At 34.0% G+C, this 57,671-nt stretch carries 47 protein-coding genes (1 of these 47 only partly in view); 32 read left to right on the top strand and 15 right to left on the bottom strand.

Going from position 1 to position 57,671, the window contains the following annotated elements; translation table 11 throughout:
- The 10 genes from ACFS5J_RS02840 to ACFS5J_RS02795 form a co-directional block, all read left to right on the top strand.
- Nucleotides 1–843 carry the 3' portion of a hypothetical protein gene (locus ACFS5J_RS02840; RefSeq protein WP_379810470.1) on the top strand. It extends 615 nt beyond the left edge of the window, so the window shows 843 of its 1,458 coding nt (coding positions 616–1,458); its start codon lies off the left edge, out of view; it ends in the stop codon at nucleotides 841–843.
- Entirely contained in the window at nucleotides 833–2,260 is a 1,428-nt protein-coding gene (locus ACFS5J_RS02835) for a GDSL-type esterase/lipase family protein (protein ID WP_379810469.1), read from the top strand. Before ACFS5J_RS02840 ends, ACFS5J_RS02835 begins: the two co-directional genes overlap by 11 nt.
- Nucleotides 2,261–3,745 carry an MBOAT family O-acyltransferase gene (locus ACFS5J_RS02830; RefSeq protein WP_379810468.1) on the top strand — a complete coding sequence of 495 codons (1,485 nt, stop codon included), beginning with the start codon at nucleotides 2,261–2,263 and terminating at the stop codon, nucleotides 3,743–3,745. It begins immediately after the preceding gene.
- 59 nt (nucleotides 3,746–3,804) lie between these two features.
- Nucleotides 3,805–4,797, top strand: coding sequence for a Tll0287-like domain-containing protein (locus ACFS5J_RS02825; protein ID WP_379810467.1), 993 nt, complete (start codon nucleotides 3,805–3,807; stop codon nucleotides 4,795–4,797).
- On the top strand, nucleotides 4,790–4,987 hold the full coding sequence (locus ACFS5J_RS02820) for a DUF6132 family protein (RefSeq protein WP_379810466.1): 198 nt from the start codon (nucleotides 4,790–4,792) through the stop codon (nucleotides 4,985–4,987). The genes ACFS5J_RS02825 and ACFS5J_RS02820 overlap by 8 nt, the downstream gene beginning before the upstream one ends.
- Nucleotides 4,988–5,071: 84 nt before the next feature.
- Nucleotides 5,072–5,302 (top strand): hypothetical protein, encoded by a 231-nt coding sequence (locus ACFS5J_RS02815; RefSeq protein ID WP_379810464.1) that lies wholly within the window; start codon nucleotides 5,072–5,074, stop codon nucleotides 5,300–5,302.
- Nucleotides 5,303–5,584: 282 nt separating this feature from the next.
- Nucleotides 5,585–6,895: a TolC family protein gene (locus ACFS5J_RS02810; protein ID WP_379810463.1), complete on the top strand. Its 1,311-nt coding sequence runs from the start codon at nucleotides 5,585–5,587 to the stop codon at nucleotides 6,893–6,895.
- Nucleotides 6,896–6,954: 59 nt separating this feature from the next.
- Nucleotides 6,955–8,034 carry an efflux RND transporter periplasmic adaptor subunit gene (locus ACFS5J_RS02805; protein WP_379810461.1) on the top strand — a complete coding sequence of 360 codons (1,080 nt, stop codon included), beginning with the start codon at nucleotides 6,955–6,957 and terminating at the stop codon, nucleotides 8,032–8,034.
- Between the two features lie 32 nt (nucleotides 8,035–8,066).
- Nucleotides 8,067–11,264, top strand: coding sequence for an efflux RND transporter permease subunit (locus ACFS5J_RS02800; protein ID WP_379810459.1), 3,198 nt, complete (start codon nucleotides 8,067–8,069; stop codon nucleotides 11,262–11,264).
- Between the two features lie 12 nt (nucleotides 11,265–11,276).
- A complete protein-coding gene (locus ACFS5J_RS02795) occupies nucleotides 11,277–11,465 on the top strand; it encodes a YgaP family membrane protein (RefSeq protein WP_379810458.1) in 189 nt (62 codons plus the stop codon).
- A gap of 30 nt (nucleotides 11,466–11,495) precedes the next feature.
- Here the strand turns inward: ACFS5J_RS02795 and ACFS5J_RS02790 are convergent, their stop codons facing one another.
- Genes ACFS5J_RS02790 through ACFS5J_RS02780 form a run of 3 tightly spaced genes read right to left on the bottom strand, consistent with a single transcriptional unit; the run spans nucleotide 11,496 to nucleotide 15,493 of the window.
- Nucleotides 11,496–14,042, bottom strand: a complete 2,547-nt coding sequence (locus tag ACFS5J_RS02790; protein WP_379810457.1) for a TonB-dependent receptor — start codon at nucleotides 14,040–14,042, stop codon at nucleotides 11,496–11,498.
- Nucleotides 14,043–14,942, bottom strand: a complete 900-nt coding sequence (locus ACFS5J_RS02785) for a FecR family protein (RefSeq protein ID WP_379810456.1) — start codon at nucleotides 14,940–14,942, stop codon at nucleotides 14,043–14,045.
- Between the two features lie 44 nt (nucleotides 14,943–14,986).
- Nucleotides 14,987–15,493 carry an RNA polymerase sigma factor gene (locus ACFS5J_RS02780; RefSeq protein WP_379810455.1) on the bottom strand — a complete coding sequence of 169 codons (507 nt, stop codon included), beginning with the start codon at nucleotides 15,491–15,493 and terminating at the stop codon, nucleotides 14,987–14,989.
- A 202-nt stretch (nucleotides 15,494–15,695) separates the two neighbouring features.
- Between ACFS5J_RS02780 and ACFS5J_RS02775 the strand changes: the two genes are divergently transcribed.
- From ACFS5J_RS02775 to ACFS5J_RS02760, 4 genes are all read left to right on the top strand, one after another.
- A complete protein-coding gene (locus ACFS5J_RS02775) occupies nucleotides 15,696–16,715 on the top strand; it encodes a hypothetical protein (RefSeq protein ID WP_379810454.1) in 1,020 nt (339 codons plus the stop codon).
- A gap of 25 nt (nucleotides 16,716–16,740) precedes the next feature.
- Nucleotides 16,741–17,220, top strand: coding sequence for a hypothetical protein (locus ACFS5J_RS02770; protein ID WP_379810453.1), 480 nt, complete (start codon nucleotides 16,741–16,743; stop codon nucleotides 17,218–17,220).
- Between the two features lie 115 nt (nucleotides 17,221–17,335).
- Nucleotides 17,336–18,676 carry a signal recognition particle protein gene (gene ffh / locus ACFS5J_RS02765; protein ID WP_379810452.1) on the top strand — a complete coding sequence of 447 codons (1,341 nt, stop codon included), beginning with the start codon at nucleotides 17,336–17,338 and terminating at the stop codon, nucleotides 18,674–18,676.
- Between the two features lie 68 nt (nucleotides 18,677–18,744).
- Complete coding sequence (locus ACFS5J_RS02760) at nucleotides 18,745–19,629, top strand: bifunctional 5,10-methylenetetrahydrofolate dehydrogenase/5,10-methenyltetrahydrofolate cyclohydrolase (RefSeq protein ID WP_379810451.1); 885 nt, start codon at nucleotides 18,745–18,747, stop codon at nucleotides 19,627–19,629.
- Nucleotides 19,630–19,697: 68 nt separating this feature from the next.
- On the opposite strand, the gene ACFS5J_RS02755 is transcribed toward ACFS5J_RS02760, so the two are convergent.
- A complete protein-coding gene (locus ACFS5J_RS02755; RefSeq protein WP_379810450.1) occupies nucleotides 19,698–21,296 on the bottom strand; it encodes a peptide chain release factor 3 in 1,599 nt (532 codons plus the stop codon).
- 168 nt (nucleotides 21,297–21,464) lie between these two features.
- Here ACFS5J_RS02755 and ACFS5J_RS02750 point away from each other — a divergent pair, with 168 nt between their 5' ends.
- The 8 genes from ACFS5J_RS02750 to ACFS5J_RS02715 all read left to right on the top strand — a co-directional run bounded on the left by ACFS5J_RS02750 (nucleotide 21,465) and on the right by ACFS5J_RS02715 (nucleotide 34,234).
- Nucleotides 21,465–23,426, top strand: coding sequence for a peptidylprolyl isomerase (locus ACFS5J_RS02750; protein ID WP_379810449.1), 1,962 nt, complete (start codon nucleotides 21,465–21,467; stop codon nucleotides 23,424–23,426).
- On the top strand, nucleotides 23,426–24,277 hold the full coding sequence (locus tag ACFS5J_RS02745) for a hypothetical protein (RefSeq protein ID WP_379810448.1): 852 nt from the start codon (nucleotides 23,426–23,428) through the stop codon (nucleotides 24,275–24,277). The genes ACFS5J_RS02750 and ACFS5J_RS02745 overlap by 1 nt, the downstream gene beginning before the upstream one ends.
- Complete coding sequence (locus ACFS5J_RS02740; RefSeq protein WP_379810447.1) at nucleotides 24,261–25,616, top strand: peptidylprolyl isomerase; 1,356 nt, start codon at nucleotides 24,261–24,263, stop codon at nucleotides 25,614–25,616. Before ACFS5J_RS02745 ends, ACFS5J_RS02740 begins: the two co-directional genes overlap by 17 nt.
- A 73-nt stretch (nucleotides 25,617–25,689) precedes the next feature.
- Entirely contained in the window at nucleotides 25,690–26,643 is a 954-nt protein-coding gene (locus tag ACFS5J_RS02735) for an AAA family ATPase (protein ID WP_379810446.1), read from the top strand.
- Between the two features lie 11 nt (nucleotides 26,644–26,654).
- Nucleotides 26,655–27,965, top strand: a complete 1,311-nt coding sequence (locus ACFS5J_RS02730) for a YCF48-related protein (RefSeq protein ID WP_379810445.1) — start codon at nucleotides 26,655–26,657, stop codon at nucleotides 27,963–27,965.
- A 349-nt stretch (nucleotides 27,966–28,314) separates the two neighbouring features.
- On the top strand, nucleotides 28,315–31,086 hold the full coding sequence (locus ACFS5J_RS02725) for a bifunctional aconitate hydratase 2/2-methylisocitrate dehydratase (protein WP_379810707.1): 2,772 nt from the start codon (nucleotides 28,315–28,317) through the stop codon (nucleotides 31,084–31,086).
- Between the two features lie 119 nt (nucleotides 31,087–31,205).
- Nucleotides 31,206–33,470, top strand: coding sequence for an aconitate hydratase (locus tag ACFS5J_RS02720; protein WP_379810444.1), 2,265 nt, complete (start codon nucleotides 31,206–31,208; stop codon nucleotides 33,468–33,470).
- An 86-nt stretch (nucleotides 33,471–33,556) separates the two neighbouring features.
- Complete coding sequence (locus ACFS5J_RS02715) at nucleotides 33,557–34,234, top strand: Crp/Fnr family transcriptional regulator (protein ID WP_379810443.1); 678 nt, start codon at nucleotides 33,557–33,559, stop codon at nucleotides 34,232–34,234.
- A 36-nt stretch (nucleotides 34,235–34,270) separates the two neighbouring features.
- Here the strand turns inward: ACFS5J_RS02715 and ACFS5J_RS02710 are convergent, their stop codons facing one another.
- Entirely contained in the window at nucleotides 34,271–35,719 is a 1,449-nt protein-coding gene (locus ACFS5J_RS02710; RefSeq protein ID WP_379810442.1) for a glyceraldehyde-3-phosphate dehydrogenase, read from the bottom strand.
- Between the two features lie 232 nt (nucleotides 35,720–35,951).
- Here ACFS5J_RS02710 and ACFS5J_RS02705 point away from each other — a divergent pair, with 232 nt between their 5' ends.
- The gene (locus ACFS5J_RS02705) at nucleotides 35,952–36,524 is read left to right on the top strand and encodes an acyloxyacyl hydrolase (protein ID WP_379810441.1); all 573 of its coding nucleotides are present in this window, start codon (nucleotides 35,952–35,954) and stop codon (nucleotides 36,522–36,524) included.
- Nucleotides 36,525–36,560: 36 nt separating this feature from the next.
- Here the strand turns inward: ACFS5J_RS02705 and ACFS5J_RS02700 are convergent, their stop codons facing one another.
- Nucleotides 36,561–37,940, bottom strand: coding sequence for a S1C family serine protease (locus ACFS5J_RS02700; protein WP_379810440.1), 1,380 nt, complete (start codon nucleotides 37,938–37,940; stop codon nucleotides 36,561–36,563).
- Nucleotides 37,941–38,069: 129 nt separating this feature from the next.
- Between ACFS5J_RS02700 and dapF the strand changes: the two genes are divergently transcribed.
- The 5 genes from dapF to ACFS5J_RS02675 all read left to right on the top strand — a co-directional run bounded on the left by dapF (nucleotide 38,070) and on the right by ACFS5J_RS02675 (nucleotide 42,128).
- Nucleotides 38,070–38,852 (top strand): diaminopimelate epimerase, encoded by a 783-nt coding sequence (dapF, locus tag ACFS5J_RS02695; RefSeq protein WP_379810439.1) that lies wholly within the window; start codon nucleotides 38,070–38,072, stop codon nucleotides 38,850–38,852.
- A complete protein-coding gene (locus tag ACFS5J_RS02690; RefSeq protein ID WP_379810438.1) occupies nucleotides 38,853–39,380 on the top strand; it encodes a GNAT family N-acetyltransferase in 528 nt (175 codons plus the stop codon).
- Nucleotides 39,381–39,391: 11 nt separating this feature from the next.
- Entirely contained in the window at nucleotides 39,392–40,432 is a 1,041-nt protein-coding gene (gene mltG / locus ACFS5J_RS02685) for an endolytic transglycosylase MltG (RefSeq protein WP_379810437.1), read from the top strand.
- Between the two features lie 24 nt (nucleotides 40,433–40,456).
- Nucleotides 40,457–41,380, top strand: a complete 924-nt coding sequence (locus ACFS5J_RS02680; protein ID WP_379810436.1) for a DUF2279 domain-containing protein — start codon at nucleotides 40,457–40,459, stop codon at nucleotides 41,378–41,380.
- A gap of 97 nt (nucleotides 41,381–41,477) precedes the next feature.
- On the top strand, nucleotides 41,478–42,128 hold the full coding sequence (locus ACFS5J_RS02675; protein ID WP_379810435.1) for a peptidoglycan-binding protein LysM: 651 nt from the start codon (nucleotides 41,478–41,480) through the stop codon (nucleotides 42,126–42,128).
- A 1-nt stretch (nucleotide 42,129) separates the two neighbouring features.
- On the opposite strand, the gene ACFS5J_RS02670 is transcribed toward ACFS5J_RS02675, so the two are convergent.
- Genes ACFS5J_RS02670 through dnaA form a run of 3 tightly spaced genes read right to left on the bottom strand, consistent with a single transcriptional unit; the run spans nucleotide 42,130 to nucleotide 44,770 of the window.
- Nucleotides 42,130–42,852 (bottom strand): SAM-dependent methyltransferase, encoded by a 723-nt coding sequence (locus tag ACFS5J_RS02670; protein ID WP_379810433.1) that lies wholly within the window; start codon nucleotides 42,850–42,852, stop codon nucleotides 42,130–42,132.
- A 32-nt stretch (nucleotides 42,853–42,884) separates the two neighbouring features.
- A complete protein-coding gene (locus ACFS5J_RS02665; protein WP_379810432.1) occupies nucleotides 42,885–43,340 on the bottom strand; it encodes a low molecular weight protein-tyrosine-phosphatase in 456 nt (151 codons plus the stop codon).
- A gap of 2 nt (nucleotides 43,341–43,342) precedes the next feature.
- The gene (dnaA, locus tag ACFS5J_RS02660) at nucleotides 43,343–44,770 is read right to left on the bottom strand and encodes a chromosomal replication initiator protein DnaA (protein ID WP_379810431.1); all 1,428 of its coding nucleotides are present in this window, start codon (nucleotides 44,768–44,770) and stop codon (nucleotides 43,343–43,345) included.
- A 205-nt stretch (nucleotides 44,771–44,975) separates the two neighbouring features.
- Here dnaA and ACFS5J_RS02655 point away from each other — a divergent pair, with 205 nt between their 5' ends.
- Nucleotides 44,976–45,377: an acyl-CoA thioesterase gene (locus tag ACFS5J_RS02655; RefSeq protein ID WP_379810430.1), complete on the top strand. Its 402-nt coding sequence runs from the start codon at nucleotides 44,976–44,978 to the stop codon at nucleotides 45,375–45,377.
- Here the strand turns inward: ACFS5J_RS02655 and ACFS5J_RS02650 are convergent.
- From ACFS5J_RS02650 to ribD, 4 genes are read right to left on the bottom strand one after another with little or no spacing between them, the layout of a single operon-like run.
- The gene (locus tag ACFS5J_RS02650; protein WP_379810429.1) at nucleotides 45,372–45,998 is read right to left on the bottom strand and encodes an IMPACT family protein; all 627 of its coding nucleotides are present in this window, start codon (nucleotides 45,996–45,998) and stop codon (nucleotides 45,372–45,374) included. The two genes, ACFS5J_RS02655 and ACFS5J_RS02650, sit on opposite strands and share 6 nt — an antisense overlap.
- A gap of 1 nt (nucleotide 45,999) precedes the next feature.
- Complete coding sequence (locus tag ACFS5J_RS02645; protein ID WP_379810428.1) at nucleotides 46,000–46,857, bottom strand: EamA family transporter; 858 nt, start codon at nucleotides 46,855–46,857, stop codon at nucleotides 46,000–46,002.
- Nucleotides 46,850–47,461: an HAD family hydrolase gene (locus ACFS5J_RS02640; RefSeq protein ID WP_379810427.1), complete on the bottom strand. Its 612-nt coding sequence runs from the start codon at nucleotides 47,459–47,461 to the stop codon at nucleotides 46,850–46,852. The genes ACFS5J_RS02645 and ACFS5J_RS02640 overlap by 8 nt, the downstream gene beginning before the upstream one ends.
- The gene (gene ribD, locus ACFS5J_RS02635; protein ID WP_379810426.1) at nucleotides 47,454–48,479 is read right to left on the bottom strand and encodes a bifunctional diaminohydroxyphosphoribosylaminopyrimidine deaminase/5-amino-6-(5-phosphoribosylamino)uracil reductase RibD; all 1,026 of its coding nucleotides are present in this window, start codon (nucleotides 48,477–48,479) and stop codon (nucleotides 47,454–47,456) included. The genes ACFS5J_RS02640 and ribD overlap by 8 nt, the downstream gene beginning before the upstream one ends.
- A gap of 80 nt (nucleotides 48,480–48,559) precedes the next feature.
- Here ribD and ACFS5J_RS02630 point away from each other — a divergent pair, with 80 nt between their 5' ends.
- Nucleotides 48,560–49,036: a GNAT family N-acetyltransferase gene (locus ACFS5J_RS02630; RefSeq protein WP_379810425.1), complete on the top strand. Its 477-nt coding sequence runs from the start codon at nucleotides 48,560–48,562 to the stop codon at nucleotides 49,034–49,036.
- Nucleotide 49,037: 1 nt separating this feature from the next.
- On the top strand, nucleotides 49,038–49,892 hold the full coding sequence (gene prmC / locus ACFS5J_RS02625) for a peptide chain release factor N(5)-glutamine methyltransferase (protein ID WP_379810424.1): 855 nt from the start codon (nucleotides 49,038–49,040) through the stop codon (nucleotides 49,890–49,892).
- Between the two features lie 2 nt (nucleotides 49,893–49,894).
- Here prmC and ACFS5J_RS02620 read toward each other — a convergent pair whose 3' ends face one another.
- Nucleotides 49,895–51,136, bottom strand: coding sequence for an ABC transporter permease (locus tag ACFS5J_RS02620; RefSeq protein ID WP_379810423.1), 1,242 nt, complete (start codon nucleotides 51,134–51,136; stop codon nucleotides 49,895–49,897).
- Nucleotides 51,137–51,341: 205 nt separating this feature from the next.
- On the opposite strand from ACFS5J_RS02620, the gene hisS reads away from it, so the two are divergent.
- Nucleotides 51,342–52,712, top strand: a complete 1,371-nt coding sequence (gene hisS, locus ACFS5J_RS02615) for a histidine--tRNA ligase (protein ID WP_379810421.1) — start codon at nucleotides 51,342–51,344, stop codon at nucleotides 52,710–52,712.
- Between the two features lie 56 nt (nucleotides 52,713–52,768).
- Here hisS and ACFS5J_RS02610 read toward each other — a convergent pair.
- A partial coding sequence (locus tag ACFS5J_RS02610) for a PKD-like domain-containing protein (protein WP_379810420.1) occupies nucleotides 52,769–57,671 on the bottom strand: 4,903 nt, incomplete at its 5' end.

Below are 57,671 nucleotides of genomic sequence, written 5' to 3'. Positions count from 1 at the left end.
TATAAGGCGAATAATACGCCTTTTGCAACTACCATAGACCAACCTACGTTATTTTACGGAGAGTCTGCAAATAAAGGCGGAAGCGTATTTTATGTTTCCAAGGGGGATACGATTTCACGTAAGTTAAATCCATCAAAAGTGTTGAATACTGTAAAAATAAGTGCAGGTAGATTACCTTCCTTACAATTGTATTTTAAAAATGCAGATAGTATTCCATTTTACGGATTGAATTTTGATGATGGAAAAGGAATACATGTAGATAATTTTTCAAGTAGAGGGAATTCAGGATTGCCATTGTCGTTGTTTTCTAAAAAAATGATGGCAGCTTTCCAAAAAGAATTGGGATACGATTTAATAGTGTTGCATTATGGAACCAATGTTTTAAATTATGGTTCGTTAAACTATTCTTGGTACGAAAGACGCATGGAAAAAGTGGTTGCACATTTACGCGAGTGTTTCCCGGGTGTAGCTATCTTAATTGTATCAACGGCAGATAAAGCAACGAAGTATGACTTGGAAATGAGAACCGATTCGGCGGTTGTGCCATTATCATTGGCGCAAAAACGTTATGCTATAGCGTCAAATTCTGGTTTTGTAAATTTATTCCAACTTATGGGGGGTGATGGCAGTATGATTCAATGGGTAGAAAAAGAACCTTCGAAAGCTAATAAAGATTATACACATTTTAATCATAGAGGGGCTAATGCCGTTGGTAAAATGATGTTTGATCAAATTCAAAATGGCTATAACCGTTACTACAGAATGCGTACAAAACGCCAAGTGGTAAAAAAACAAAGCGATAGTATACACCAGCAATCAAAAGACACTTTAGATGTACCGTAAAATTATAGCACTTTTTATTTTATTTTTTCAAGTTTCAAATGCGCAAATTATTGATAGCACTGATTTTGAAAGTACTGAAGTGGTAATCGATACCGTAATGGTTGATTCTACAACTATAGATTTACCAAAGAATGAATTGGTAAATGCTGAGGCTATTCGTTCATTTTATGTAAAACTTTTACAGCTCGAACAATTAAAAGATTGTAAATTACGAATTGTTCATATTGGTGATTCTCATATTCAGGCCGACTTGTTTTCGGGGAAAATGCGAGCGTTGTTACAGGAGGAATTTGGAAACGGCGGACTTGGTTTTTCATTCCCTTATAACTTAGCGAAAACCAATGGGAATTATGCTATAAAATATTCTTCAAATGCAAGTTTTGAAGGATATCGTAATATTTATAAAGATACTACAAAACCTGTTGGATTAAGCGGTATCGCATTGGAATCTTCAGTAAAAGACTTTGTGATTCAAATTACGGCTCGTGATAAACAATATGCTTTTCAAACCGTTAAATTGGTTACACCGAACAAAACACGCTTTTTTGATATGGCTACTGCTTCAAAAGATATAGTGATTACATCAAATGTTCCTAAAAAGAGTATTCATAAAATCAAGTCGGGAGAAACCTTATCTACAATTGCATCAAAATACCATGTTACCGTATTAGCCATTAAATCGGAAAATGGGTTACGTTCCAATAATATCCTAGCAGGAAAAACATTGCGTATTCCATTGAAGGAGATGGAGCAAAAGCATATTAGTAGAAAAGAGTTTATTCCGTTGATGCTTTTAGAAGATACTGCTTCTTGGAATTATTATAGTGATGAAATTATCGATACGCTTTATCTTGTAGCAAATGATGGTTTTTCAAGCTATTCGTTAAACGGATTGATATTAGAAAATAACCTTCCAGGTGTCGTATACAGTGCCATCGGTGTAAACGGTGCAAAAGCATCGGATTACAATAGGTTTCCAATGTTTTTTAACCAACTGACTGCTTTAGAGAGTGATTTAGTGGTTATCTCTTTGGGAACAAATGAAAGTTTTGACAAACGCAATACATCAGAATATTTCGAACAATTGTCAGCTATGATTCAAAACATTCGAAGTAAACAACCAGCAGTGTCAATTGTATTGACAACACCACCACCGTCGCTTTTTAAGCAAAAATATCCAAATACTTTAGTGGCTGATTATGCTAAGAAATTAAGAGCGACTGCCATTGCACAAAATGTTGCGGTTTGGGATATGTTTCAAGAATTAGGAGGGTTATTTAGTGTGCCTGACAATTATAAAAAAGGATTGATGTCGCGTGATAAAGTGCATTATTCGAAAGCAGGATATGAAAAACAAGGACAATTGTTTTTTGAAGCCTTTATGAAAAATTATGAACAATTTAAGGAAACAAAATAAGTGAAAACACTTTTTACAGATTTGAATTTGGAAACTATCCAAAGCTGGTTTGTTTTTAATCCAAGCGAACCATTGCTATTCAATAGTGGTTTGTTTTTGGGATTCTTTTTAGTGTTTTATTTGATTTATATATTAAGTCGAAAGACACACTATTTTAGAATAACTTATGTAGTATTGTTTTCCTTGTTTTTTTATTACAAATCAAGTGGTGCTTATTTTTGGTTGCTTATTTTTTCTTCTGTGGTTGATTATACGCTGTCGCGTTTAATTTTTACCGAAGAGAAAACATTTTATCGCAAGTTTTATTTGATATTGAGTTTATTGATTAATCTTGGCGTCTTGGCTTATTTTAAGTATACCAATTTCTTAATTGATAACTTTAATTTACTCTTTAGTAAAAATGTAGGTTTTGAAGATATTATTTTACCTGTCGGAATATCCTTTTATACTTTCCAAACCTTGAGTTATACCATTGATGTATATCGTAAACAATTGGAGCCAACAAAAAGTTTTATGGACTTTTTATTTTTCGTTTCCTTTTTTCCACAATTGGTCGCAGGTCCTATAGTAAGAGCGAGTGATTTCATCCCTCAGATTTATCAGAAACTGAATTTAACTCGAGAAGACTTTAATAAAGCACTATTTTTAATTATAGGAGGATTATTAAAAAAAGCAGTTATCTCCGATTATATCTCCGTCAATTTTGTTGATCGTGTTTTTGATGCACCTAATAATTATACTGCATTTGAAAATTTAATGGCATCCTATGGTTATGCTATTCAAATCTATTGTGATTTTTCAGGTTATTCCGATATGGCAATTGGATTGGCATTGTTGATGGGTTTTACTTTGCCACCCAATTTTAAAACACCGTATAAGTCGGCTTCGATTACCGAGTTTTGGAGACGTTGGCATATTTCATTATCGAGTTGGTTGCGCGATTATTTGTATATTTCCATGGGTGGAAACCGTAAAGGTAGAATACGCACCTACTTTAATTTATTCATGACAATGCTCCTTGGAGGTTTATGGCATGGAGCCAATTGGAAGTTTGTTCTTTGGGGTGTGCTTCACGGAACCGCTTTGGCTGTAGAACGTTTTTTTGAACCTCGTTTGAAATTGCCTAAAACCGCTTTTGCTCGTGCAATTAAAATTATTTTAACTTTCCACTTTGTAGTATTCTGTTGGTTATTTTTTAGAGCCAAGGATTTTGAGACAGTTTCGCACATTCTTCATAATATTGGCGCAATCAAATGGGATTGGGTACAAATTAAGACCATTCTTATAGCGTATAAAAATGTATTCATATTAATGTTAGTAGGGTATGTTTGGCACTTTATACCAACTAAGTTTATGACTGTAAATGAGTCTTTCTTTGGTAAGTTACCTTTGGTAGTAAAAGCAATACTATTAGGTTTTGTTTTTTGGATTGTTTACGCTACTGCTGCAGAAGGTACTCAGCCTTTTATTTACTTTCAGTTTTAGTAACTAAGGTTACATTTCACAATTTGTTTATTCGGTATATTTGAAAAAGCAAATTAGTTATGAATCGCATTCTTATTGTTTTAGTAAGTTTTGCCTTTTTTATATCTTGTAATAAAAAGCAAAATGAGGATTCGCACTACCAAGAAGTTTTTTCAATCAGCTATAAGCCTGATGAGGCAAAAGTGTTGATGGAAAAACATTGTTATTTGTGTCATAGTCCAAATGCAAATGAGATTGACGGTCGAATTGCGCCACCAATGGTAGCCATTAAAGCACATTATATCGATAGAGAGGGGTATACTAAAGAAGAGTTTATAAATGCCGTTTCAGTATTTGTAGAAAGTCCTACCGCAGAACAAGCGTTAATGCATGGTGCAGTAGCAAAATTTGGAGTTATGCCAAATCAGGTTTTCCCTGATAGCGTCGTTATAAAAATTGCCGCTTTTATGTATGATTATAAAATTGAAGAACCAACTTGGTTTAAAAATCATTGGGAAAGTAAAGGTAGTAATAACTGGCAACAATCGGGTGAAGATTTTATGCCTGAGATATCAAATAAATCATTTGCTGACATTGGTTTAGAATATGCATTAGAAACGAAGAAAGTGTTGGGTAAAAACCTAATGGGAGCTATTCAAAAGGAGGGTACAGAAAAGGCATTAGCATTTTGTAACCTACAAGCGATACTACTTACCGATAGCATGTCCTTACATTTTAATGCCAATATAAAGAGAGTATCGGATAAAAACAGAAACCCTAATAATAAAGCAAATCATGAGGAATTGGGTTATATCGAGCAATTTAAAAAGGAATTGGTAGCCAAAAGAGAACCTGTTCCTGTAGTAGTTGAAACAGATGATCAAGTTTATTTTTATTATCCAATTGCTACTAATACGATGTGTTTACAATGTCATGGAAATCCAGTAAATATAGAGCCTAAAGTATTGCAAAAAATAAAAGCATTATATCCGAATGATTTGGCAATAGGTTATAATGAAAATGAAGTTCGTGGAATTTGGAGTATTAGATTTAATAAAAATAAAAATGAATAAAAAAGTTTATATCGTTACTGGAATTGGAGTTGTTTTAGGTCTTATAATAGGCTACCTATACTATTATTATATAGGTTGTGCTTCAGGAACTTGCGCGATTACATCAAAGCCTTTTAATAGTTCGCTCTATGGAGGATTAATGGGAGGTTTGCTTTTTAATATTTTTGTAACATCACCAAAAAAGTCTTAAAAAAAGATAATATGGTTTGTTGAATTGTAAATAGCTATATATTTGCTACAAATGGTTTAAAAATTATACTAAATTAAGAATATCATGAAAAAAGTAATTACAATATTAGCAATCGCTGCTTTTATGTTTTCAGTAGATGCTAATGCCCAAGAGCCAAAACAAACAAAAAAAGTAGCTTCAACAGAAACAAAGAAAGCATGTTGTGCTACAGATAAAAAAGAAACAGCGTCTGCTGAAAAAAAATCTTGTGGTACTGAAGCTAAAGGTGGAAGTTGTTGTGCTGCTAAGAAAGCGGAAGCAAAAAAAGAAAATTAATTTATTCTTAAATACTACATAAAAAGCCCTGCAATTGCAGGGCTTTTTATGTAATATAAGTTACATTCCGTTTTGAAATCATAACGTAACTTTATGTAATATTTTAAAAATAGTGTTTTGAACTGCTTTTAAAAATGATGCAAGGTTTTATAGATTATTGGTTGGTACAGAGGCGTCTTTAAGGCGCCTTTGTTGTATTTGTAATATTTGTTACAAACGAGTGTAACTCTTGTTACTGACTAAGGATTTTTCTGAGACTAAATTTGCTTAAAATTAATTACGATGAACAAAGTAAAATTAAGTCTTGCAATTATTGTTTTAACAGGAGTAAGTGCTATAGCTCAGGATACTTTATCCATTTCCAAAAGCGAAGTGCTTGAAAAAGTAAACGATAAGAACTTGCAAATAAAAATTGCGGAGAAAGCATTCCAATCGGCTCAAGCTGATTACCGACAGTCGAATGCTTTGTTTATGCCAAATATATCAGCGTCGCACACTGCAATTACCACAACGAATCCTTTAATGGCTTTTGGTTCAAAATTGAATCAGGAAATTTTAACACAAGCCGATTTTAATCCAGCTTTATTAAACGATCCGGGACATATTGAAAATTTTGCAACGATGATTGAAGTACAACAGCCTTTAATCAATTTAGATGGTTTGTATGAGCGAAAAGCTGCAAAATCCAAAATGGACGCAATGAGTTTGCAAACAGAACGCACAAAAGAGTATTTGCAATTAGAAGTTTCAAAAGCATATATGCAATTGCAATTGGCTTATAAAGCAGTAGGTGTTTTAGAAAAAGCAAATCAAACTGCTCAAGGTAATCTGAAAATCGTAGAAAATTATTTTAAAAATGGAATGTTACAAAAAACCGATTTGTTAGATGTACAAGTTCGTGTAAATGAAGTCGCAAACCAATTGCAATATGCCAAAAGTAATGTGGAGAATGCTTCCGATTATTTAGCCTTTTTATTAAATGAAGATGTAAAAGGAAAAATTTTCAAACCATTGGATGCCTTAGAAAATCAAATTCAAGTTGAAGAAACTGTTGCTACTATTTCAGATAATAGAAAAGATATTCAAGCAATGGATAAAGCTACGGAGGCTTATGGGAAAATGTTTCAATCGACAAAATTGGGCTTCTTACCACGATTAAATGCTTTTGGAAATTACCAAATGTACGATAATCAGTTATTCGGAACTGCAGCAAAAGGTTATTTATTAGGAGCACAGTTATCATGGAATGTTTTTGACGGTTATAAAAGTATTGGTAAAAACCAAAAAGCTAAAGCCGATTTTCAAAAAGCCGAGGCCGAAGCCGAGCAATACAAAAATCAAAGTCAACTGGAGTTAAATAAAGCAAATCGTCAATTAGTCGATGCTGAAAACAAAGTAAATCTATCAAAATTAGCTTTTGAACAAGCGCAAGAATCATACAGAATTCGTAAAAATAGATTCGAACAAGGGTTAGAAAAAACTACCGATTTGTTGATGGCAGAAACGCAACAATCTAAGAAGGAATTAGAGTTTTTACAAGCAGTTTTCGAATATAATTACACTAAACAATACCAACAATTTTTAACTAACTAAACAGATTTGTCATTTCGAACAAAGTGAGAAATCTCATAACAATATTAAATTAAATACAGATGAAAAAGACAATCGCGATATTAACACTAACTGCTACATTATTGATTTCTTGTGGAGGTGATATAAAAGAACAAGTAACTACTTTACCTGCAATTCCAGTAAAATTAGCCGGAATTTCAGCAACAGATGCAAGTCCTTATGTTTCAGCTAGTGGAAAAATTGAAGCTGAAAACAGTGCGAATTTAAGTACTCGTATGATGGGTTATGTTACTAAAGTCAATGTGAAAGTGGGACAGAATGTTGCAAAAGGACAATTACTAGTTTCAGTAAACAACACCGATTTACAAGCTAAAAAAGCGCAAGTAGACGCTTCAATTCTTCAAGCGCAAGCGGCTTATAATAATGCAAAAAAAGATTATGATCGTTTTGTGAGTTTGTTTGCACAGCAAAGTGCTTCGCAAAAAGAGTTAGACGATATGACAGCTCGTTACGAAATGGCCAAAGCAGGTTTAGAGGCTGCTAAGCAAATGCGTAATGAAGTAAACGCACAATTTGCGTATTCAAACATTACAGCGCCTTTTAATGGAGTGGTGACCAATACTTTTGTTAAAGAAGGTGATATGGCAAATCCAGGTATGCCACTAGTAAGTGTTGAAGGTGCTAAAAAACTCCAAGTAACCGCTATGGTTTCAGAAAGTGATATTAATTCAATTACTAACGGAATGAAAGTAAAAGTTTTAGTAAAATCATCAGGAACGGAACTGAATGGAACAGTAGGCGAAGTAAGTTTATCAGCTAAAAATACAGGCGGGCAATATTTGGTAAAAATCGATTTGGATAAAACAGATGCTAAAATCTTATCAGGGATGTTTGTAAATGTTCAATTTCCTGTTGAAATGAAAGTCAACGTTCCTACATCAGATGTTGTTTTAGTTCCAGAAAGTGCATTAGTAAAACAAGGTCAGTTGACAGGAATTTATACGGTTGGCGCAAACAATACTGCTATTTTACGTTGGTTGCGTTTGGGTAAGACTTTTGGCAATCAAGTAGAAGTTTTATCAGGGTTGAACAATAAAGAGCAATACATTGTTTCAGCGGATGGTAAATTATTCAATGGAGCTAAAATCAGTGTTCAGTAATTAATTCTTTTTAGAAACTAAAAACTAAAAAAATGCAAGAAGGTATCTCAGGAAAAATAGCCAATTTTTTCATCAATTCAAAACTAACCATTTTATTAATGGTAGCGTTGATGATTATTGGATCGTATAGTTCGTTCTTGATTCCAAGGGAAGAAGAACCACAAATTAATGTTCCAATGGCCGATGTTATGGTCATGTATCCAGGAGCAAATCCAAGTGAAGTTGAAAGTAGAGTGGTGAAACCACTAGAGAAAATCATTGGAAACATTAAAGGAGTTGAGCATATCCATAGTATGGCTTTTAATGGTTATTCGATGATGGTGGTTCAGTTTTATGTAGGTGAGAATAGTGAAGATTCGTATGTGAAATTATACGATGAACTAATGAAACATCAAGATATGTTCCCAGAAGGTGTAAAGCAACCAATAGTTAAAACACGTTCTATTGACGATGTTCCAATGCTTGGTTTAACGCTATGGAGTGAAAACTACGATGATTTTCAATTGCGTCAGTTAGCGGAAGAGGTGACAAATGAAATTGAAAAAGTAAAAGATGTTGCTATTACAAAAGAAATTGGTGGTAGAACACGTGAGCTAAAAGTAGTTTTAGATAAAGACAAAATGGCCGAAAACGGAGTAGATGCATTGAGCATCATGCAAATGGTTAAAGCCAATAACGGAAGTTCACAATCGGGTTCTTTTGTGCAAAACGATCAGGAATATTTAGTAACAACTGGTAAGTTTTTAGAAAATACAGAAGATGTTGAGAATTTGGTTGTAGGGGTTAATAAAAACATGCCTGTTTACTTAAAACAAGTAGCGACTATTCAAGACGGACCACAAACACCCAAGAACTATGTTTCTTTTGGATACGGAAAAGCCAACGAAAATTTCAAAACACATCATTCTGAATATCCAGCGGTAACGATTTCTGTTGCCAAAGTAAAAGGAGCAGATGCGATGAAAATTTCAGAGAAAATCTTGACACATGTTTCAGCATTAAAGAAAAATTTAATCCCGTCTGATGTTCATGTAGAAATTACACGTAACTATGGAGAAACAGCATCGCACAAAGTAGGAGAGTTGTTATTGCACTTAGGTGTTGCCATTTTAGCCGTAACCATTTTAGTAATGCTGGCTATGGGCTGGAGAGGTGGATTAGTAGTGTTTTTCTCAGTTCCATTAACCTTTGCATTAACGTTGTTTAGTTACTATATGTTGGGGTATACCTTAAACCGAATCACCCTTTTTGCCCTAGTATTCGTTGTAGGTATTGTTGTCGACGATAGTATTATCATTGCCGAAAATATGCACAGGCACTTTAAAATGAAGCGTCTGCCATTTAAACAAGCAGCTATTTATGCTATTAATGAGGTGGGTAACCCAACAATTTTAGCAACTTTTACAGTTATTGCAGCAATTTTACCAATGGCTTTCGTAAGTGGTATGATGGGACCTTATATGAGTCCGATGCCAATTGGAGCTTCAATTGCGATGATGTTGTCTTTATTCGTAGCATTAACAGTAACACCGTATTTAGGTTATCACTTGTTACAAGAAAAAGACGAACAAGAACATAAAGGCGAACAAGGATTGGAGACTTCTTGGATTTTCAAAATCTATAAAAAGTTTGAAGAGCCATTATTGAATAGTTCAGCGAAAAGAAACTTAATGTTTGCTATTACCATTTTCTTGTTGTTAGGTTCTGTTGCGATGTTCTTTACCAAATCGGTAGCGGTAAAAATGTTGCCTTTTGATAATAAAAATGAATTCCAAGTGGTAATTGATATGCCGGAAGGAACAACATTGGAAAGAACTGCTGTCGTAACCAAAGAAATAGCACAATATCTTTCAACTGTTCCAGAAGTTGTAGATTATCAAAATTATATTGGAGCTTCTGCACCTATTACTTTTAACGGTTTGGTACGCCATTATGATATGCGTGGAGGAAGTAATATGGCTGATATTCAAGTAAACTTATTGCATAAAGAAGACAGAGATTTACAAAGTCATGATATTGCAAAATTAGTACGTCCAGAAGTACAAAAAATTGCCAAGAAATATGGTGCTAATGTAAAAATTGTTGAGGTTCCACCAGGACCACCAGTATTGTCAACTTTGGTTGCTGAGGTTTACGGACCAGATTATAAACAACAAATAGAAGTTGCCAATCAAGTTAAAGGTATTCTTGAAAATACTTCTGATGTTGTAGATATCGATTGGATGGTAGAAGCACCTCAGGTAGAATACAAATTAGAAGTAGATAAAGAAAAAGCAATGTTAAATGGTATTGCGCCACAACAAGTGGTTGGTAATTTAACGTATTTACTTCGTGAAATGCCAGTTTCTAACTTATATGATGAGCGTTCCGTTGAACCAGTTGGAATTGTATTAGCATTAGATGATGCTGAAAAAACTTCATTACAAGATATTCAAAACTTGAAAATTAAAGGAAGTCAAGGGAATGTGGTTCCAGTGAGTGATTTGGTAAAAGTAAAAGTTGATACGCTACAAAATGCTATTTATCGCAAAGACCAAAAAAGAGTGGTGTACGTTTTAGCCGATATGGCCGGAGTGTTGGAAAGTCCCGTATATGCTATTTTAGGAATGAACGAGAAATTACAACAAATGCAATTGCCAAAAGGTTACGCTGTAAATGAAATTTACATGGGACAACCGGAATCGGAAAGTGATTTTACTGTAAAATGGGATGGAGAATGGCAAATTACATTAGAGGTTTTCCGTGATTTAGGAGCTGCTTTCTTAGTAGTAATTATTGTAATTTATATGTTAATCGTGGGTTGGTTCCAAAACTTTAAAACGCCAATTGTAATGATGGTTGCTATTCCACTTTCACTGGTTGGGATTGTATTGGGTCACTGGTTATTAGGTGCTTTCTTTACGGCGACATCATTTATTGGAATGATTGCTTTGGCGGGTGTAATGGTTCGAAACTCCGTCTTATTGATTGACTTTATCGAGATACGATTAAAAGATGGAGTTCCTTTGAAGCAAGCTATTATTGAAGCAGGAGCTGTACGTACAACACCTATTTTGTTGACAACAGGAGCAGTTGTAATTGGAGCCTCAATTATTTTATTTGACCCAATTTTCCAAGGTTTGGCCATTTCATTGGTTGCTGGTGCAATTGTTTCAACACTATTAACCTTAATTGTAGTGCCTTTGATTTATTATATCACAGAACGCAAGAAATGGGAAAATAATAATTAAAAATTTTTTAAAATGATAAATAGATTAATAAGAGCAATTGCAGGAACCTTTATAATTATTAGTGTTCTTTTAGCGATGTATGTAAATGAAAATTGGTTATGGTTTACCTTATTTGTAGGGGCTAATTTGTTACAATCATCTTTCACCAAATGGTGTTTAATGGAAGATATACTAAGAAAAGTATTTAAAACAAAAGATTAATTATAGCATCCCAACTTCGGTTGGGATTTTTTATAAATTATATCTTAAAAATGCATTAAAAGTTCTTTCCAATGAATACGTGTTAACTTGTTCAACTTTGTTTGAGATATAATTAATGCGATAATGTTGGTTGATGGTTTTATTGTTGTTAAACAAGTTTAATAATGAAAACCCAAAGTTTAATTTTGATTTTTTTCCAGTTTTAATAGTATAAGCTGTTGAAAAATTAAGTTGAAAATAGTCTTCTAAATTACTATTGTTAGGATTGTTATATCCTACAGAAGGTGTTCCAGGAATATTGTAAACAGGTTCGTTGTTGTAAATAGTTGTGTTGGGTTTTCCTGTAAACCATATTGAACCCAAGGAAAGTTTTATTTTGTTTATTTCAGTAATTATTGCTGATTTGAAAGTATGACTAATTTCAAAATTATTTGGAAAGGTTGATGGGTTCCAATTCGGGAAATCATATTTGTTATTCATAAAAGTATAGCTGGTCCAAGCGGTCCAATTTTTCCATTGTTTTTGAACCAAGAGTTCACTTCCCAAAACATTGTACTTTCCATTGATTTTTACAAATTCCAACTGGTTTTGGAAACCTTGACTTTGACTTGAAATGCCTTCAACAATTTTATAATAATTATCCAATGTAAGAAGCCAATTTTTTTTAGAAAATGTAAAGCCTAAAGCAATTTGATTATTTTTTATAATTGGAATGTTTTCATTATCGGAAAGTACCCATCTTCTTTTTTCAATACCCAAAAAGTCTTGTTGTAAATCGATGATTTGCGAATATGTTTGGTGTTTTTTTTCGGCTTGAATTTCAATGTTTACAGAAGGGATAAGTTTATAATTGAAATGAAAACGCGGTTCAAAAATCCATTTTGAAAATTCTTCAATGTAGGTTTGACGTATTCCAATTCGGCTATTGATTTTTCCTTTTTTTGAAAGGTATTTAAAATCGGAAAATAAAGCGTGACTTCTTAAAACTTCTTTGGTTTTTCTTGAAATAACTGGTGAATTGACTTCATCTATGTTTTGTATTCCTTTTTCATTGAATTGATATCCGTATTCAAGAATACTGCTTTTTGTTATATGTGTTGCATTTGTTATGCTTGTTTCAGTATCCAATACGGTGTTTTTTTGATTGAAAATTTGATTGTTTTCCAAAGATTCATTTTCTGAATTGATGCTGTAATAGGAAACTGCTGCTGTAAAAGTAAGAGTGTTGTTTTTATTCCATTCCGATTTTAAAAGCGCACTAGCCCCCAATGTTTGTTGTTCCAAATAGCTGTTTTTGTTAATTGTAAGGTTGTTTTCAGTTTTATTTTGATAGACATCTAAAACATTACTGATCCCTATCAGATCAACATATAAATGCGTTTTGTTTTTGATTTGTTGGTGATATTGTGCACTAAAATCATAAAAATAAAAATCTTCCGTAGTGTTGTATTTAATGTCTTCACTATTGGAGTAATTGGTTACAATAGTGTTTTGAAAAATTTTATTGTAGTAACTCGAATAAGTAGGAGAGGTAGCAAAATCGGTGTAGGAGCGTCGGCCGCTTATCTCAATATTAGCGTTTTTGGAGATTTTAAATTTAGAATAAAAATCAACATTGATTAAGTTGACTCCAATAGCAGCTGATGGTTTTTCAATAGAGTCGGCATGTGTTGAAATGAGTACCGTACCGGAAACTCCATCTCCATATTGGGCAGGTGTGCCATTTTTCATTACGGAAACTTTGTGCATTAAATTAGGATTTAATGTGGAAATTAAACCGAAAAAATGTGCAGTATGGAAAAGTTTTATACCGTTCCATCGGTAAAGATTTTGGTCGTGAGTTCCCCCTCTTACACTTGTGTTGGCTATATTTTCATCACTAGAAAGAAATCCTGGCATTTGTTGCAAAGTTTGAAAAACATCTGGTTCGGTTAAACCCGGTAGTAAACCTATTTTTTTCGGACTGAGTTCAAATATTCCATTTGTTTTTTTTGTGATTCCTTTAGTAAGGTATACTTCCGCCGTATAATTTTCTAAAATAGTAACATGTTGTTTTACGGTTATTTTAGGGCAAATTTCAGAGTAGAGTACAGAAGAAGAAAAGGATAGACTTTCATAGCCGACATGAACTACTTCAATGGTGAATATGTTTTTTTCTGAAAAGGTGAAAAAGCCGTTTTCATCGCTAGTTACATAGCTGTTGTTTTCTAGGTTTTGTAACGTGGCAAAAGCTATTGGATCTTGTGAATCTTCATCAATAAGGTAGCCACAAAGCGGTTTGTCTAGTCTTTGATTATTTACAATTGAAATATGTTTAGGTGTAATGAATTCAAATTTTAAATGGGTTTTTTTACTAATGTAGTTTAGTTTTTCGGATAAAGTTAGGTTCTTACTAGGAGGATTTAACTTAAAAAAAGTAATTTCTTCATCGATGTAATTAAAGTTTACATTATGTACTTTACTGATGTTGTCTAGAATTTGTTTTAAAGGCAAAGGGATTCCATTCTCTTGTGCTTGTAAGCTAACAGCAAAGAGATACCCTATAACAAGAAAGCGTGACCACTTTTTAAGATTCATCTATTTTTTAACTAATTCATAATTTGAAGCGTCATGTTTTTTGACCTTTAAATGATAAGTTGAAGCAATGATTTGTAGGGCAACATCTAAATTATCTGCGGGTAACTTACCTGAGAAAAATTGTGAAGTAATCGGTTGTTTCAGCACAATTGAAACATTATATTTTTCATTAAGTGTAGTAAGCATAGTGGCGATAGTGGCATTTTGAAATTCAAACTCAATCGCTTTTGTATCCCAATTTGGTTTTGCTAAAGCAGTGCGGGTTTGAATCGTTTTTTTATTATCAAGTTGCACCACCATTCCTTTGGTTAAAATAAATTCTTGATTTTGGTGCTTAACACTTACTTTTCCTTCGTAACAACTAACTTCCATGAAGTTTTTCTTTGTTTTTACATTGAATTGTGTACCTAACACGGACACACTACCAAGTTCAGTTTTTACGGTAAACTTTTCTCCTTTAGCTACTTTGAAAAATGCTTCACCGGTAAGAAATACATTTCTGTCGTTGTCCCAATTCCATCTTGAAAATTCAACGTGAGAATTGTGATTTAATTCGATTTCTGAAGCATCTGGTAAAACATGCTGAACAATAGTGTTTTTAGTTTTAAATGTTGTTTTGCTTAATGCACTGAAGGTGAAATAAAAAGCGATTCCAATAATTACAATGGCTGCAATTTGAACTATCCAATTGTTATGAAGTTTTCTGTTTTTAACTGTTTTATCCGCTTGTAACACATTTTTTAAAACCTTTTCTGCATCAAAATCCGGCGCTTTTAAATAGCTAGAATGTTGTTTTATTTTTTCTAGTAATTTAAAATCGGGATCTTGTTGTAAGGCTTTCATTTCTTTATCAGAAAGTTCGTCGTTAAGCCATTTTGCTAATATATAGTCTTCTTCCATAATAATTTACTTTCGTATCTATAACATTTAAAACGAAGATTACCCTACTTAAAATTTTCAATTTCTTTTTTAATTTCTAAAAGCGCCAAGTGAATTCTTTTTTCAACAGCTTTTATACTAATTTCGAGTTCTTCAGCAATTTCATGGTATTTTTTGCCATCTACTCGATGCATCAAAAAAGCAATGCGTTGTGTTTCGTTTATATTGTTTATTGCTTGGTTTAGTTTTTTTCTAAATTCTTCTTGTTCGTATAAATGCTCTGGAGATTCGTTTGTATACTCTAGTGGTCTTGATGTTTTTTGATATTCCAAAACTACTTTATGATGATTGATTTCATTTAAGGATGAATTCTTGGCTACTGTATAAAGGTATGATTTTGCTTTTTCAATCGGAACGTCTTTGCAATTTTGCCATAGTTTTATAAAAGCTTCTTGTGTTTTGTCATCTGCAATTTCGGAGTTTCCAAATTTGAAATACAAGAAATTTCGTAATGCACTTGCGTGCTGATTAAAAAATGTTGTGAAGGTTGATTCTTTACATGTTGTACTCATCCTTAAATTACGGTTTGTTGAGAGGTTGGTTAATGCTTACTCAAATTTAAGGAAATTCTTTTTAAATGTGATTGCGTTATTTTTTTAACAATACACTGATTTTAATGTAGTTTTTTTGTTAAAACATAGAAAGGGAAAAAAATATTGAATTTAGGGTAGGGTAAATGGTTTCGTAAATGTTTTATAAACAAAACCGAATACGATGAACAGTTTTAAAAAGATTATGTTGTTGCTGTCAATTCTAATTTTTGCTTCTTGCCAAGAGGAAGAATTTCAATTGATAGAAGATAATTCGGCAAATCTTTCTTTTGGTTCGCCTTTGAATGATTTACTATTACGAGTTTCACAACATGATACATCAATCGATAATGTAATTGATGGTACGGATTGTTTTAGTATTGTTTTACCGGTGACCATTTTTGTAAACGGACAGCAAATAGTTGTTGAAACGGCAGCCGATTATGAACTTGTTCAGCAAGTGATTGATGAGTTTCCTACAGATGATGATGTTGTAAGTTATGTTTTTCCGATACAAGTACAGTTTGAAAATTTTTCCATTCAGCAAGTAGATGATTTACAAAGTTTAACTAGCATTTTACAAAGTTGTGGTTCGGATGATGGTTTTGGTGCTATTAATTGTGTCTCAATTGGTTTTCCTATTATGATTAATATCTATAATGAGACTAATCAACAGGTTAATTCAGTTGTGATTTATTCAAATGCGCAATTGTATAATTTATTAGCAAGTTGGACTTTGAGTGACTATTTGGCCATTGAATATCCTATAACTTTCACCAATGCTGCAGGTCAAAATATCACGATAACAAATAATTCAAGTTTTGAAGATGTTCTTCAAGATGCAATTGATGATTGCAATGATAATTCCGGTGGGGGAGGAAATACACTTGCTACTATATTGGTAGATGGCACTTGGTATATGTCGTATTATTTTCACAACGAAGAGGAAACAGCTTTATATGCTTCTTATACTTTTACTTTTAATGTAAATGGTCTTGTTCAGGCTACGGGTAGTCAAACGGTAAATGGTGTTTGGTCATATTATTTTGAAAATAATGAAGATTATCTTGAGCTTGATTTTGAAAGTGGAACTTTAAGTGATTTGGATGATGATTGGGAAGTGATAGAATTTACTTCAAATCAAATACGATTAAAAGATGGTAGTGGTGACAGTACCGATTATTTATACTTTACAAAAAATTAATTATTAACACTAAATAACAATTCTAATGAAAAAGCTAACTTTATTACCCGTTTTAGCCTTATTATTTATGCTTAATGTTGCTTCTATGTGCAGTAACGACGATGATAATAGCCCAAACAATAATACTTCGGATCCTGCTCCCATAGTAAATGCAGTAACAAATGGTACTTGGCGTATCACCTTTTATGAAGATGATGGTCAAAATGAAACCAATCATTTTTCGGGGTATAATTTTACTTTTGGAGCTTCAAATGTTTTAACGGCAACTAATGGAACCAATACTTACACGGGAGTTTGGTCGGTAACAAGTAGTGACGATAGTAACGATGACAATCCAAGCAGTAGTGATTTGGATTTCAATATCTTTTTCAGTTCGCCAGCTTTGTTTAATGATGAGCTAAACGATGATTGGGATATTATTACTTATACAAGTACCAAAATTCAATTGGTCGATGTGAGCGGTGGTAATGGGGGTACTGACTACCTGACTTTTGAGAAAAATTAATCTTATTTAAAGCAATTATAGCCAGTCCTTTGTGACTGGCTTTTTTAATTACTTCAATATTTGAAACTTTTATAGTTTATTGTATCTTTGCAGCTTATAAAAATGACACTGTATTATGTTTGATAATTTAACAGACAAATTAGATAAAGCCTTCCATATACTTAAAGGACATGGAAAAATTACCGATGTTAACGTTGCAGATACTTTAAAAGAAGTACGTCGTGCCTTATTAGATGCCGATGTGAACTTTAAAATTGCAAAAGACTTTACCACTCGTGTTAAAGAAAAAGCAATCGGAGAAAACGTTTTAACAACTTTACAGCCAGGACAGTTGATGGTTAAAATCGTGAAAGACGAGTTAACCGAACTTATGGGGGGAGATGCGGAAGGTGTTAATTTATCAGGTAATCCATCTGTGATTTTAATGTCAGGTTTACAAGGTTCGGGTAAAACTACTTTCTCGGGTAAACTTGCTAATTTTTTAAAGACTAAGAAAAATAAGAAACCTTTATTGGTGGCTTGTGATATCTATCGTCCTGCAGCTATTAATCAGTTGCATGTAGTAGGAGAGCAAATTGGTGTTGAGGTATATTCAGAGCCAGAAAATAAAAACCCTGTTGAGATTGCACAAAACGCGATCAAACATGCAAAATCAAACGGATTCAACGTAGTGATTGTCGATACAGCAGGTCGTTTAGCAGTTGATGAAGAAATGATGAATGAAATTGCCAATGTACATAAGGCAATTCAACCACAAGAAACATTGTTTGTTGTGGATTCAATGACGGGTCAAGATGCAGTAAATACTGCGAAAGCTTTCAACGATAGATTGAATTTTGACGGAGTTATCTTAACGAAATTAGATGGTGACACTCGTGGTGGAGCTGCTATTTCTATTAAGTCTGTTGTAAATAAACCAATTAAGTTTATTGGTACAGGTGAGAAAATGGAAGCGATTGACGTATTCTATCCTTCTCGTATGGCTGACCGTATTTTAGGAATGGGAGACGTTGTTTCCTTAGTCGAAAGAGCGCAAGAACAATACGACGAAGAAGAAGCTAGAAAACTTCAAAAGAAAATCGCTAAAAACGAATTTGGTTTTGACGATTTCTTGTCTCAAATTCAACAAATTAAAAAAATGGGTAATATGAAAGACTTGGTAGGAATGATACCAGGTGCTGGAAAAGCCTTAAAAGATGTTGAAATTGAAGACGATGCTTTCAAACATGTTGAGGCAATTATTTATTCAATGACACCGGAAGAGCGCTCAAAGCCTACAATAATTGATTCGAAAAGAAAAATCAGAATTGCAAAAGGTTCTGGAACAAAAGTAGAGCAAGTAAACCAGTTGATGAAACAATTTGATCAAATGGGTAAAATGATGAAGATGATGCAAGGTGGTGCGGGTAAAAATTTAATGCGCGCTATGGGTGGCGGAATGAAAGGAATGCGATAAAATAGGAGAGACGCGAAATTTCGCGTCTTCTTTTTTTATATATTTATATACAATACAAATAACTGCAAATGGTATTATTAGACGGAAAAAAAGTATCGGAAGATATTAAAAATGAGATTACTGCTGAAGTAGCCAAAATGAAAGAAAATGGCGAAAAAGTACCGCATCTTGCTGCAATTATAGTGGGTAATGATGGGGCGAGTTTGACGTATGTAGGAAGTAAGGTAAAGGCATGTGAGCGTGTTGGTTTTGAATCTACTTTGATTAAAATGCCAAGTACTACATCTGAAACGGAACTTCTTAAAAAAATCAAGCAATTGAATAACGATGACAATATAGATGGTTTTATTGTTCAGTTGCCTTTACCAGAGCAAATTGATACGCAAAAAGTTTTGATGGCTGTTGATCCTAGTAAGGATGTAGATGGTTTCCATCCTGAAAACTTTGGTAAAATGGCTTTGGATATGAGTACGTTTATTCCGGCTACGCCATTTGGTATTTTAGAGCTTTTAGAGCGTTATAATGTTGAAACAAAAGGGAAGCATACAGTAGTTATTGGTAGAAGTCATATTGTAGGTCGTCCGATGAGTATTTTAATGGGAAGAAAAGGTTTTCCTGGAAACTCAACAGTGACTTTAACACACAGTCATACTAAAAATATCAATCAGATTACCTCGCAAGCGGATATTATCATCACGGCTTTAGGTGTGCCAAATTACTTAAAAGCAGAAATGGTAAAAGATGATGTAGTAGTTGTTGACGTTGGTATTACGAGAGTAGCAGACGAAACTGCTGAAAAAGGATATCGTATTACAGGAGATGTTGATTTTGAAAATGTGAGTAAAAAAGCGTCTTATATTACGCCAGTTCCAGGTGGAGTAGGACCTATGACAATTGCAATGTTGTTGAAAAATACATTATTAGCAAGAGAGCGTAGAAGAAATCAACAATAATATTTTATATATTGGTTAAACAAAAAAGCGAAGTGTGTACTTCGCTTTTTTTATGAGATTTAATTTCTTTATTCTTTTTCGTGAAAATCTGAAGTGAAATACAGTTTTACACTTGGGTATTTTTGCTGTGTCATTTGGATTGAAAATTCACTATCAGCTAGGAAGACTAACTGTCCGTACTTGTCTTTTCCAAGGAACTTTTGTTTTACGCGTTTGAATTCTGCGAATTCTTCGTTTTTAGGATCTTGTGGTTTTACCCAACAAGCTTTATATGCAGGGAAGTTTTCGTAGCTGCATTTTGCGCCATACTCGTGTTCCAAACGGTATTGGATAACTTCATATTGTAAAGCCCCTACAGTTCCAATTACTTTTCTTCCATTCATTTCCAGGGTGAATAATTGGGCAACTCCTTCGTCCATTAATTGGTCAAGACCTTTTTCTAATTGTTTTGCTTTTAATGGATCGGCGTTGTTTACGTATCTAAAATGCTCTGGCGAGAAACTTGGAATACCTTTGTAGTTTAAAATTTCACCCTCGGTTAAAGTATCTCCAATTTTAAAGTTTCCAGTATCGTGTAATCCTACAATGTCTCCTGGATATGAAATGTCAACAATTTCTTTTTTCTCTGCAAAAAAGGCGTTCGGACTTGAAAATTTTAAATTTTTCCCATGACGAACGTGTAAGTAAGGTTTGTTACGCTCAAATGTTCCTGAAACCACTTTAATGAATGCTAAACGGTCACGGTGTTTAGGATCCATATTAGCGTGTATTTTAAACACAAAACCAGTGAATTTTTCTTCTTCAGGTTTTATTAGTCTAGTATCCGCTTCTTTTGGTCTAGGTGTTGGCGCAATTTCAATAAAACAATCTAGAAGTTCTCTTACTCCAAAATTATTCAAAGCAGAACCAAAGAATACGGGTTGTAAATTTCCGTTTAAATATTCATTTCTATCAAAAGCAGGATAAACTTCTTCAATTAGTTCCAATTCTTCTCTCAAAGTATTGGCTGGTTTATCTCCAACAATGGTTTCCAATTCTGGACTGTTAATGTCGGAAATAGCAATTGTTTCTTCAATGTTCTTACGACTATCGCCGGAAAATAAATTGATATTTTTCTCCCAAATATTGTAAATTCCTTTGAAATCGTATCCCATACCAATAGGGAAACTCAAAGGTGTTACATTTAGTTTTAATTTTTGTTCTACTTCGTCTAACAAGTCGAAAGCGTCTTTACCTTCTCTATCTAATTTGTTGATGAATACAATCATCGGGATATTACGCATTCTACAAACTTCAACAAGTTTTTCCGTTTGTTCCTCAACCCCTTTTGCAACGTCAATTACTACAATTACACTGTCTACAGCTGTAAGAGTTCTAAAGGTGTCTTCTGCAAAATCTTTGTGACCCGGTGTATCTAAGATGTTAATTTTTCTGTCTTTATAATTAAAGGCAAGTACAGAAGTAGCTACCGAAATCCCTCTTTGTCTTTCGATTTCCATAAAGTCGGAAGTAGCTCCTTTTTTTATTTTGTTACTTTTTACGGCCCCAGCTTCTTGAATAGCACCTCCAAAAAGTAATAACTTTTCAGTTAAGGTTGTTTTTCCGGCATCGGGGTGCGATATAATACCAAAGGTTCTTCTTCTTGCAATTTCTTCAATAAATCCCATCTGTAAATTTTTAAGACTGCAAAATTAGTGATTATATTAAGAATTAAAATTAATGATGTAATGGATTTTGCGTTTTATATATTTTTTTGTTAATACCTTTTATAATTCTTGGTTTGTCTGCTTGAATTACTATTTTTGTTGGTCGCAACCAAAAATCTATTTAAAATAATGAAAAATATAGTTATTGCTTTTTATTTATTATGTTCAAGCAGCCTGCTTTTTGGGCAAAATAAAGAAGTTTTATTTACTATTGATAATCATCCTTTTTACACGGATGAGTTTATAAGAGTTTATAATAAAAACCTAGATTTGGTAAAAGATGATTCACAGAAGGATTTGGATAAATACTTAGATCTTTTTTTAGGTTATAAATTAAAGGTTGAGAAAGCAAATAAAGTAGGTCTTCAAAATACCGATAGCTATAAAAATGAATTGGGTTCTTACAGAAATCAATTGGCTAAGAATTATATGAATGATTCAAATGTGACAAATGCTTTGATTCAAGAAGCCTATGATAGAACAATAGAAGAAGTTCGCGCTTCTCATATTTTGATATTAGTTGATGAAAATGCTGCTCCTGCAGATACTTTAAAAGCTTACCGTAAAATTTCAGACATTCGTAAGCGTATCTTAGCGGGTGAAAATTTTGATGCTGTAGCAACTAAATATTCAGAAGATCCTTCAGCAAAAGAAAACAAAGGGGATTTGGGTTATTTTTCTGCTTTTAAAATGGTTTATCCTTTCGAAAATGCAGCATACACAACGGCAGTTGGTGATGTTTCGATGCCTTTTAGAACGCGTTTCGGTTACCATATTTTACAAGTTACGGATAAAAGGGCCAATAGAGGTGAGGTAGAAGTAGCTCATATCATGATATTAAAACCTACAGATGGTAATGTAGAGAAGGAAAATACAGCCAAAGAAACGATTAATGATATTTATGCAAAAATCAATCAAGGAGAATCATTTGATGGTTTAGCAGAACAATTTTCAGAAGATAAATCAACCGCTAAAAGAGGAGGACGTTTACAACCTTTTTCATCTGGACAATTAACGTCACAAGAATTTGAAAATGTAGCTTTCGGATTAAAAGAAAATGGAGCTATATCTAAACCGTTTCAGTCTAAATTTGGATGGCATATTGTTATGTTGATAAACAAATTTCCGGTTAAAACGCTCGAAGAATTAAAGCCTGAAATTGAGTCGAAAATCAAACGTGATGATCGTTCAAGATTAATTACAACTTCACTTTCAAATAAATTGAGAGCAAAATACAAAGTGACAACAAATGCAAAATTAATGACTGCAATCGTGAAGTCGGTTAACAATGATTTTTACGATCAAAAATGGCAAGTTCCTGCAGCGGATGCATTTGCTAGTACTTTAACGACCATCAACAATGATGAGAAAATTAACGGGACTGAATTTTTAGACTATTTATCAGGTCAACAAAAAAGAAATATTGCGACTAAGCCAGTAAGTAAATTGGTTGATGAGTTATATGAAAATTGGGTGGACGATCGTTTGATTGCTTATTATAATAATAATTTAGAAAATGAATTTCCAGAATTCCGTTATGTAATGGAAGAGTACCGTGATGGTCTTTTATTGTTTGACTTAATGGAAAAAGAAATTTGGGAAAAAGCAAAAGTGGATTCAGTAGGATTGGAAGCTTTCCATCAAAAACATATTAATGATTATATGTGGAAAGCACGTTACGATGTAGATATGTTTTCTTCAACTGATGCTAAAATTGCAAACAAAGCAAAATCATATTTGAAAAAAGGAAAATCAATTGACTACATAAAGGAAAAACTGAATAAAGATGGTAAAGTAAACATCATTGTAAAATCAGGTTTGTTTGAAGCAGGTGACGATGCATTACCTGAATTCAATGCAAATACGGTAGGAGTTACTGAGGTTATTAAAAAAGGGGATTATAATTTTGTTGGGAATATTAAAGAAATCAAACCTGCAGGTCCAAAAGAAATGAGCGAGTGTAAAGGGAAATTGATTAGTGATTACCAACAGTATTTAGAAAGCACTTGGGTTGATGCTTTGAAAAAAGAGTTTACTATTCATATCAATAGAGAGGTTTTTGAAACGGTTAAAGGTCAATTAGTACATTAATGAGAAACATACTGTCTATATTAGTTTTAGCCTTGTTGTTGCAATCTTGTGATTACTTTAAAAAGTCAAGTAAACCGCAAGCTGTTGCGCGTGTAGGGGATGATTATTTGTACGAAGATGATTTGGTAAATATTGTGCCAATTGGGACTTCAAGTAACGATAGTTTGGCTATGGTTAAAGATTTTATAGACAGGTGGGCTACTCAAAAATTACTTTATGCTGCTGCAGAAATTAATTTATCTGAATCTGAAACAGCTTCATTTAATGATTTGATTGAGCAATATAAAATCGATTTGTTTACACGTGCTTATTTGGAAGGTTTGGTGGTTCGTAAAATTGACACAGTAGTAACAGATGCGCAAATTGTTGATTATTATAATAAAAACAAGCAGTTCTTTACCAATTCAAATGAACTAGTCAAATTAAGGTATGTTAATTTAGTTAAAGAAAATCCAAAATTGGATGAAATAAAATCAAAGTTTACTTCCTTTACGGCGAAAGATAAAAATGTATTGTCGGATTTGGCAATACAATTTAAAAGTTATGCTTTTAATGATTCTGTTTGGGTAGATATCAATCAGGTGTTTGAAAAAATACCATTTGTTAATTTGGATAACAAAAGTGAGTACATAAAACCAGGGAATAACTTTCAATTTGCCGATTCTACTACAGTATGGTTGGTAAAAGTTCGAGAGGTTCTTCCTGCTAATAGCTCCACACCTTTGCAATTTATTCGACCTACTATTAAGCAAGTCATTATCAATAATAGAAAATTAGAACTAGTAAAAACAATAGAAGAAGAGATTACCAATGACGCTATTAAAAATAGAAAATATGAAGTTTATAAATAAGAGGTTAAGTTTGGTGCTTTTAATGTTAACAGGATTAACCTTAACAGCGCAATCTAAAAGAGAAAAAATAGACGGTGTAATCGGCGTAGTTGGAGATTATGTTATTTTAGATTCTGATATTGATTTAGAATATATCGCTTTAAAAGCAAATGGTGTAGATGTTAAGCAAATTAGCCGTTGCGAACTTTTCGGGAAACAATTAGAAGAAAAGTTGTATGCGCACCAAGCGATTCAAGATAGTATTATTGTTACGGATACAGAAGTGGAAAGCTTCATGAATGAGCAAATCGATGTAATGGTGGAGCGTGTAGGATCCATCGATAAAGTAATTGCTTATTATAATAAGAAGAACGAAGAAGAGTTTCGAAATTATTTCTTTGAAATTATTAAAACCAACAAACTTACTTCTGCAATGCAAAAGAAAATTGTAGACGAAGTTGAAATTACACCAGAAGAGGTGCGTAACTTTTTTAAGGAAATTCCGGAAGATGAAATTCCAGTATTTGGTGCTGAAGTAGAAGTGGCACAAATTGTTGTAAAGCCTGTTGTTTCAGAAGAAGCAAAGCAAGCGACAATAGCAAAGTTAAGAGAAATTAGAAGAGAGGTTTTAGATGGTGCTAGTTTTTTTACAAAAGCAGTATTGTTTTCAGAAGACCCTGGTTCTAGTTCAAATGGTGGGTATTATAAAATGAATCGTAAAACCCCTTTTGTAAAAGAGTTTAAAGAAGTGGCTTTTAGTTTAGCTGAGGGAGAAATTTCAGAACCTTTTGAAACGGAATTCGGGTATCATATCATTATGGTTGATAAAATTAGAGGTCAAGAAGTAGAATTGCGCCATATTTTAATTACACCAAAAGTTTCAAATGAGGCTGTTAAAGCTGCCAAAGAAAAAATAGAAGGAATCCGTACAAAAATTGTTAACGGAGAAATAAGTTTTGCTGATGCTGCAAAATCTTCTTCAGATGAAAAAGAGACCCGTAACAATGGTGGGGTGTTACTAAATCCTAGAACTATGGAGTCTCGTTTCGAATTGTCAAAAATGGATCCTTCGTTATACGGACAAATTTCTGCTTTAAAAGAAGGAGAAGTGTCTCAGCCCATAATGGACCAAGAGCAAGGAAAGAGCAAGTTTTATAAAATTATCACGGTAAATAATAAGACGGAAGAGCATAAAGCGGAATTTTCAAAAGACTATATGAAAATTAAAGATTTGGCATTGCGTGATAAACAAATCAAGACCATCGCAAAATGGACTGATGAAAAAATCAAGGAGACTTACATAAAAATTGATAAGGATTATCAAAACTGTGATTTTACAAATAATTGGATAAAAAAATAAAAGGAACCCTTCGAAAGAAGGGTTTTTTTATGCAATTTTTTTCTTACTTTAGTCATTCTAAAAAAATAGCACTATGTCAGATGTAGCTTCAATCCAACAATTGGTAAAGAAACAAGCAGAATTAAAAAAGGAAATCGCCAAAGTTATTGTTGGTCAAGATGAAGTAGTAAATCAAATTGTATTGAGTGTTTTTGCAGGAGGTCATGCCTTATTAATAGGTGTACCTGGTCTTGCCAAAACCTTAATGGTTAACACGATATCACAAGCTTTAGGGCTTCAATTTAAACGTATACAGTTTACGCCTGATTTAATGCCTTCTGATATTTTAGGAAGTGAAATATTAGATGAAAATCGTAACTTTAAATTTATAAAAGGACCCATTTTTTCCAATATTATTTTAGCAGATGAGATTAACCGTACACCGCCAAAAACTCAGGCTGCTTTATTAGAAGCCATGCAAGAACGTGCTGTTACAGTTGCCGGTCATCATTATAAATTAGATTTGCCGTATTTTGTATTGGCAACTCAAAACCCGATTGAGCAGGAGGGGACTTATCCTTTACCAGAGGCGCAATTGGATCGTTTTATGTTTGCGATAAAACTAGAGTATCCGAGTTTTCAAGAAGAAGTGGCAGTGGTTAAAGCCACCACTTATGATTTAAAACCAGTAGTAAATCCTTTATTTACGGCTCAAGAAATAATCGATTTTCAAAATGTAATACGCAGAATACCGGTTGCGGATAATGTAATTGAGTATGCAGTTACCTTGGTGAGTAAGACACGCCCCGATAATGCTTTGGCTACTGATTTTGTGAAAACCTATATTGATTGGGGAGCAGGTCCGCGTGCTTCTCAAAATTTGATTTTAGCGGCTAAAACACAAGCGGCATTGAATGGGAAATTTTCACCAGACATTGAAGATGTACAATCTGTTGCAACGGGAATACTTCGACACCGAATCGTAAAAAATTACAAAGCCGATGCTGAAGGTATTTCTGATGAAGAAATTATAAGAAAGTTGTTTTAAATGTAATCAATATGATACGCTTAAAAGTTAAGAATGACTGTTTTAATCCTTTTTTCGGATGGGCAGTCATTTTTTGGTTTTATAATTCTTTTTTGTTTGCTCAATTGCAATGGCAAGCTTTAACGCCACCGTTTTCTAATACCAATAATCAGCGTTTTGATGATGTGTTTTTTTTGAATGAAATGGAAGGTTGGGCGTTAAATGGATACTATGCAGGAGTATATAAAACTACTGATGGTGGATTGACTTGGGTAACGCAGTTAACAGAATCGCAATTGGGAGGTAATTATTATTTTAGAAATATTGAATTTCTGAACAGTCAAATAGGTTTTGTAGGGACTTTGAATAATAAATTTTACAAGACGATTGATGGAGGTGTTACTTGGAGTGAAGTTACTAATATTACAACTACCACTACACCAGCAATTTGTGGTTTAGATGCCGTAGGTAATTCTACTATTTACGGTTGCGGGGCCTATTTTTCACCTGCATATGTTATAAAATCAATAGATAGTGGTGCTACTTGGCAGTTTATTGACATGTCTCCTTATGCAGAAGCGCTAGTGGAAGTCCTTTTTTTAGATGAAAACACGGGTTTTGTTTCTGGTAAAAATGCGAATGGTGCAGTAGTTTTAAAAACTATTGATGGAGGATTGAATTGGACAGCAATTTACAATGGTGCTATTCAAGGGGAATTCGTTTGGAAATTACAAGTGTTATCATCAAATTCAAATGTGATTTTTGGGTCTATAGAAGCAGCTAGTCCTAATCCAGGAAAGTTGCTCAAGAGTATTGACGGTGGTCAAACTTGGATAACTAAAATTGCGCCCGAATCAAATATTCAAGCAGTGGGTTTTATGACTGAAAATCATGGATGGATGGGCGGTCATACTACTGGTTTTTATGAAACTTTTGATGGTGGAGATACTTGGATTTCGACAGGAGTGGGGAGTAACTTGAATCGTATTTTTATTTTGAATCAAAATTTAGCATATGCTTCGGGTACAGGTGTTTATAAATATACGCAGTCTTTAGGGGGTTCTAGTTTTACTGAATATGATAGGAATCCTCTGAAGGTAAAAATTGCTCCAAATCCTGTTAACGATGTTTTGACTTTTTCTATTGAATTTACAGAACCTGATCATTTAGTGATGGAATTGTATGATACGTCTGGTAAGTTTTTAAAACAATTGATGTTGGACGAAGTGTTGAAGCCCTCACTTGTACAATATAGTTTTCCTTTTGAATATTCAGCAGGGGTTTATTTTTTGAACTTGCACAGTAATACTGGACGTCAATCTTTGAGGTTTGTTAAAAACTGAAAATGATGCACTCTGCTGTTCTTTTTTATTTTGCTAGGAAAGGTATTTGGATTAGTTTTTAATCTAAATGCTTGCTTTTGAAATGGTTATTTTATTTAAGATATTTCTAAAATATGCAGGTCCCGTTTTGCTAAAATTTCAACTTAGTTATTTTTTGGTTTTTAAATTAATAATAATTTATTTTTTTAACTAATTATTGGCTTTTTGATAGTTTTTGCTATCAATTTTCGTTTTTTAATAAAAATATCTTTTGAAAAAGTGAGATATGTTATATTTTTTTTAAATATCATCTTTAATTGCTAAATTTGCGGGAATTTAAAAATACCGATCTATTATGGCTAATGATAATATGAATATTTACAACGATTACATTAAGGAAATCGAAGAGCGAAAAGGTCAAGGGCTTCACCCAAAACCAATTGATGGGGCTGAATTGTTAAATGCAATCATCGCTCAAATTAAAGATTTAGGTAATTCAAATCGTGAAGATTCTTTAAAATTTTTTATTTATAATACATTACCTGGAACTACTCCAGCTGCAGGTGCAAAAGCGAGATTCTTAAAAGAAATTATTATTGGTGAATCAGTTGTAAGTGAAATTACTCCTGCTTTTGCTTTTGAATTGTTGGCACACATGAAAGGTGGTCCTTCAATTGAAGTGCTACTTGATTTAGCTTTAGGAAATGATCAAGCTATTGCTAAACAAGCTGCAGAAGTATTGAAAACTCAAGTTTATTTGTACGATGCTGATATGGATCGTTTAAAAAAAGCTTTTGAAAATGGTAATGTTGTTGTAAAAGAGATTCTTGAAAGTTATGCAAAAGCGGAATTCTTTACAAAACTTCCAGAAGTAGCTGAAGAAATTAAAGTAGTTACTTTCATCGCTGGTGAAGGAGATATTTCTACTGATTTGCTTTCTCCAGGTAACCAAGCACACTCTCGTTCTGATCGTGAATTACACGGGAAATGTATGATCACTCCTGAAGCTCAAGAGGAAATCAAAGCTCTACAAGCACAACATCCTGATAAATCGGTGATGTTAGTTGCTGAAAAAGGTACTATGGGAGTTGGTTCGTCTCGTATGTCAGGGGTAAACAACGTGGCACTTTGGACAGGTAAACAAGCGAGTCCTTACGTTCCTTTCGTAAACTTTGCTCCAATTGTAGGTGGAACAAATGGTATTTCTCCAATTTTCTTAACTACAGTTGATGTAACAGGAGGGATCGGAATTGACCTTAAAAACTGGGTTAAGAAGACTGACGAGAACGGAAATTTAGTTCGTAACGAAAATGGTGAGCCAGTTTTAGAGCAAGCTTATTCAGTTGCTACGGGTACTGTTTTAACTATCAATACAAAAACTAAAAAATTATACAACGGAGATCAAGAGTTAATCGATATCTCAAGATCATTCACGCCGCAAAAAATGGAATTCATTAAAGCGGGTGGTTCTTACGCTATTGTATTTGGTAAAAAATTACAAACATTCGCTGCAAAAACTTTGGGAGTTGAAGCACCGGTTGTATACGCACCGTCAAAAGAAATCTCTCACGAAGGACAAGGCCTTACAGCTGTAGAGAAAATCTTCAATAAAAACGCAGTTGGAACTACTCCAGGAAAAGTGCTACACGCAGGTTCTGACGTTCGTGTAGAAGTAAATATTGTAGGATCTCAAGATACTACTGGTTTGATGACTGCTCAGGAATTAGAGTCTATGGCTGCTACGGTAATTTCTCCAATTGTGGATGGAGCATACCAATCAGGATGTCACACTGCTTCAGTTTGGGATAAAAAAGCGCAAGCTAACATTCCGAAATTAATGAAATTCATGAATGATTTTGGTTTGATTACGGCTCGTGACCCTAAAGGAGTTTACCATGCTATGACTGACGTTATTCACAAAGTATTGAATGATATTACCATCGATGAATGGGCTATCATCATTGGTGGTGACTCTCATACTCGTATGTCTAAAGGTGTTGCTTTTGGTGCGGATTCAGGAACTGTTGCTTTAGCTTTAGCTACAGGTGAGGCTTCAATGCCAATTCCAGAGTCTGTAAAAGTGACTTTCAAAGGTGAAATGAAATCATATATGGATTTCCGTGATGTAGTACACGCAACACAACAACAAATGTTAAAACAGTTTGGTGGTGAAAATGTTTTCCAAGGTAGAATTATCGAGGTTCACATTGGTACTTTAACTGCTGACCAAGCGTTCACATTTACTGATTGGACTGCAGAGATGAAAGCGAAAGCGTCTATCTGTATTTCTGAAGATGAGACGTTAATCGAATCATTAGAAATTGCTAAAGGTAGAATCCAAATCATGATTGATAAAGGTATGGATAATGCTAAGCAAGTATTGAAAGGGTTAATTGAAAAAGCGGATAAGAGAATTGCAGAAATTAAAACGGGTGTAAAACCTGCTTTAACCCCAGATGCTAATGCTAAATATTACGCTGAAGTAGTGGTTGATTTAGATGTTATTGCTGAGCCAATGATTGCTGACCCAGATGTAAACAATGCAGATGTTTCTAAGCGTTATACACACGATACTATCCGTCCACTTTCTTTCTATGGAGGTGACAAAAAAGTAGATCTTGGATTTATTGGTTCTTGTATGGTTCACAAAGGAGACATGAAAATCCTTGCACAAATGCTTAAAAACATTGAAGCGCAACAAGGTAAAGTTGAGTTCAAAGCGCCATTAGTTGTGGCTCCTCCAACTTATAACATTGTTGATGAATTGAAAGCAGAAGGAGATTGGGAAGTTTTACAAAAATATTCTGGATTCGAATTTGACGATAATGCACCAAAAGCAGCAGCTCGTACGGAATACGAAAACATGTTATATTTAGAGCGTCCTGGTTGTAACTTATGTATGGGTAACCAAGAAAAAGCGGCTAAAGGAGATACGGTAATGGCAACATCTACTCGTTTATTCCAAGGACGTGTTGTTGAGGATTCAACGGAGAAGAAAGGAGAGTCTTTATTGTCTTCAACGCCAGTTGTGGTGTTGTCAACAATTTTAGGTAGAACTCCGAGTATTGAAGAATATACAGCAGCAGTTGAGGGTATTAATTTGACAAAATTTGCACCTTCTCACAAGTTGTTAGCAAGATAATCATACAATTCGTTTGATATAGAAAAAGCCTAAGTATTTACTTAGGCTTTTTTTTATTTTCATGCTATTTTTTTTGTATATTGTATTGTTTAATAGAATATTAACTTTATATAAATCCTATGGCTTTTGATATTGAAATGATTGAAAAAGTGTACGCTACAATGGCAGAGCGAGTTGATGCAGCTCGTGAATTGGTAGGTCGTCCACTTACATTATCTGAAAAGATTTTATATTCTCACTTATGGGAAGGTTTACCTTCTCAAGCTTTTATACGAGGAAAAGACTATGTTGATTTTGCGCCAGATAGAGTAGCATGTCAAGATGCCACTGCACAAATGGCATTGTTGCAATTTATGCATGCAGGAAAATCAAAAGTAGCAGTGCCTACAACCGTTCATTGTGATCACTTAATTCAAGCAAAAGTTGGTGCTAAAACTGATTTGCAAGTAGCCAATACGCAATCAAAGGAAGTCTTTGACTTTTTATCTTCCGTTTCCAATAAGTACGGAATTGGATTTTGGAAACCAGGATCTGGGATTATCCACCAAATTGTATTGGAAAACTATGCATTCCCTGGAGGAATGATGATTGGAACTGATTCGCATACTGTAAACGCAGGTGGTTTGGGAATGTTAGCAATTGGTGTTGGTGGAGCTGATGCTGTGGATGTAATGGCGGGTATGTCATGGGAATTAAAATTCCCAAAATTGATAGGGGTAAAATTAACCGGTAAGTTGAACGGCTGGACTGCTCCTAAAGATGTTATTTTAAAAGTTGCAGATATTCTAACGGTTAAAGGTGGAACTGGGGCAATTGTGGAATATTTTGGAGAAGGTGCTCAATCGATGTCATGTACAGGTAAAGGAACTATCTGTAATATGGGAGCGGAAATTGGCGCAACAACGTCAACTTTTGGATATGACGATTCGATGCGTCGTTATTTGACTGCAACTGGTCGTCAAGATGTAGTTAACGCTGCTGATAAAGTAGCTTCCTATTTGACTGCGGATAGTGAAGTGTATGCAAATCCTGAAGAATACTTTGACCAATTAATCGAGATTAACTTGTCTGAATTAGAACCGCATATTAATGGTCCATTTACGCCAGATAGAGGTACTCCTGTTTCAAAAATGAAAGCAGAAGCAGAAGCAAATGGTTGGCCTATAAAAATAGAATGGGGATTAATCGGTTCTTGTACAAATTCTTCTTATGAAGATATGACGCGTGCGGCTTCTATTGTAGAGCAAGCGGTTGCGCATGGAATTACGCCAAAAGCTGAATTTGGAATTAACCCAGGTTCTGAGCAGATTCGTTATACAATTGAGCGTGATGGTATTATCGCTACTTTTGAAAAAATGGGTACCAAAGTATTTACAAATGCGTGTGGACCCTGTATCGGACAATGGGATAGAGCTGGAGCAGATAAAGAAGAGAAGAATACCATTGTACACTCTTTTAACCGTAATTTTTCAAAACGTGCTGATGGTAATCCAAATACTCATGCTTTTGTGACGTCTCCAGAGATGGTGGCTGCATTAGCAATTTCAGGACGTTTGGATTTTAATCCTTTAACTGATACGTTATTGAATGATAAGGGTGAAGCTGTAAAGTTAAATCCACCACATGGTGAAGAGTTGCCTAATAAAGGTTTTGATGTGGAAGATCCAGGATTTCAAGCTCCTGCTGAAGACGGTTCTTCAGTAGAAGTTGCGGTTTCTCCAACTTCGGATAGGCTTCAATTATTGGCACCTTTCGAAGCTTGGGATGGTAAAAATATTACAGGAGCAAAATTATTGATTAAAGCTTTTGGTAAGTGTACAACCGATCATATTTCGATGGCGGGGCCATGGTTGCGCTACCGTGGACATTTGGATAATATTTCAAATAACATGTTGATTGGAGCGGTAAATGCTTTTAATCAAGAGACCAATAAAGTTAAGAATCAAATCTCGGGGGGTTACGATGCGGTGCCATCCGTTGCTCGTGCATACAAAGCTGCAGGTATTCCATCTGTTGTTATTGGCGATCATAATTATGGAGAAGGGTCATCTCGTGAGCATGCCGCAATGGAGCCTCGTTTCTTAGGAGTTAAAGCAGTTCTGGTAAAATCATTTGCTCGTATTCATGAAACGAATTTGAAAAAGCAAGGTATGTTAGGTTTGACTTTTGCAAACGAATCGGACTATGATAAAGTTCAAGAAGACGATACTATTAATTTCTTAGATTTAACAGCGTTTGCACCAGGTAAGCCGTTGACTCTTGAGTTTGTTCATGCGGATGGTTCTAAAGATATAATTTTAGCAAATCATACATATAACGAAGGGCAAATTGAATGGTTTAAAGCAGGTTCTGCTTTGAATTTAATAGCAGCAGGAAAAGCTTAATTTTGTTAACTTAATTATAAAAAACGCCTAAGTAATCTTAGGCGTTTTTAATTTTAGTATATTTAGCTAACTAGAATGTATATTGAATGAACTCACTTTGGTTTTTTGAAGATGTTAATCTGTTTGCTATTTTATGTCCTCATAAGATGAAAGACTACAAAAGCGGTCATGAATTTAATGCTTATGCAAAAAATGATTATATCTATTTTGAAGAAGATATCGCAGATAAAGTATATTTGGTTAATTCAGGTAAGGTTAAAATTGGGTATGTTACAGAAGATGGAGATGAAATTATAATGGCTATTTTGTCAAAAGGTGAGATTTTTGGTGAAAAAGCGATTTTGGGACAAGAATCACGAAATGAATTTGCACAAGCTTTAGAAAATGGAACTTCAGTATGTCCTATCACTATACCTGAAATGATGACATTGCTGCGTGAGCATAAAGAGTTTAGTTTGAAAATTTATAAATTCATAGGTTTCCGTTTTAAAAAGTTGGAGCGTAGGTTGCAACTGTTGTTATTTAAAGATACTAAAACACGCCTGAAAGAATTTATAAATGAATTAAAAGAAGATTATGGTTATGAAAATCAAGTAACCAATGATGTTGTGATTCGACATCCATACACACAAAAAGAATTGGCCACATTAATAGGTACATCACGGCCTACGGTTAATGTGTTATTGAATGAGTTGCAAAACGAAGGGTATTTGAGTTTTGATCGGAAAGAAATTATTGTAAAAAACAAAAACCGCTCAGCATGATGTTGAGCGGTTTTTTATTTGATAAATTCTATCCTACTAATAGTAAGTATAACGTCTTACTTTAGAGATGTATTTAGCTAGGCGGATAACTTGGTGGCTATAACCATATTCGTTATCATACCATACATACATAACTACGTTTTTGCCATCAGCAGAAACGATTGTAGCGTTGCTATCAAAAATAGATGGAGCAGAAGTTCCAACGATATCTGAAGATACTAATTCGTTATTTAATGAATATTTGATTTGCTCTACTAAGTTTCCTTCTAAAGCATATTTTTTCATGATGTTGTTCAATTCTTCAACAGTAGTTTCTTTGTTAACTTCAAGGTTAAGTACTACTAATGATCCGTTTGGAACAGGAACACGAATAGCGTTTGAAGTTAATTTACCAGCTAAGCTTGGTAAAGCTTTAGCTACAGCACTTCCAGCACCTGTTTCAGTAATAACCATGTTTAAAGCAGCAGCTCTACCACGACGGTATTTTTTGTGCATGTTGTCAACCAAGTTTTGGTCGTTTGTATAAGCATGGATTGTTTCTAAGTGTCCTTTAACTACACCTAAAGTTTCTTCCATAGCAGCTAATACTGGAGTAATAGCATTTGTAGTACAAGATGCAGCAGAATAAATTTTTACTTCATCTGGGTTGTAATCTTCATGGTTTACACCATAAACAATGTTTGGAACACCTTTACCTGGAGCTGTTAATAAAACTTTATCAACACCTTTTGAAGTTAAGTGGCGACTTAAAGCTTCTTCAGTTGTGAAAGCACCTGTGTTGTCAATTACTAATGCATCTTCGATACCATATTGAGTATAGTCGATTTCTTCTGGTCCATTTGCAGTAATTAAGTGTACTGTTGTACCGTTGATTGTTAATGCATTGTTTTCTGGATCTGCTTGAACAGAACCTTCGAAATCACCATGTACAGAGTCGTAACGTAATAAAGAAGCTCTCTTTTCTAATAAAACAGCATCATTTTTATCACGAGTAACGATAGCTCTTAAACGTAATTGTTGTCCTTTACCAATTTTGCTCATCATTTCACGAGCTAATAAACGACCAATACGTCCAAAACCGTAAAGTACTACATCTTTAGGTTTAATTTCAGAGTAATCTTTTGCATTTTTTAATTTGTCAATTACAAATGCTTTTGCATCATTGTATTTGTCGTCTTCTAAGTGATATTCGTAAGTTAATTTACCAATGTCGATTCTTGAAGGTGGTAAATCTAAAGATTGAATTGCTTGCGCAATTTCTACTGAATCAAAAACGTTGATTGGTTTTTGAACAAACTCCCCTGCATATTCGTGCAAGTTGATGATGTCGCTAACGTTTCTATCAATCAATTGGTTACGGAATAAAATCAATTCGATTGATTTGTCGTACCATAAATCACTGATGATTTTAATAAACTCAACACAAGCTTTTCTTCTATCGGCTTGAAAAGCAAGTTCTTTCTCGTATAAAGTGTTGTTACTCATGAAGTAAAATATAAAATGTGTTGTTTGTAAACTTTTGGCAAAAATACTCATTTCAGTTGTTACCTTAAAATATTTTTTAAAATAAAAACACTTTTAAAGCATTAATTTTTATTCGATATAAACTATATTTATAGTAAAATAATTACAGATAGTGCGAGTTGTTTTTTGTATCGTTTTGTTGCTTTTTTTCTTTTTCTCCTTTTCTCAGAAATCCGCTGTAAATAATCGGTTGATGCGAATAGGGGTGCTGTATGGCTTTGCATCACAGAATACTATCCTAAAACAAGATAGTGACTATACTTATAAAAGTGATATTTTTAAATTTTCGAGCCATTTCAATATTTATAGCAAAAATAGGCATGCATTAGAGTTATTGGTAGAACCGAGTTATTATAAATCGAAGCATGAATCTCTAAACTATTGGCATGCCTTTTATACTAGTTCTGAAACTCCTGATTTGTATAGGGAACAATACATGAAGTTGAAAGATGTAGAGGAGTATGTTTTAAATTTAGGAGTTATATATAGGTTTTGTTTACTGTCAGATTTGTCTGTATATGCTCTTGGTAATGTAGGACCTATGTATATTGATACTGATACTGAAATGCTAAAAAAAGGTTTTGCTTTCAGTGATATTTTTGCTTTAGGGACAAATTACAAAATGAATAAAATTTCTTTTGATGTTAAATGTATGATACGTCATGTATCGAATGCCAATTTACAAAAGCCTAATTATGGTTTAAATTCTGTTGGTTTTGAATTTGGTGTTTACTACGAGTTTAATTCGTATAAAAAAAACCGCTAAAGTCTAGCGGTTTTTTGAAACAAATCAAATTAAACGTTACATAATCACTCTAACCAATTGCCCACTTTTTGTTAGCATCTGGTATTGCGCTTTTCCTTTTTTCTGCTTTAGATAGTTGGAAATACTGGCAACGTCTTTAACTTTCTGTCCATCAATAGCTAGTATGATGGCGCCTTCAAATTCATCAGCGTATTCAATATATTGTTCGTTGTTGAATGTTTTAATTTTTACACCATAGTTAATGTTGAAGTTCTTTTTATCACTATCGTCTAAATCTTCAAATTCCATACCATTGAATTCATAGCTTAAAAGCTCCTTTTTGGTCAACTTAACTGGAATAATTTTTTCGCTTTCATCGCGTAACACTTTTACGTTTACTATGTCATTCGGTCTTTTTGTATTGATGTATGATGTAAGATCTGCAAATCCATTTACTTTTTTATTGTCAAGTTGGATAATTACATCACCTGATTTTAAACCAGCTTTTTCAGCTCCAGATTTTGAAGTGACTTTGTTAATGTAAAATCCGTGTGAAGTGGAACTTCCTATTTCTTCCGCAAAAGCACTATTTAATTCACGACCTTCAATACCTAATACACCACGCTGTACATTACCATATTCCATTAAATCTTCGATTATTTTTCGGGTAATATTAGAAGGTACAGCAAATGAATAACCAGCATAACTTCCAGTTGGAGACGATATCATGGTGTTGATTCCTATTAATTCACCTCTTGTATTTACAAGTGCTCCACCACTGTTTCCAGGGTTCACAGCTGCATCGGTTTGTATGAAAGATTGTAATCCTTCATTGCTCAAATCACGTGCTTTTGCCGATACAATTCCGGCTGTGACGGTAGAAGTTAAATTATAGGGATTCCCTACTGCTAAAACCCATTCGCCAACTTTTAAATTTTCAGAATCACCGAATACCATATATGGTAATTTATCGGGAGCATTTATTTTTAATAAAGCTATGTCCATTTTCGTATCAGTACCAATTAACTTCGCTTTATAAGATTCGTTATTATTTAGAGTAACTTCAAGTTCTGTGGCATCTTGAATTACATGGTTGTTTGTAACGATATAGCCATCTTCAGAAATAATTACACCAGAACCTGTTCCTACTTGTTCTTGTTGTTGAATTCCTCTTTGTGAACCGTAAAACCACTCGGCTATAGGGTTGTATACTTTTCGAACGGTAACATTTTTTACGTGTACTACACTATGCACTGCTTCATCTGCAGCTACTGTAAAATCTACATTTTCAGCCCCTAAACTGACTGCTTTAGTGAAATTTGGAGAGACTGTTGTTACAGAAGAATTGGGTTTTGGTTCCAAAAATAATTTGTATGAACCAAGTGTAACAAAGCCACTCAAAAGTGAAATTAAAACTAAACTTCCTATTTTTTTCATAATCCTTTATTTTTTAGAATACAACGTAAATTTAGCGACTTAATTTTAACAAAAAATCAGTTTAACGTGCGATTAACAATGTTTAACATCTTATTAATATTTGTATTTTTGTGCTAATAAAAAAAGCTCATGAAACTTACATTTTATAAATATCAAGGTACTGGAAACGATTTCGTAATGATTGATAATCGTAGCCTTTCATTTCCTAAAAGTAATACCCAATTAGTAGCTCATTTGTGTGACCGAAAATTTGGTATTGGGGCTGATGGTTTGATATTATTGGAGAATCATCCTGAGTATGATTTTAAAATGGTGTATTACAATTCAGATGGTAACGAAAGTTCAATGTGTGGTAATGGTGGTCGTTGTTTGGTTGCTTTTGCAAAACATATGGGAGTGATTACTGATAAAGCAGAATTTGAGGCAGTTGACGGATACCATTATGCAACAATTGATTCTGATTCTACAGTAGCTTTACAGATGATTGATGTGGATACAATAGAAGTTCATAATACTTACTCTTTTTTAAATACAGGTTCGCCTCACCATGTACAATTGGAAAATGATTTGAAAACGTTGGATGTAAAGGAAAAGGGGGCGGCTATTCGTTACTCTGATTTATATGGAGCAGCAGGGAGCAATATAAATTTTGTTTCCCAATTAACCAATGATAGTTTTGCGGTACGTACATATGAGCGTGGAGTTGAAGATGAAACATTATCTTGTGGAACAGGTGTTACCGCTGTCGCAATTGCGATGTACGAAACTAAGAAGACCAACTCCAACAGAGTACAGCTAAAAGTAGAGGGTGGTGATTTAGCAGTTAGTTTTGAAAAAAATGGTAATGTGTATACAAATGTCTTTTTAATTGGACCGGCCACTTTTGTCTTTGAAGGTGAAATAGAAATATAGATGGTGACATTAACTGGAGATATAATTTATTTAAGAGCACTGGAACCAGAGGATTTAGCTTTTGTTCATGCTATTGAAAATGATGAATCTATCTGGGAAGTTAGTAATACTCAAACGCCGTATAGTCGTTTTTTAATTCGGCAGTATTTACAAAATGCTCATCAAGATATCTACGAAGTCAAACAATTGCGATTGGCAATTTGTTATAAAGGAACAGAAGAAGCAATCGGTTTAATTGATTTATTTGATTTTGATCCCAAAAACAATCGTGCTGGGGTTGGGGTTGTATTAAAGAATGATGCTGATAGAGGAAAAGGTATTGGGAGTGAGGCTTTACAGTTAATTGTTAAATATGCTTTTCAACATTTACAGTTGCATCAATTATATGCTAATATAGCAGATGATAATGAAGCAAGTTTGCAACTTTTTACTAAATTTGGTTTCGAAAAAATTGGCGTTAAAAAACAATGGAATAGAGTAAATAACGTTTATAAAGACGAGCTTTTATTTCAATTAATCAATATTTAATTTCTCTGACTTTGAATTTCAAGAAAATCATTACAATTGTAGCTGTTTTAGGTTTGGTAATTGCGGCTATAGTAGCAGCGTATGTGTATAATAGAGCTTTTACACCTAATACAACCTTCGTGCAAAAAGAGGTTTTTGTATACGTTCCATCAAATGCAACCTATGAAGAAGCAAAAGAAGCAATAGCACCATTTGTCAAAAATATGGCAAAATTCGATTTTGTGGCTAGTCAAAGGAAATATAATACCAATGTAAAAGCAGGTAAGTTTTTGTTGAAACAAAATATGACCACTTTCGATATGGTACGTGCTTTACGTTCCAATGTTCCTGTAAAAGTAGCTTTTAACAATCAAGAAAGTTTGGATAAACTAGCGGCTCGTCTTTCTGATCAATTGGAACCTACAAGAGAAGAAATTGTTTCGGTTTTTACCAATGAAGCTTTTTTGAAGAAAAATAATTTTACGAGCGAAAATATTTTATCGATGTTAATTCCTAACACATATGAGTTTTACTGGAATATCTCAGCAGAGAATCTTGCAGATAAAATGGCAAAAGAGTATCGTAAATTTTGGAATGTTAAACGTTTAGAAAAAGCACAAAAGAAGGGTTTAACTCCTATAGAGGTTTCAGTTTTAGCTTCTATTGTACATAAAGAAACAGCGAAAGCTGATGAGCGTCCGCGTGTAGCAGGTGTATACTTAAACCGTATGCATACCGGTATGCCTTTACAAGCGGATCCAACCATTATTTATGCTTTAAAAAAGCAATCTGGGGATTTTGATCAAGTTATTAAACGTGTTTTTCACAATGATTTAAATATAGAATCGCCTTATAATACATATAAATATACAGGGCTACCTCCTGGGCCAATAGCCATGCCAGATATTTCGGCAATTGATGCGGTTTTAAATGCAGAACAACACGATTATATGTATTTCTGTGCAAGTCCAGATAAACCAGGTTATCATGTTTTTGCTTCTAATTACGATCAACATTTGGTTAATGCTCGTAAATATGCTGCTTGGGTGAATAAATTAGGGATTAGCCGATAATCAGTTTTAATTGTGATTAATGGTGTGCCTGCGAAATGTATTTTTAAAAAGTTTTTTTATTTAGGACTATTATTTTGTTGTGCAATCAATTTAATTTCAGCTCAAGAAAATTCATTTTTTAAACCATCTGATACATTAAATGCAAAAAGAACTTCGTCAATTTATATTGGTGAAAGTGTACTCTTAGGAACAACATTGATTGGTTTAAATCAGTTATGGTATAAGGGGTATCCAAAATCTTCTTTTCATTTTATTAACGATAACAGTGATTGGCTTCAAATGGATAAGTTGGGGCATTTTTATTCTACTTATCATCTTGGACGTTTTGGTGCTGAGATGTTGGAGTGGAGTGGCGCTTCAAAGAAGTCTCAATTACTTTATGGCGCTACGTTGGGATTTGGTTTTTTAACGGTAGTTGAAGTTTTTGATGGTTTTTCTCAGGAATGGGGAGCTTCAACTGGCGATATGATTGCTAATGCATCTGGGACAGGTTTGTTTGTGATGCAAGAACTTTTGTGGCAAGAGCAACGTATAATACCAAAATTTTCGTATCATAAGACCCGCTACGCCGATTTACGTCCTAATACACTTGGTGATGGTTTTTCGGAAGAAATTTTAAAAGATTATAACGGGCAGACGTATTGGTTGTCTTTCAATTTATATTCTTTTGTTAAGAAAGATGTAATTCCGAAGTGGCTTAATTTAGCATTTGGGTATAATGGTAAAGGTATGATTTATGGAAATAATCAGGATGCATTTTCAAATGGATTTTATCAATCTCCTAGTCGACAATTTTTCTTAAGTCTGGATGTTGATTTGACGAAAATCAATTCAAAATCACATTTTTTAAAGACGATTTTTTCAGTTTTTAACACTTTAAAAGTTCCTGCTCCAGCACTCCAAGTAGGTGATTTCAACGGAGTTAAGGGACACTTTATCTACTTTTAGAAAACTTTAACACGCTGTATATCAATATTGTAGTTTTTTATGTATCTTTGAAACCGCAAATTTCAGATGTGTGACAGACGCTGAGAAATGAAAATTTATGATAAAAAAAGGTTCTTATCTTTTGGGATTGACCATCCTAGTAATGTTAGTTTCAACTGGATTTAATTCGCTTGAAATTGAAAAATTAGAAGGATTTCATTTAAATGACAATGAAGTATATCAATACAATTTTCCTTCTACAGATGAAAACATAATCGAGGAACAGTTAGATGTTAATGTTCCGTATGTTGGTAAAACATTCGTTGGATTTCGTGAAGCAATTGCTTTCAGAGAATCAAGAGGAATGTTAAATTTGGTAAATCCTTATGGTTATATGGGGAAATACCAATTTGGACGTAGTACATTACGTACTTTGGGTATTTATGATTTCAATACCTTTCTACAAAACTCTGTTTGGCAAGAAAAAGCTTTTAAAGCACTTATAGCGCGTAATAAATGGGAGCTAAGGAGAGAAATTGCTAAATACAGCGGTAGAGTGATAAATGGTGTTGAAATTACAGAGTCAGGGTTATTGGCAGCTGCACACTTGGGTGGAGCGGGTTCTGTAAAGAAATACTTAAGAAGTAATGGTATGGAAGGTTTTAAAGATGGTTTTGGTACCTCTTTAAGAAGTTATATTAAAAAATTTGGTGGATATGATGTGTCGCACATAAAAGCCGATAAAAATGCCAAAGTTAAATTAGGTTAACTCACATTTTGTGAATAATAAAAATGCAAGGTCGCTTATGTAAGTCGACCTTGTTTTTTTTCCAGTCGTTTACACTTTTAGTTTTAATAAATTCTGTTGGCAAGGTTATATCGCAAGCGATACAAAGCCACGTGTTTGGTTGGAGTAATTGTAATAAATCTTCAAATAATTTATTGTTACGATATGGTGTTTCAATAAATAATTGTGATTGATTTTTTTCGTGTGATAATCGCTCAAATTGTTTTATGGCGTTTTTCTTTTCTTGGGCGTCTATAGGTAAGTATCCATTAAAAGCAAAGCTTTGACCGTTCATGCCGCTAGCCATAATAGCTAATAAAATTGAACTCGGGCCTACAAGAGGTACTACTTGAATACCTTTATCATGTGCTAACTTTACAATTACCGCACCAGGATCCGCCACACCAGGGCAACCGGCTTCACTCATTAGTCCCACATTTTTACCTTCAAATAAAGGAGCTATCATTTTTTCGTGTTCTGATAGTTCAGTGTGCTTATTCAACAATGAAAGATTAAGTGATGGCTGTTTTTTTTCAGGATGAATACTTTTTATAAAACGTCGAGCCGTTTTTTCGTTTTCAACAATGTAATCGTCAATAAAATCAATACTTCTTTTTATAGTTTGTGGAAGTACATCTTCAGGATTCATTTCACCTAAAGTTGTTGGGATTAAATAAAGCTTTCCTAAAAATTGTACTGGTTTCATGCGGTCTTATTTGAGGTAAAAATAAGAAATATTTACGGGTTTATTTTTTTTGCAATTTCATTGCAAGCTTGGTCAAGCATTTGAAAAACATTTTCAAAGCTAGAATCCCCACCGTAGTAGGGGTCTGGAACTTCTATGTTTTTATTTGGAAATACTTCGTTAAGTATTAGTTTAACTTTTGATTTTTGTGCTTCATTTGAAGCTAAGTTGATCACATTGCTGTAATTAGATGCATCCATTACATAAATGTAGTCAAAAGTTTCAAAATCACTTTTTTTGAACTGTCGGGCTCTTTGATCGGTCAAGTCAATGCTGTATTTTTTAGCAATGGCAATTGATCTTTTATCGGGTAGTTCACCTGCGTGCCAACCTCCTGTTCCGGCAGAGTCGACCAAAAATTTCGTTTTTGGTAGTTTGCTTTTTAAAATGCCTTCCGCCAGCGGGGAGCGACAAATATTGCCTAAACAAACCATCAGAATTTTTGTCATTATTATAGTGATAGTTTTTTATTGATGTCGTCAACGAACTTTTTAAACTGCTTATCTGTAGTAACTAAATTGTCAACTGTTTTGCAAGCGTGTAAAACTGTAGCATGGTCGCGATCCCCTATCTGAGAGCCGATGTTTGCTAAAGAGGCTTTAGTGAATTTTTTTGCAAAAAACATAGCCAATTGTCTAGCCTGAACCACGTGTCTTTTTCTGGTTTTAGACTGTAATGTTTCAATATCCAATTGGAAATAATCCGATACTACTTTTTGAATGTAGTCAATAGATATTTCACGTTTTACATTTTTGACAAACTTTTCAACAACTTGTTTCGCAAGCTCTATTGTAACTTCTTTTTTGTTGAAAGAAGATTGCGCAATTAATGAAATGATAGCGCCTTCAAGTTCGCGAACATTTGATTTGATGTTTTTAGCTACGTATTCAATTATTTCTTCAGGTATTTGTACACCATCACGATACAAGATATTTTTTAAGATAGAAATTCTTGTTTCATAGTCTGGTTGGTGAAGTTCAGCAGATAATCCCCATTTGAAACGCGATAATAAACGTTGTTCGATATCTTGCATATCAACAGGTGCTTTATCTGATGTTAAAATCACTTGTTTTCCATTTTGGTGTAAATGGTTGAAGATGTGGAAAAACACATCTTGTGTTCCAGATTTTCCTGACAAAAATTGTACGTCGTCAATAATCAAAACATCAATTAATTGATAGAAATGGATAAAGTCGTTACGTGTGTTTTTCTTAACAGAATCGATATATTGTTGTGTGAATATTTCAGCAGAAATATACAAAACAGTTTTCTCTGGGAATTTGTCTTTAATTTCAACACCAATAGCGTGTGCTAAGTGTGTTTTACCAAGACCAACACCACCAAAAATTAACAATGGATTAAATGAAGTTCCTCCAGGTTTGTTGGCCACAGCCATACCTGCACTTCTTGCTAATCGGTTTGAATCTCCTTCTAAGAAATTATCGAAACTATAATTCGCGTTCAATTGCGAATCAATATTAATATTTCGAATCCCTGGAATTATAAATGGATTTTTAAGCTCTGGATTTTTTTGAACAATTGGTACATCGACCTCTTGTGTTTTTACAGCTTGTCTGTTGTTACTTGGGATTTGCTCAGTAAATGGAAGTTTGTTACCATAAGTATGCTCCATTTTAATTTTATACAATAACTTTGCGCCTGGCCCAAGTTCTTTTGTTAAAGCAACTTTTAGAAGCTTTACGTAGTGCTCTTCTAGCCATTCATAGAAGAATTTACTAGGTACTTGAATAGAAAGTGCGTTCTCGTTTAAATCAACTGACTGTATCGGTTCAAACCATGTTTTGTAGGCTTGTTCCTGAATATTATCTTTTATGAAAGACAGACAGTTATTCCATACCGATTGCGCAGTTTTATTCATAAACTTTGAATTAATAAGTTATTATTTTAATAGATTAACAATAGGTGTCTTACAAGATAGGCATAAAAGTCCTATCGGTGATTCGGGACAACAAATATGTGAACAATTTTTTGTAAAAAAAAACCAATATGCTATTGATTTTGTAAAAAAAAAATTGTAAGTGTTAATAGGTGAATTTTTAAAACATTTTTAGATAATTTTAACAATGAGAGAATATCAATTTTCGGTACGAGTACGCTATGCAGAAACCGACCAAATGGGGGTGGTTTATCATGGTAATTATGCGCAATATTTTGAGATGGGACGCGTGGAATGGCTTAGAAACCTTGGGGTTTCGTACAAATGGATGGAAGAAAATGGTGTTATGCTTCCAGTTGTTTCTCTACAGATGAATTATAAAAAACCAGCACGTTATGATGACTTGTTAACGGTAAAAACAATATTCAAAAGTCAGACATCTGTTAAGATAGAATTTGACTATGAAATTTACAATGAAGGACAAGAGTTATTAACAACGGGCAACAGTGTTTTGGTGTTTGTAGATATGAAATCTGGACGTCCAATTATGGCTCCAGAATATGTGTCTTCTCGTTTAAAAGAGCTATAAAATTTCTTTTTCTTTAATTGAAATTTCGTATAAATTTTCAAAAATGTCGAATATCATTTCGGCATTTTTTTTTCTAGTTTTAATTTCAATTTCACAACTCATCTCCATTTTTTGACTGACAATATCCAATTGTTTTTCTTTAATGATTCGCATTACTTTGTTCATGTTTTTGTAATCAAATGAAACGATGAAATGTTTGTCAATTGTTTTTTTAACAATGTCTGCTATTTCGAGTGTGAGTTGTGCACTAGTTTTATAAGCTGAAATTAACCCTCCTACGCCTAATTTAACACCTCCAAAGTAACGAACAACCACAACTAATATATTTGTTACTTCAAAGGATTGTATTTGTCCGTAAATAGGCATTCCGGCACTATTGTTTGGTTCTCCATCGTCATTAACACGATATTGAATGTTCTCCGTTCCAATTTGATAGGCATAACACCAATGACGCGCAGAAAAATGTTCTTTTTTTAATTGATTGATAATCTCTTTGACATCTTCTTCAGATTGGATAGGGTAAGCGAATCCGAGAAACTTGCTGTTTTTTTCTTTATACAGGGTTTCTGGAGTTGGGTGCGTTATAGTTTTATAAGTATCTTTAATTTCTTTTTCTTCCATGTTATTGTAATAAGAATACCGCTATTATTGCTAAAAGTATCCCAATATAGTTTTGTTTTTTTAGGCTTTCTTTAAAAAATAAGATTCCAAAAAAAGTAGATAGCAAAATTACACCGATATTTATTAATGTAAAAATAGTTGCACTTTCAATATTCGGATTTTGAAGTGCTTTGATTAAAAAGTACATGGAAAAATAATTGGGTATTCCTAATGCAATTCCGCCAATTATATTCTTGAATTCAAAAGTTGTTTTCTTGGTTGTAATCTGATAAAGAAGTATTGAAATACCAATGCTAAAAGCGACCAAAAAGGTTGTAGAAGAAAAGATGCTTATTTCGTTTTGTTTTAGGAATTTCAATTGAATGTAATTCATACTAGTATCAATAGTTCCTGCTCCAATAAATAATAATATGGGTAATAATAATGTGCTGTACGAAGTTTTGATTTCGCTTTTTTTGGATACAAAGTAAACTGCAATTATGGCAAGTAAAATTCCAATTATCTTTTGAAATGAAAGTTTTTCATTGAGAAATAAAATTCCAAATAAAATGGGAATTATCATAGACATTTTACTTGCAACAGATGCAACGGTAACACCATTTACTTGTGATGTTTTGCCAAGGATGTTGAAAACTGTAATAAACATAAAACCCAATACAAAAGAGTAGATTAACCAAGGTCTTTCAAAGATACCCTCGAGAGAAATATTTTTCCTTGGAGTAAATACCAATCCTACCAAGCACGCGGTTGCATAGTTGAATACTATAGCTTGAAAAGTATTGATGTTGTATTTGGAATATAATTTAAATACAAAATATAAAATACTAGCGCATAAAATAGCAAGTAGTAAATTAGTCATCTAAGGTTTCTAAAAAATCAAATAATTGGGTTACATCTTCTTTGACTGGGTTTAATAACCAAGTTTTAAGTCCTGCTTTTTGAGCTCCTTCTATATTTTCTGGAGTGTCGTCAATAAATAGCGTAGTTTTTGGGTCAATGTTGTGGTTGTTTAATATCAATTGGAATACACGTTCGTCAGGTTTACGCATGGCAATATCAAACGAAAAATACGTTTTTTCAAAACAACTGTAAAAATCTCTTGAAAAGGAAATTCCTTCTTTGTGTTCAAAATGGTCAATATGAGTTTGATCAGCATTGCTTAGCAAAAACAGTTTATATTTTGCTTTTATGAATTGAAGAAATTCTAAACGTTTTAGTGGAAAATCAGCTACTTGTGCATTCCATGCTTGTCTTATCGCTACTAAATCAGCGTTAGGGATGTGTTTTTGTATGCCAGTGATGAATTTGTACTCATCAATCTTTCCAAATTCATACAAATGGTTTAATTCCACTAAATCATTACTCCAATTGTTAAGTCCCAATTGAGCAAAAGAAGTTTCGGTCGCTTTAGGATCGAGATTTATAAAAATATTACCAAAATCAAAAATAATTGTATCAATCATATCGCCTGAAAAGTTTTAGTTCATCTTCAAAAAATCTTAAGCTTTTGGTTGGGCTGTATGATAGTTTAGGAGCAGTAATTCCATCTGAAAGCTTGTTGTTTCCTATAAAAACTCGAGCTTCATCCCATAAGTTTTTATCAATGAACGACTGTAAAGTTGTTCGGCCACCTTCAATTATTACAGCTTGAATGTTATGGTTGTATAATTCATGCAGGCTGTTTTCAAGGAAATTACTATCAAATATACTATTTTTAGAGGTATTATTTTTGTTTTTTGTTAAAAATAATGTCTCTTGTGTATCATCTTTGATAGCAAAATCATCCGTTATTTTGTTTCCATTGTCAATGGCAATACGGATGGGATTATTGCCAAAGAAATCTCGTGCATTTAATTTGGGGTTGTCATCAAGAACGGTTTGAGTACCCACTAAAATGGCTTGTTCTTCGGTACGCCATTTGTGAACCAGCTGTCTGGAGTAGGTATTGGTAATCCAAACAGGTCTTTTGCTGTTTTTGTGAATAGGAGCAATGAACCCGTCCTTGCTTTCTGCCCATTTCAATATAATATAGGGACGTTTTTTTTGATGGAATGTAAAAAAACGTTTGTTTAATTCATTGCATGCATCCTCTAGAATACCTACAGTAACATTAGCTCCAGATTCCATTAATCGTTTAATACCATTTCCAGCTACTTTAGCGAAAGGATCAACGGTTCCAATAACAACATTTGGAATTTTATGAGTAATAATCAAATCACAACATGGTGGTGTTTTTCCAAAATGACTACATGGTTCTAAACTCACATAAATAGTTGCCTTTTTTAGTAGCGATTTATCTTTTACAGAATTTATTGCGTTTACTTCGGCATGTGGTTCTCCTGCTTTTCGATGCCAACCTTCACCAATAATTTTACCATCGTAGACAATTACACTGCCTACCAAAGGATTTGGATAAGTTGTGCCCAACCCATTTTTAGCCAAATCAATGCAACGTTGCATGTAAAGTTCATGTGTATTCATTTTACAAAAATACTATTTTTAAAGTTCGATTGATAATGACTTCCTTCAATTTATGTACTTTTACAATTCATTTTGAACTGATGCAAATACGAAAAATTAAAAAGGAGGATAATGCACCAATAGCAAAAGTTATTCGTGATGTGTTTATTGAATTAGATGCACCTAAAGTTGGTACGGCTTATGCAGATCCGATTTTGGATACCCTTTTTGAAGTTTATCGAAAACCAAATTCTATATATTTTGTAGTCGAAAACGATGGTAAAGTATTAGGTGGAGGAGGTATAGGACCTCTTGAAAATGGACCTGCAGATGTTTGTGAACTACAGAAAATGTATTTTTCGCCTGAAATAAGAGGATTAGGACTGGCAGAGCAGATTATTTTAAAATGTTTGAATTTTGCCAAAGCTGAAGGTTTTTCGAAATGTTACTTGGAAACATTGCCCTTTATGAAAGCAGCTCAAAGAGTATATGCAAAAGTGGGGTTTACGTATTTATCAGAACCAATGGGAGGAACAGGACACACAAGTTGCGATGTTTGGATGATTAAAGAATTATAGCATGACAATTAAAGAATTAAAATTATATTTCATAAATCAATTGACATCCATTCATGAATCGAATGAGATAGAAAGTTTCTTTTTTATTATTGCAGAGTATCTACACAATTTGAAAAGAATTGATATTGCGCTGCAGTCTGATTTGGAAATTTTGGATATCGATTTTGAAAAGTGGAAAGCTATAATTGCCGATTTGCAAAGAGAGAAACCTATCCAATACATTACGGGTGAGACTTGGTTTTATGGCTTGCCATTTGAGGTCAATGAAAACACATTAATTCCGCGTCCCGAAACAGAAGAATTGGTAGAATGGATTTTGGATACTCAAAAGGATAAAGCAAAGAGTCGAATACTTTCTATTTTAGATATTGGTACAGGAACCGGATGTATTCCCATTGCTATAAAATCAAATTTACCGGGAGCTAATGTTGCTGCTATCGATGTTTCAGAGAAAGCTTTGGAAACAGCTAAAAGAAATGCAAAATCAAATGAAGTGGACGTGCATTTTATGCTAAAAAATATTTTAGAAACGGAAAATTTGGAGCAACAATTTGATGTTATTGTTTCCAATCCTCCCTATGTTCGAAATTTAGAAAAAGTAGAAATCAAGAAAAATGTATTGGATTTTGAACCGCATTTGGCATTATTTGTAGAAGACGATGATGCGCTTTTATTTTACCGCAAAATTGCTCAATTGGCACTACAAAATTTAGCCTCAGACGGACAACTTTTTTTCGAAATCAATCAATATTTAGGGCCGGATACAGTTCAGATGCTTGAAAATCTAGGGTTTAACAATATTGAATTGCGTCAAGATTTTAAAGGTAATGATCGAATGATAGCTTGTACGTTGTAACTTTATTCGTATCGTAAGGCTTCAACAGGGTCTAATTTTGAGGCTTTTATAGCAGGATATAAACCCGAAACTATTGTAACGATTAAAGTGGTATTAAACGCTGCAGAAATAGCCAACCAAGGTATACTAAATTGAAAACCGATGGCCGATGCAATTATAAAACCGATGGTGATACCTAAAAGAATACCTACAATTCCACCCATTTGACCAATAACCAAAGTTTCCGTGAAAAATTGCCATGCTATAGTGGAGCGTTTTGCACCCAAAGCTTTACGGATTCCAATTTCTCGGGTACGCTCTGAAACCGAAACGAGCATAATGTTCATCAATGCAATTGAAGAGCCAAAAACTGTAATAACGCCAATAACCCAAGCTGCGATACTTAAAGTAGCGGTATTGGATAATAAAGTTTGAATTAAGTCGTCGCTTCTTTCAATTCCAAAGTTATTATTTTCAACAGGGTTCAGTTTGCGTACTTGGCGCATGGTTATTATGGCTTCATCAACGGCTTCGTCTAATAGCGTTTCATTGTTCACCATAACTGACAGGTCATAATTAATATTGGGAGATGAAAAAATAGACCGTGCAATTTGATTTGGAATTAATACTCTTAAATCTTGACTATTACCGAAAGTAGAGCCTTTTTCTTTTAAAACACCTATTACTTTAAATTTAGCGCCTCTTATAGAAATGGTTTTATCGATAGGGTTTATGTCTTTAAACAAGCCTTTTTCAAAATCAGAACCTAAAATGCAAACATAGTTGTTGTTGCTAACATCAAAACTATTCATGTTTCGTCCTTTTACTACTTGCAATCCTTTGTTTGGGCAAAAATTCTCGTCAACACCTACTATGGTAATTTCGGGATCAGTTTTGTCACCTAAATATTTTACTTCAACTCCTGAAGCTGCGGTAAAGGAAAGTGAACTTGTCGTAAAGGGGAAATCATATTTGTTTTGAAAGGCTTTGGCTTGTGTATAACTTATTATAGGATTGATTTTTTGTTCCGCATCATTTTGCCTGATTTGAGCTGAAAAGTCATACCTACTCAATGAAAAAGTATTGGCACCCATAGAGGCAAAATCTTTCAGAATGGTATTTTGTAATGCAGAAACTACTGTAAGAATTCCTACCAGAGCAGTTATTCCTAAAGCAATAATAAAAACAGTTAGCGAAGTTCGTAGCGCCTGACCTTTTATAGAATCAAGTGCAATTTTTGTATTTTCTTTAAATAATCCTACCATATCAACTATTAGACTTTAAAAAATAGGTTTTGTTACACTTACAAAAGCAATAAGTAGAAAGTGTTAAGGAAATAACGGTATAATTTTTAGGAATCATTTTTAAGTTCGATATTTGCAAGAGAAAGAGTGACGAAAAGAAAACGTGTCTACAAGACTTTTTTTCGAAATTTTTAATGTTTAAGTTATCCAATCTTTAACCAAAAAAATGGCTCAAAAACCTAGTATACCAAAAGGAACACGTGATTTTTCGCCTATAGAAGTAGCGAAGCGTAATTATATTTTCTCAACAATTAAATCGAATTTTGAAAAATTTGGTTTTCAACCTATTGAAACACCATCATTTGAGAATTCGGAAACCTTAATGGGGAAATATGGAGAAGAAGGAGATCGTTTGATTTTTAAAATTTTAAATTCAGGGGATTATTTAGCAAAAACGAATGAGAGTTATTTAACTAATAAAGATAGTTTGAAATTGACGGCTCAAATTTCTGAGAAAGCTTTGCGTTATGACTTGACAGTTCCTTTTGCGCGTTACGTGGTGCAACATCAAAATGAAATTGAGTTTCCATTTAAACGTTATCAAATTCAGCCTGTTTGGAGAGCTGATAGACCACAAAAAGGGCGTTTTAGAGAATTTTATCAATGCGATGCCGATGTGGTAGGTTCAAATTCACTTTGGCAAGAAGTAGAATTGGTACAATTATACGATTCGGTTTTCTCAGAATTAGGATTGAAAGGTGTTACTATAAAGATCAACAATCGTAAAATTTTATCGGGTATAGCTGAGGTAATTGGTGCTTCTGATAAATTAATTGATTTTACGGTTGCTTTGGATAAGTTGGATAAAATAGGTGAAGATGGTGTTAAAAAGGAAATGCTAGAAAAAGGTATTTCTGAGGAAGCTATCGCTAAAGTACAACCGTTATTCAATTTTACTGGAACGATTTCGGAGAAAATAGAAAAGTTAGCAACCTTACTTTCGGCTTCACAAGAAGGGATGAAAGGAGTAGAGGAGTTACAGTTTATTTGTGATAATGTTATGGAAATAGGTTTGCAAACTGCAAACTTAGATTTAGATGTTACTTTGGCTCGCGGTTTAAATTATTATACAGGAGCTATTTTTGAAGTAGCTGCTCCTGCGGGTGTAGCAATGGGGTCTATTGGTGGCGGAGGTCGTTATGATGATTTAACCGGTATTTTTGGTTTAAAGAATATGAGTGGAGTTGGAATTTCATTCGGATTGGATCGAATTGCTTTAGTAATAGAAGAGCTTAAGTTATTTCCAGAAACGGTAACAGCTACTTCAAAAGCAATGTTTTTGAATTTTGGAAATGAGGAAGCTAAATATGCTATGAAAGCAATTTCAAAATTGAGACAGCATGGTGTAAAAGTTGAGATGTATCCAGATGCTGCGAAAATTGGAAAGCAATTTCAACATGCCGATAAAAGAGGAATTCCTTTTGCTATTTTGGTAGGAGAAGAAGAAATGAAAAACCATGAGTTTGCTATTAAGAATTTGGCAACAGGTAATCAAGAAAAAGTGAGTTTGGATGTATTATTAGAACAATTGAAATAAAAAAATCCCGACTAGTTCGGGATTTTTTGAATCAAATAAATAACACCAATATAAATTTAGTCGTAACTGATAATTACTTTTTTGGAGATTTCTCCTTTATTGGTTGAGAGTTTTACAATATATGTGCCTTCACTTAAGTGATTTAAGTCATATTGGAGTTTAGTTTGGTTTACATTTTTGACATCTTTCTCAAACACTTTTTGGCCTAGAATATTGAATAGGTATACTTTTTTTATTTCTTGTTCAAGCGTTGAATTTTCAATGTTTAGCGTCGTGTTTTTATTGTTAACAAATATCGAAATATTGTCACTCAAGTTAAATGTGTCGGCATCTAGTGTTTGCGATGAGAAACGAAGTGAGAATCTATTATTATAAGTTCCTGCACTTAAAGCAAGTGTTACATCGTTATTTTTGATGTCGTGATATACATTTGTGAGATTATCAAAAAGATAAATTTCTAAAGTTGAAGGAATGTTTTCCAATTGATTAATACTAACCACTGCAGTAGTTGCATTTGTCATTTTTATACCTAAAGGAATTATTTGCATTGGGTCAAAGTTTGAAACCGCTTCAATAATAAAAGGAGTTCCGTTAATGGTCCAATAGCAATCGTCATTTTGCAAATCGGCCATAGGTGCATCATAGCCAATATCGAAGTTGTCTGTAGCGTTAGGGTCAACCCCAACTAAAAGTTGTCTTCTGATATCATTACTCATGTCAATATTCAAACGAATTTTCATTCGGTTATCGACATTTGGATTGTTTGCGCTTGTTGTGGTATTGGTAGTTTTAAAAAATATGGAGTTACCAGAAGATTCTCTGTAAAAAACACGTTGACTATTCTTAATTGCAATGGTTCCTCCAGTAACAGCTGTTGTTAAGTTTGGATTATTAGCAACCAATGTAGGGTCTAATGTAGAGTCAACAAAGAAGCCTTGTGCAACGGGAATGTATCGACGTGGAATTTTAGTTCCAGTCGCATTATTGTTATTAATTAAAGGGTCGTTGGATACCGCTACAACTCCTCCCATTAAGGTATACGTTGCATAGCCTCCAATGTATTGGCTTAAGTAATGCGTTTGTGCCCCAAAATGATCCCAAAAATATAGCGCTCCATTAATTACATTTGTACTTGCGTTTCCTCCATCTTTAATATTGTCCAATATGAATTGGTCAGCATCCAATGCTGAAGAATATGGATTTCCAATCAGATACACTTGGTTTGCAGCAAAATTCAGGTTGATATCACCATTATTGGGTTTACCTTTGAAAGTATAGTTTTGTTGTTCAGTAAATGTGGCACTACCCGTAACACCTTTCATGGTAAAGCCCTCTGCTATTTTTGCAGTACCTGTATTGTAAATTTGTTGCCAAGAATAATAATTCGACGTAGATGCGGTATATTTATATAGCCAACGTGTACTTATTTTTATTGGGCTTGTCAATGGGCCATCCGAGAAATTGAAGCTACTACCATAACTTATCGAACCTGTTACAAATGGAGTACTGTCAGAATTTGTTCCATCAAATAATACACTTCCAACAGAATAGTTGATACCGTTCGTGCTTACCGGAGGACACCAATAATTATAATGATAACTACTTTTAGTTCCTTGTTGATCAATAAGAAGGTTACCGCTTCCACTTGATGGATTAGCAGTAATTCCATTTTGTACCATTTGTGCTTCTCCCATTAATCTTAAATCGCCATTTAAAAGCATTAAATTGTTAGCAACAGTTAATTCAAATTGGTCTTGAACGCTTACTCCCAATGCAGTACCACTTGTGTTTAATGTTAAATCATAAAAACTTTCGAATAATTTAATGCCTTGGTTTATTGTTTGTACTTGGCTGTTTTGAGACCCGTTAAAAGTTACGTTACCTAGACCTGGATAAAAATCACCACTATTTATCCAATTTCTACTAATTTCTAAATTTGAATTTACCATCATGGTTACACTTGCCCCAGCATTAATTACTAAATCGCGTGCACTTGCTATATTGCTATATGCTGCAGCATATGGTGAATTGTCAGGGTCAATAACAGGCATTATAGCACTTGTTGCCGGAATGATTGCATCAACTGTACTATTCGGTAATCCTCTTTCCCAATTTAAACAATCAAACCAGTCATTACTTACTAATCCTGTCCAAACACCTTGAGTACCATCTAAAACGGTAATGGTAGCCTGACCTGCATAATCACTTGGTAGTGCTGTACAGTTATTGTCGTCAATTGCAGAAATGGTATAAGTGACATCTGTTGTGACAGAAGGTACATTGATTACAAAAGGACTTTCCATAATATCTGTAACAGTAGTATTGGTAGTACCATTACTATATGTTATTGTCCAAGGAGCTGTCCCTGTAAGATCAACATCTAATGTTGTAGTTTCTCCGTAACAAACGTAGTGATCTTCTGTTATTATTCCAGTAGGTCTTTGGTTTACAGTTACTGTTATATAAGCGGTTCCTTCTGTACCAAAGCTATTACAGCCGTTTAAGAATGAAGTTATAGCATATGTAGTGGTCGTAGTTGGCGATACATTTAAGCTTGCGGCATAACTGATTACATCACCTGATACTGGGTCAACCCATTGTGTGGACAAATTACTTGGGGCATCTGGAATTTGAATGTTATCTACTGCCCAAGAACTTCCACTAGTCCCTTGGTAATAAAAACGAATTCTAAGATTGGCTTGTCCGATATAATTATTTAAATCAATACTAATTACAGAGGCGCTAGGGCTATTTGTAAAATTATTATGTGGAAAAATTTCATCCGGACCTTGATAGTGAGCCAAATCGGTGTAGGTTGCTCCACCGTCAGTAGAAATTTGTACATATGCATCTGCTCCTGCTAAAAGTTTATAGGAATGATTAAAAGTGAGTTCTGCAGAAGATAAACCGAAAGTATTGAATATGGGGGTTTCTATGTAAGAATCATAGTCACCGTGTACTATACCAAATTTACCTTGCGATTTGTATAGTACGTCTGAATAGGTTCCTCCATTTGTAGCCGAAAGACGCCATGGACCTGGATCTGTATTACTACCACCTGCAGGGATAAATCCAACACCATCTACTTCCCATCCTGGAGGATTAGCGTCTTGAAAGTCTCCACCTTCTGCTATTGCTAAATTCGAAGCATACTGACTAGCTGCCGTTAAAACTGTTGTTTCGCCTTCACATATTGTTGTAGACAAGGAAACTGTAGGCATAATGTTCGGAATGATGTTGACAACAGCAATCTGTGAATGTTGTTCAGTACAACCTGTTCCACTTTGTACGATAGCCCTGAAAATGGTTGTTGAGGTTAAACCTGTATACGTGTATGTTGTGCCTGTAAAATTGATAGGATTCCATGTAATTCCAACATTTGTGGAATACTCCCAACGAAGCACACTTCCTATATGATCCCATAAATAAAGCGTTCCGTCACCCTCATGACAATGTGTAACAATCCGGTCTATTGGTGTTTCATTTGGAAGAGATACAGTTACTCTACCTCCAGAGGTTTCAGGTTCAATTGTAACAGAAGCATAAATTGGAGAACCTGCACATCCATTAGCTGATGGAGTAATGGTATAATTTACAGTTTGCTGTATTATAGTATTGTTGATAAGTAATCCTGTTATGTTACCAGTTCCAGAAGTAGCCCCAATTACATTAGTAGTGTTATCACGCATCCAAGTAAAAGTAGTTCCAGTTACTGCACTGGAAAGTATAATATCGTTAATTGATGCATTATTACAAATGGTTTGACTACTAGGAGTAGCCACAGCATCTGGAGTAGGGTTTACTAGTACTGTTGCAGTCGTTTGTGTACCGATGCAACTGTTAGCTGTTGGCGTAATGGTAAAAGTTACGGTTTGTGGTGTATTGGTAGTGTTGATTAAAGTGCCAGTAATATCTCCACTTCCAGAATTTCCAATTCCTGTTACGTTAGTAGTATTATCGCGATTCCATGTATAAGTAGTTCCTGAAACACTACTTGATAGAACCATAGTTGTAATAGGGTTATTCGAACAGGTGGTTTGACTATTGGGAGTAGCCACAGCATTTGGAGTAGGGTTTACTAGTACTGTTGCAGTCGTTTGTGTGCCAGCACAACCATTAGCTGTTGGTGTAATGGTAAAGGTTACGGTTTGTGGTGTATTGGTAGTGTTAACCAAAGTTCCTGAAATATCCCCACTTCCAAAATTTCCAATTCCTGTTACGTTAGTGGTATTATCGCGATTCCAAGTATAAGTAGTTCCTGTTACACTGCTGGATAAAACCATAGTTGTAATAGGGTTATTCGAACAGATGGTTTGGCTAGCAGGTGTAGCTACAGCATTTGGAGTAGGGTTTACTATTACCGTTGCAGTAGTTTGTGTACCGATACAACCATCAGCCGTTGGTGTAATGGTAAAAATTACGTCTATCGGTGCGTTGGTAGTATTCGAAAGTGCTCCTGAAATGGTTCCTGTTCCAAAAGTTCCAATTCCACTGATACCTGGAATGTCATCTCTTGTCCAATTGTAAGTTGTTCCTGTAACGTTTCCTGAGAAAGAAATATCAGTGATATTTTGAGTTGAACAAATGCTTTGACTTGCAATTGATACAGAAGCGTTTGGAATGGGTTTAACGGTTACAGTTGCAGTAGCAGTATTTCCGTCACAACCATCAGCCGTTGGTGTAATGGTAAAAATTACGTCTATCGGTGCGTTGGTAGTATTCGAAAGTGCTCCTGAAATGGTTCCTGTTCCAGAAGTTCCAATTCCACTGATACCTGGAATAGTGTTTCTAGTCCAATTGTAAGTTGTTCCTGTAACGTTTCCTGAGAAAGAAATATCAGTGATATTTTGAGTTGAACAAATGCTTTGACTTGCAATTGATACAGAAGCGTTTGGAATGGGTTTAACGGTTACAGTTGCAGTAGCAGTATTTCCGTCACAACCATCAGCTGTTGGTGTA

Origin of the sequence: Flavobacterium chuncheonense, assembly GCF_042686145.1 — a bacterium.
Classification (GTDB): Bacteria; Bacteroidota; Bacteroidia; order Flavobacteriales; family Flavobacteriaceae; genus Flavobacterium; species Flavobacterium chuncheonense.
This window is presented reverse-complemented; position numbering and strand designations above follow the sequence as displayed.

Coding starts and splice junctions, on each gene's coding strand:
- ACFS5J_RS02835 (WP_379810469.1), top strand. CDS start 833: ATGTACCGTAAAATTATAGCACTTTTTATTTTATTTTTTCAAGTTTCA.
- ACFS5J_RS02825 (WP_379810467.1), top strand. CDS start 3,805: ATGAATCGCATTCTTATTGTTTTAGTAAGTTTTGCCTTTTTTATATCT.
- ACFS5J_RS02820 (WP_379810466.1), top strand. CDS start 4,790: ATGAATAAAAAAGTTTATATCGTTACTGGAATTGGAGTTGTTTTAGGT.
- ACFS5J_RS02815 (WP_379810464.1), top strand. CDS start 5,072: ATGAAAAAAGTAATTACAATATTAGCAATCGCTGCTTTTATGTTTTCA.
- ACFS5J_RS02810 (WP_379810463.1), top strand. CDS start 5,585: ATGAACAAAGTAAAATTAAGTCTTGCAATTATTGTTTTAACAGGAGTA.
- ACFS5J_RS02805 (WP_379810461.1), top strand. CDS start 6,955: ATGAAAAAGACAATCGCGATATTAACACTAACTGCTACATTATTGATT.
- ACFS5J_RS02800 (WP_379810459.1), top strand. CDS start 8,067: ATGCAAGAAGGTATCTCAGGAAAAATAGCCAATTTTTTCATCAATTCA.
- ACFS5J_RS02795 (WP_379810458.1), top strand. CDS start 11,277: ATGATAAATAGATTAATAAGAGCAATTGCAGGAACCTTTATAATTATT.
- ACFS5J_RS02790 (WP_379810457.1), bottom strand. CDS start 14,042: ATGAATCTTAAAAAGTGGTCACGCTTTCTTGTTATAGGGTATCTCTTT.
- ACFS5J_RS02785 (WP_379810456.1), bottom strand. CDS start 14,942: ATGGAAGAAGACTATATATTAGCAAAATGGCTTAACGACGAACTTTCT.
- ACFS5J_RS02780 (WP_379810455.1), bottom strand. CDS start 15,493: ATGAGTACAACATGTAAAGAATCAACCTTCACAACATTTTTTAATCAG.
- ACFS5J_RS02775 (WP_379810454.1), top strand. CDS start 15,696: ATGAACAGTTTTAAAAAGATTATGTTGTTGCTGTCAATTCTAATTTTT.
- ACFS5J_RS02770 (WP_379810453.1), top strand. CDS start 16,741: ATGAAAAAGCTAACTTTATTACCCGTTTTAGCCTTATTATTTATGCTT.
- ffh (WP_379810452.1), top strand. CDS start 17,336: ATGTTTGATAATTTAACAGACAAATTAGATAAAGCCTTCCATATACTT.
- ACFS5J_RS02760 (WP_379810451.1), top strand. CDS start 18,745: ATGGTATTATTAGACGGAAAAAAAGTATCGGAAGATATTAAAAATGAG.
- ACFS5J_RS02755 (WP_379810450.1), bottom strand. CDS start 21,296: ATGGGATTTATTGAAGAAATTGCAAGAAGAAGAACCTTTGGTATTATA.
- ACFS5J_RS02750 (WP_379810449.1), top strand. CDS start 21,465: ATGAAAAATATAGTTATTGCTTTTTATTTATTATGTTCAAGCAGCCTG.
- ACFS5J_RS02745 (WP_379810448.1), top strand. CDS start 23,426: ATGAGAAACATACTGTCTATATTAGTTTTAGCCTTGTTGTTGCAATCT.
- ACFS5J_RS02740 (WP_379810447.1), top strand. CDS start 24,261: ATGAAGTTTATAAATAAGAGGTTAAGTTTGGTGCTTTTAATGTTAACA.
- ACFS5J_RS02735 (WP_379810446.1), top strand. CDS start 25,690: ATGTCAGATGTAGCTTCAATCCAACAATTGGTAAAGAAACAAGCAGAA.
- ACFS5J_RS02730 (WP_379810445.1), top strand. CDS start 26,655: ATGATACGCTTAAAAGTTAAGAATGACTGTTTTAATCCTTTTTTCGGA.
- ACFS5J_RS02725 (WP_379810707.1), top strand. CDS start 28,315: ATGAATATTTACAACGATTACATTAAGGAAATCGAAGAGCGAAAAGGT.
- ACFS5J_RS02720 (WP_379810444.1), top strand. CDS start 31,206: ATGGCTTTTGATATTGAAATGATTGAAAAAGTGTACGCTACAATGGCA.
- ACFS5J_RS02715 (WP_379810443.1), top strand. CDS start 33,557: ATGAACTCACTTTGGTTTTTTGAAGATGTTAATCTGTTTGCTATTTTA.
- ACFS5J_RS02710 (WP_379810442.1), bottom strand. CDS start 35,719: ATGAGTAACAACACTTTATACGAGAAAGAACTTGCTTTTCAAGCCGAT.
- ACFS5J_RS02705 (WP_379810441.1), top strand. CDS start 35,952: ATGCGAATAGGGGTGCTGTATGGCTTTGCATCACAGAATACTATCCTA.
- ACFS5J_RS02700 (WP_379810440.1), bottom strand. CDS start 37,940: ATGAAAAAAATAGGAAGTTTAGTTTTAATTTCACTTTTGAGTGGCTTT.
- dapF (WP_379810439.1), top strand. CDS start 38,070: ATGAAACTTACATTTTATAAATATCAAGGTACTGGAAACGATTTCGTA.
- ACFS5J_RS02690 (WP_379810438.1), top strand. CDS start 38,853: ATGGTGACATTAACTGGAGATATAATTTATTTAAGAGCACTGGAACCA.
- ACFS5J_RS02675 (WP_379810435.1), top strand. CDS start 41,478: ATGATAAAAAAAGGTTCTTATCTTTTGGGATTGACCATCCTAGTAATG.
- ACFS5J_RS02670 (WP_379810433.1), bottom strand. CDS start 42,852: ATGAAACCAGTACAATTTTTAGGAAAGCTTTATTTAATCCCAACAACT.
- ACFS5J_RS02665 (WP_379810432.1), bottom strand. CDS start 43,340: ATGACAAAAATTCTGATGGTTTGTTTAGGCAATATTTGTCGCTCCCCG.
- dnaA (WP_379810431.1), bottom strand. CDS start 44,770: ATGAATAAAACTGCGCAATCGGTATGGAATAACTGTCTGTCTTTCATA.
- ACFS5J_RS02655 (WP_379810430.1), top strand. CDS start 44,976: ATGAGAGAATATCAATTTTCGGTACGAGTACGCTATGCAGAAACCGAC.
- ACFS5J_RS02650 (WP_379810429.1), bottom strand. CDS start 45,998: ATGGAAGAAAAAGAAATTAAAGATACTTATAAAACTATAACGCACCCA.
- ACFS5J_RS02645 (WP_379810428.1), bottom strand. CDS start 46,857: ATGACTAATTTACTACTTGCTATTTTATGCGCTAGTATTTTATATTTT.
- ACFS5J_RS02640 (WP_379810427.1), bottom strand. CDS start 47,461: ATGATTGATACAATTATTTTTGATTTTGGTAATATTTTTATAAATCTC.
- ribD (WP_379810426.1), bottom strand. CDS start 48,479: ATGAATACACATGAACTTTACATGCAACGTTGCATTGATTTGGCTAAA.
- ACFS5J_RS02630 (WP_379810425.1), top strand. CDS start 48,560: ATGCAAATACGAAAAATTAAAAAGGAGGATAATGCACCAATAGCAAAA.
- prmC (WP_379810424.1), top strand. CDS start 49,038: ATGACAATTAAAGAATTAAAATTATATTTCATAAATCAATTGACATCC.
- ACFS5J_RS02620 (WP_379810423.1), bottom strand. CDS start 51,136: ATGGTAGGATTATTTAAAGAAAATACAAAAATTGCACTTGATTCTATA.
- hisS (WP_379810421.1), top strand. CDS start 51,342: ATGGCTCAAAAACCTAGTATACCAAAAGGAACACGTGATTTTTCGCCT.